The following is a 56701-nucleotide window of genomic DNA, read 5'->3' as shown; positions in this document are numbered from 1 at the left end:
CCCGAACAGATCGCCACCTATGTGTTTGAACAGGCTCACGTGCATGGTTGGCAACTGGAGGCGCTTGGGCATGCGCAAGACACCGCTGCGATCAAGCTGGCATTAAACCCGCAATTTGGCGGAGATCGGGTACTGGCACTTGTGGTGGGTATCCAGTCCATGCTTTACCGCGCGCATGGCAGCAAGGCGTCTTTTTTCTTGCTGGATAGCATAGATCCGCAAAACCTATACAATGCCGCCAGAAATATTGAAATCGCCATGTGGAAACTGGCGAATGCCAAAAATGCCCAGGGCGAACTGTTGTTGCTGACCAATAGCCTGACAGGTGAAGTACAGAATCTGAGCTTTGAGCGCGAGTTTAGCAAGCTGGTTGCCCGCACAGATTTGCTGGCCTTGACCTTGGCCGAGAAGTCGCAGCGCTTGATCTCGCGGCTGACACAAAGCATCACGACCGCCCCTTTTCTTCCTTTTAGATAATCTTCATCATCATGCATCAAGCCCTGACCCTACTGAACGGATTAAGCCCTGCGCAATTCATGGCAGACTACTGGCAAAAGAAACCATTATTAATCCGGGGCGCTATCCCTGGTTTTGAGGGATTGCTGACGCCAAGCGAGCTGGCGGGGCTGGCCTGTGAGGCTGAGGTGCCGGCCAGACTGATACAGTTTGATTCTGAGCGCATGAATCAGGGAGAGGGCTGGCAGGTCAGGCAAGGCCCGTTTGATGACGAGGACTTTACCAGTTTGCCTGCGCGCGACTGGACCCTGCTGGTGCAGGGGGTGAACCATGTGCTGCCAGAGGCGCAAGCCTTGCTGTCGCAGTTCAGCTTTGTCCCCAACGCCAGACTCGATGATGTCATGGTCAGTTATGCGCCGACTGGTGGTGGCGTCGGGCCACATATCGACAGCTATGATGTCTTCTTGCTGCAGGGCGCGGGGCACCGCCGCTGGCGTATCAGCCAGCAAACGGATTTAAGATTGATTGCCGATGCACCCTTGCGCATTTTGTCGCACTTTGAATGCGAGCAGGAGTGGGTGCTGGCACCGGGCGACATGCTCTATCTGCCGCCCAATGTCGCGCATTGGGGCATTGCAGAAGATGATGATTGCATGACCTACTCCATCGGCTTCCGGGCGCCCGCCGCGCGTGAACTGGCCATTGAGTTTCTTGAGGCCTGCCGCCAGGAGATGCTGCCTGACGAACTGTATCGCGACCCCGAATTGCAACCCGTTCAAGATGCCGCAGCGATTGACCCGCAGATGGTCAGTCAAGTGGCTGGCATGTTGCGCCGCTTGCCCTGGGAGACCGAGCAACTGGGACCGTTTCTGGCAAAGTATTTTTCAGAGCCCAAAGCGTATGTTGTGTTTTCGCCCAACCGCAAACTGAGTGCAGAGAAGTTTTTGCAACGCGCCCAGCAATCTGGACTGGTGATGGACTTGCAGGCACAGATGTTGCATTGGCAAGGTCAGTACTTTATCAATGGCGAGCGCGTGAGTGTGTCAGCGGAGGCGGGTCCTTTGCTCAATACATTGGCTAACCAGCGGCTGTTGACGGCAGCAGACTGCCAAACAGCAGCCATTCATCCCTTGTTGCCCTGGTTACAGGGGATTTACCTGTCTGGATACGTGCATTTTTCTGATTGAGCCGGTTAATTTTGCATTGATTGCAAAGGATTTGGCGGATTTTTTGTGAAAAAAACACAGAGTTGTTGTTCTGACACAAAAAAATCCTTTCTTTTTCACTGGTTTTTCGTTCTTTTTTTAATCAATTGCTGATACAATTTTTTCACTCGGTTGATTCTGCACCCGCAGCGTTACCCGTACATAATTTTTTGCTCATACATACTAAGGAAATAAAGATGACACGTTCTGCATTGTTGGCTGCATTGTTGGCTTTGGCTTTGACTGCTTGTGGTGAAAAACCAGCTGAAGAAGCACCTGCTGCTGAAGCCCCAGCTGCTGAAGCTCCTGCTGCTGAAGCTCCTGCTGCTGAAGCTCCTGCTGAAGCTGCACCAGCCGAAGCTGCTCCTGCTGAAGCTGCACCTGCTGAAGCTGCTCCTGCTGAAGAAGCTAAGTAATCCAGACATCCGTAATCTGGTTTTACTTGGATGTAGAAAAGCCGACGAAAGTCGGCTTTTTTATTGGCTGCGCGCTGAGCACCTCAACCACTCAGGGGCGGGACGGTACGTGTTTTCAGGCGGCTGACTTGAGGGTGGATAACTCGTTGGCAATCTGGCAGATTTGAATAAAGTCTTCGACAATCAGCGATGCACCGCCAATCAGCCCGCCATCGACATCAGGCATGCTCATCAATTGCGCAGCATTGCCGGGATTGACGCTGCCACCATAGAGCAAGGTTATCTGCTCTGCAACCTGTTCGTCCAGTAGCCCAATGTGGCCGCGGATGAAAGACAAAATTGCTTGGGCATGTTGCGGACTGGCGGCTTTACCCGTGCCGATGGCCCAGATCGGCTCATAGGCAATGACGCCTTTGGCGAGCGCTTGGATGCCTACATGTGAAATGACGGGGTTCAACTGCCTAACTACCACGAGATCGGTTTCGCCCAGTTCGTATTCTTCCAGGGTTTCGCCTATACACAGGATGGGCGTCAGCCCAGCCTTGAGGGCTGCCTCAAAACGCTCTCCGCAGCTTTCATCACTTTCGTGCCCACGTAAGCGGCGTTCAGAGTGGCCGATAATGACGTAGGTGCAGCCAAACTCCTTGAGCATGAGCGGCGAGACGGAACCTGTGTAGGCACCACGCTCAAAGCGGCTCATGTTTTGTCCGCCCCAGGCCACATGGCTGTGTTGCAGTAATTGTTGCGCCTGCTGCAAATAGGGATGTGGCGGGCACACCGCATAGCGCGCCCGGTGATGGCGCGTCTCTTGCAACACACTTTGCATAAAGCGGGCATTGTCTGGCAGGTTGCCGTTCATTTTGCGGTTGGCAACCACCAGCTTGGGGCGATTTGTCATCACACCATTTCCTTTGAGGGTTTTCTTTCTATAATGTCGGATATTGTACATAAAACTTGATGCTATGCCTCAACTCGATTTTTCATTACAAGTGGCGACACCTGCGGCAGATGTGCCCAGCGTGTCGCAATTCAAGCGCTGGATCCGCGCCAGCTTGCGCGTAGATACCAGCCTGACGATCCGTATTGTGGATGCTGAAGAAGGCCAGCAACTGAATGCGAGTTACCGCGGCAAGGATTACGCGACCAATGTGCTCACCTTCCCATTGGCGGAGGAGCCCTGCCTGATGGGCGACATTGTGATCTGCGCGCCGGTGATTAGCAGAGAGGCCGCTGAGCAGGGCAAGTCCGTGCTGGCGCATTATGCGCACATGACGGTGCATGGCGTCCTGCACATGCATGGCTACGACCATGAGGTTGAGGCGCAGGCGGCGCTGATGGAGGCGCTGGAGATCGGCATCCTGAAAAAGCTGGGCTTCCCCAACCCTTATGCAGAATAAACTTTAAGCGCCTGCGACAAGTCGCTACAATCCCTGCATGGAGCTTTCCGTCAACAGCACCCAGATCAGAATCAATGGCGAGCCGCTCTCGGCTTTGCCGCAAGATTTGTATATTCCGCCGGATGCGCTGGAAGTGTATCTGGAGACCTTTGAAGGGCCACTGGATTTGCTGCTGTACCTGATCCGAAAGCACAATCTGGATATTCTCGATATCCCCATGGCTGAGCTGACCACGCAGTACATGGGCTATGTGGACAAAATGAAAGCGGTGAATCTGGAGTTGGCTGCCGACTATTTGCTCATGTCAGCCATGCTGATTGAGATCAAGTCACGCATGCTGTTGCCCAAGCCGCAAGAGCTGGAGGAGGAAGACGACCCGCGCGCTGAGTTGGTCAAACGGCTGATGGAGTATGAGGCGATCAAGCAGGCTGCACAGCGGCTGGATGCCTTGCCCAAAGTCGGCGTAGACATTGAGGTGGCTGCGGCGTATTACGAGCGGCTGTCACTGGTCAAGCCGCCTGAAGTCAGTCTGGATGATCTGGTAGAGGCGTGGCGCAATGTGCTCAAGCGCGCCAGGCTTAATCAGCACCATAAACTGGGGCGTGCGGAACTCTCTGTACGCGAGCATATGAGTCTGTTGTTGCGGCGCTTGTCGGCAACGTCGGTATTGCGGTTTGACGAGCTGTTCGATGTGGGAACTGAGGGCGTACCCAAGCTGGTGGTGAATTTCCTGGCCATGCTGGAGCTGGCCAAAGAAGGCTTGATTCTGATCACGCAGCAGGAGGCTTTTGGTACCATTTACCTGCAAGCCAATAACACTGGCCGGGAGGCTTGACGTGCATACTCCGGAAAACATTACCGAGATGAAACAAGTGCTGGAGGCTGCCTTGCTCACCTCGCCGCAGCCGCTGTCTCTGGACGATTTGCTCAAATTGTTTGCTGGACGCATGGAGCGTGCGACATTGCGCATGTTGCTCGATGAACTCAAGGCCGACTGGTCGGATAAAACGCTGGATTTAGTACAAGTGGCCAGCGGCTACCGCTTTCAGGCCAAGGCGCAATACAGCGAATACCTGGCGCGTCTGAATCCTGAACGGCAGCCAAAATACTCACGCGCAGTGATGGAGACACTGGCGATTATTGCCTACCGGCAACCGGTGACGCGGGGCGATATCGAGCAGATCCGCGGCGTGGCGGTTAACCCGAATGTGATTCGGCAATTGCAGGAGCGTGACTGGATCGATGTGGTCGGCCAGCGTGAAGTGCCTGGACGCCCGTCGCTGTATGCCACGACCAAACATTTTCTTGATGATTTGAACTTGCGTTCGCTGGCCGAGTTGCCGCCTTTTGAAACCTTTGTGCAAACAGATATTCAGTCAGAGTAGTTTACCTATGTCCGCCTCACTGCTTAAAATCAGGATCAGCCATCAAGGCCAGATCGCGCTAGGTCCAGGCAAAATTGAGTTGTTGCAGCACATTGTGCAACACGGTTCCATTTCAGCCGCTGCCAAGCAAATGCGCATGTCTTATCGCCGGGCATGGGAGCTTGTTGATTTGATGAATCATTGTTTTGACGAAGCGGTCGTCCTCAGTGCCGCTGGAGGCGCACACGGCGGCGGTGCACAGGTCACGGCGTTCGGTTTGGCGCTGATCCAGGCCTATGAGCACATCCTGCAAAAGTCTGCGCAAGCGGCGGCGGATGAGTTGGGCTTTATCACCCAGCACCTGCAAAAAAACTGATTTTTTCAAAAAAACCGTATTTTTCAAGTTTCGTAATATGCATTTGAATATAACGATGGTAGCATCACAAGCTTGTTATACCGTGCGCGCCATCCATCATGCGTGCATGATCAAGGGCTGATAATGCGGAACACACTCTACAGGAATAAAGCGCTCTGGCTGGTCGCTTGCCTCATTCACTTGACGGCACATGCAACCCTCGGCTGGGCTGAAGACAAGAAACTCAGGATATTTGCGGCAGCCAGCCTGACGGATGTCATGAACCAGTTATCCATACAATATAGCCAGCAAAGTGGCATACAAGTAGTGACGGTCTACGGGGGCTCGGGGACGTTAGCCAAGCAGCTGGAGCAAGGGGCGCCGGGTGACTTGTTTATTTCGGCCGATGAGAAGTGGATGCAATACCTCAAGGATAAACAGCTGGTACAAACGTCTACCATCAAACCGTGGTTGGGTAACCGGCTGGTGATGATCACGCCACAACACAAACCACTCAGTATTAAAGCCGAAGCCACTACGGACATTGGCCAGCAAGCGCCTGGCTACTGGTGCACGGGTGATACGCTCTCTGTGCCGGTTGGCATGTATGCGAAACAGTCGCTGACCAGCCTGGGCTGGTGGGATAAACTGAAAAGCCGCCTGGTCAGTACGCAGGATGTGCGGGCAACCTTGAGTCTGGTTGAGCGTGATGAATGTGATGTGGGGATTGTCTATGCCAGTGATGCGCAGGCTTCCAGCAAGGTACGCGTGGCCGGGGAGTTTGCCGAAAACAGTCATGTGCCGATTATTTATCCCATGGCCGTATTGCCGCAGGCCGCAGCGGAAACGACGGCTTTTTACCGCTATTTGCTATCGGCAGAGGCAAGAAAAGTGCTGGTGGCAAATGGCTTTAAACCGCTTTTTAACGAATAACCCCAAAGACAGCAACTTAGATGTGGATGTTGACCCCGGCCGAAGTAGAGATTGTATGGTTGTCACTGAAAGTGGCGGCCTGTTGTGTGCTGGTGATGAGTCTGCCTGCCATTCTGGTGGCGTGGCTGCTGGCCAGAAAACAATTTTGGGGGCATGCCATTCTGGATGCGTGTGTGCATTTGCCTATGGTGTTGCCGCCGGTGGTGCTGGGTTATGGATTGCTGGTCTTGCTGGGACGGCGGGGCTGGTTAGGGGCGTGGCTTTATGAGCAATTTCACTTGCAGCTTACTTTTCATTGGTGGGGTGCCGTGATTGCTTCGGCGGTGATGGCTTTTCCACTGATGGTGCGTGCTGTGAGGCAAGCCTTGTTGCAGGTCAATCCTTTGTTGGAAGAGGCTGCGCAGACCTTGGGCGCGCGCCCGCTCAAGGTTTTTTTAACCATCACCTTGCCCTTGTCTTATCATGGCATTCTCACTGGCGCCATTCTGGCATTTAGTCGCAGTTTGGGCGAATTCGGCGCGACGATTACCTTTGCCGGCAACCTAGAAGGGGAAACCCGTACCTTGCCACTGGCGATTTATAGCCTGACACAGACGCCGGGCGGTGAAGCGGCCGCTTTGCGGCTGGTCGTGTTGAGTGTGCTGGTATCCATCCTGGCCTTGCTGGCGAGCCAGTGGCTGGAACGACGTTTGCTCAGGAGTCAGCGCTGATGTTTGACGTTAACCTTCAGATTAAACAGCCTTATCCGAACAGCGGTAGCTTTCAGCTGGAGGCCTGTTTTCAAGTAGCTGCAGGGCGTTGTCTGGGACTGATGGGGCCTTCCGGTTCGGGTAAAACCACCTTGTTGCATGCCATCGCTGGTTTGTTATCGCCTGCTTCAGGGGTGATTCGTAGTGATGAGCAAATATGGTTTGATGCCAGGCAGGGCATTCAGTTACCTGCGTGGCAGCGGCCGGTTGGCATGGTGTTTCAGGATGCGCGTTTGTTTCCGCACATGACGGTAGAGCAGAATTTACGCTATGGCTTGCCAGCCAATCTCGCGCGCGTCGTCTTTCCTGAGGTCTTGGAGGTTTTGTCGATTCAAACCTTGCTCAAACGTAGTCCTGGTCAGTTATCTGGCGGTGAAAAACAGCGGGTGGCGATTGGGCGAGCTTTGCTAAGGCAGCCGTCGGTGTTGTTAATGGATGAGCCACTCAGCGGGCTGGACGATGCGCTCAAGCAACAGGTGTTGCCTTATATCAAGCAAGTGATTGCGACTTTTGGCTTGCCCACGGTATATGTGAGCCATGTCGGAGATGAGGTGGCAGAGATTGCCGATGATGTGTTGGTGCTGGCGCAGGGTCAGTTGCGCCAGCCAGAAGCGATAGGCCAGCTTGCGCTGGCGGGTTGATTAGTGGTGATGACCACCGGCACCATGCACATGCTGGTGCTCGATTTCTTCTTGATTGGCTGAGCGTACGCTGGCAATCGTTGCCGTGAACAGCAGACGCTGGCCGGCCCACGGATGGTTGCCATCGACCACGACTTTACCATCTGCAATATCGGTGATGGTGTAAAGGATCACGTCGCCGGTTTCGTCTTCGCCTTCAAACTGCATACCGACTTTAAGATCTTTGCTCGGAAAGGCGCTGGCCGGTTCAATTTGCACCAGATTGTCGTCGTACTCACCAAAGGCATCTTCAGGGTCCAGACTTACTTCTACCTTGTCGCCGACATTTTTGCCATGCATGGCTTCTTCTACTTTGGGGAAAATGTTGTCATAGCCGCCGTGCAGGTAGGCCACCGGCTCCTGGCTTTCTTCCAGAATGTCGCCATCGCTATTTTGCAGTTTATAGGTCATGGAGACCACGGTGTTCATTGCTACTTGCATGTGTTGAATCCTAAAGTTCGCTGTTAAAACAATATTCTAAAGGATATTGTGGCGACAGTGTCAGTCTTGGTGACGATAATGTTGACCATATAATTTTCGCCATTGCCAGGGTGGCATCGCCTCGCTTGATTGCCACAAACCCAAGCCTTGTTGTTGTGCCTGCTGTTGCAAGGCCTGCAAGGCGGTGCGTTTGGAGTAGCGCGCATTAAACCAGGCCATCCCTTGCGCCACCTGAAACTGGCTGGCTTCCATACCATCGCAGTAGAGGTGGCCCAGTTGCCTGCCGTATTGATCTTGGCCTTGGGTGTTGACCGTAATCTTTGCACCGGTACACAGTTGACTCAAGCTGCGGCGAGATTGCTTGCCAAATGCTTGGTGCAGCTCAGGCGCATCAATGTCCAGCAAACGCAAGCGATAATGGCAGCCTTGCGCCTGTATCAATACCGTGTCGCCATCAATGATTTTTTCGAGCAACGTGGCGGCAATGCTGGTATTGCAGAGCATGAGCCACAGGCAGGGGGCCAGCCATCTGCACAACACACGAACGCGAGTGGTCATGTCCTAATCAAGCAAGCTGGTATAGTTGTCCGGGGTCAGGACGGTAGGAATGGCTTCGGGCAACAGGTCTGGGTAGTCTTTGCTGTAATGCAAGCCACGGCTTTCATGGCGTTCGATGGCGCTGCGGACAATCAATTCCGCCACCTGTAACAGGTTACGTAGTTCGATGAGGTCGTGACTGACTTTAAAGTTACTGTAAAACTCATGTACTTCATCGCGCAGCATATGGATGCGATGCAGTGCGCGGCTCAGGCGTTTGGTGGTCCGCACAATCCCTACGTAGTTCCACATGAACCGGCGCAACTCGTCCCAGGTGTGGGTGATCAGCACTTCTTCATCGGCGTCGGTAACGCGGCTTTCGTCCCAGTCCGGCAAGGAAATGGTTGGTTGCTGACCCTGTGCGCGGATATCTTCGGAGCAGCTGCGACTGAAGGCCAAACACTCCAGCAAGGAGTTACTGGCGAGACGGTTGGCGCCGTGCAGGCCTGTGCAGGCGGTCTCGCCAATGGCATACAGGCAGTCAATATCGGTGCGACCATTAATGTCCGTCATGACGCCGCCACAGGTGTAATGTGCTGCAGGCACCACGGGAATTGGTTGTTTGCTGATATCAATGCCCAATTGCAGGCAGCGCTGGTAAATATTCGGGAAGTGGGACTGGATGAAATCCAGTGGTTTATGGCTGATGTCCAGATAAACGCAATCCAGGCCGCGCTTTTTCATCTCGAAGTCAATGGCGCGCGCAACTACATCGCGCGGGGCCAGTTCCGCACGCTCGTCATGCCAAGGCATAAAGCGGGTGCCATCAGGCAATAATAGCAAGCCGCCTTCGCCACGCAGCACCTCTGAAATCAAAAATGATTTGGCGTGCGGGTGATAGAGGCAAGTAGGGTGAAACTGCACAAACTCCAGGTTAGCCACGCGGCAACCCGCACGCCAGGCCATGGCAATACCGTCGCCGGTGCTGATGTCAGGGTTGGTGGTATACAAATAGACTTTACCCGCGCCCCCTGTGGCCGTCACTGTGTATTGGGCAGACAGTGTGATTACTTTGCCGGTCTGGTTGTTGAGCACATAGGCCCCCAGGCAACGGTTGGGGCCATCATTTTCTGTTTGCTTAAACAGTTTGTGTGTGGTGATCAGGTCCACCGCAATATGGTGTTCCAGAATGGTAATGTTGGGGTGGGCACGTACGCGATCGGTCAGTGTGGTTTGCACCGCCTGGCCCGTGGCGTCGGCCACGTGGACGACGCGCCGGTGACTGTGACCTCCCTCGCGGGTGAGGTGCAGGCGGTCATCTTGAGCTTCACGCGTAAAATTCACGCCTTGCTGCAATAACCAGTCTATGCTGTCGCGGCCACTGGTCACCACCATGCGGGTGACTTCGCTGTCGCACAGGCCCGCGCCAGCGTCCAGCGTGTCTTTGATATGCGCCTCTACCGAATCTTCGCTATTGAGTACCGCCGCTATGCCGCCCTGTGCCCAGTTGCTGGCACTCATGGTCAGTTCGCGTTTGCTCAAGATGCATACCCGGTATTGATCGGCCAGTCGTAAGGCCAGCGATTGGCCAGCCAGGCCACTACCAATAATCAAGACATCAAACACTTTATTCATAAACGGGCGTGGTCAACGGAACTTTTGAAGAGGGCGGTCAGTCGTACTAGTGTTCGCATTGCGTGTTGCAACTGCAAACAATACTAAGGGATGAGACGATGTTACACACAGCAAATTTAGAGGCGTTAACGCGCACTGGGTTCGTCGAAAATAACACAAAAGCGTATACTACTCCCAATCATAAAATTACCCAAGGGAGTCATCGCGATATGACTGTTCAGGCGGCGAGCGCCAAACAGCAAGAGAATAAAGAGTTTGACCAGATGCTGGTTGAACGCGCTCAACAAGGCGATAAACGCGCCTTTGGATTGCTGGTGGAAAAATACCATCGCAAGTTGGGCCGCTTGCTGTCGCGTATGATCCGCGATCAGGCAGAAGTGGAAGATGTGGTGCAGGAGTCTTTTATCAAGGCTTATCGTGCGCTGCACAGTTTCCGTGGGGACAGTGCGTTTTATACCTGGCTGTACCGGATTGGCATTAACACGGCCAAGAATTATCTGGTGTCCATGGGGCGCAAGCCGCAGGTGATGCAGGATGTCGAAATTGAGGATGTCGAGAATTTCGATGAAGGTGAAGACATGCGTACGATGGAGACGCCTGAAACATCCCTGATGACCAAGGAAATTGCGCAAACCGTGAATGATGCGATTGCTGCGTTGCCAGATGAGTTGCGCACTGCGATCACCTTGCGTGAGCTAGAGGGTTTGAGTTACGAGGACATTGCCAGCGTCATGCAGTGCCCGATTGGCACAGTGCGATCCCGTATTTTCCGTGCCCGTGAGACCATTGCCGCCAAATTGAGGCCGTTGTTGGATACGCCACACAATAAGCGCTGGTAGTGGCATGATTTGTTATAAAAATTTGATTGGGTGTGTAGGTGTTATGACAAATTTTTTGTTAAATGCTAACATAAAAACATTGATTGATTTGGGGTTATTATGAAGCAGCAATTATCTGCCTTGGTCGACGGTGAGGTCGATGTTGAACGCTGTGAACATATATTCTTGGCGGCCAAATCTACTGGCGAGGTTGCACAAGCCTGGCGCGAGTATCACGTGATCCGTGACGTCATGCGCGATGAGCTGTGGATGCAGTCAGACATGACCAGCCGCATTATGACCGCACTTGAAGATGAACCAACACTATTGGCGCCGCAAGCCATCGCCAATGCTGACAAAGTGACGCGTATCCGCCCTCGTTTTGACAAGTACACTTGGTCTATTGCCGCGTCTGTGGCTGCTGCCTTTTTTGTTGGCATGTTTGTGCTTAATCAACCTGAGGCGCCTGCCCCTGCGCAGATTGCCGACAATGATACCGAGCAATATGTATTGGCTCATCATAATTATGCGCCGAGTAGTGTGACTTATTACACGCATAATGTTGCCTACACGGCTGGCGAATAAAATTTCTTTGACTCATCATTTGGTTGTTGCTACTGCTATGTTTTGGCGGATTGTTGCTTCGATTTCATGCCTGTTCATGGTGCAGCAGGCGGCCTTTGCTGAAGAAGATTTATGGTCAACCATGCAGAAAACCGCCTCTGCTGCCAGAGAGCTCAATTATCAGGGGCTGTTTGTCTATCACAATGGCTCCATGATCCGTTCGGTGCAAATCACCCACATTTATGAAGGCGGCCGCGAATTCACACGTAATGTGGTGCTGGATGGCCGCCCGCGTGAAGTATTCAGTGAAGGCGATGATATCGTCATTTTTAATGCCAAAAATGACAAGGTCGTGATCGAGAAACGCCGTGGCCAAAACCTGTTCCCGGCCATGCTGCCCACACAGCTATATCCCCTCAAGCAAAATTACAAGCTCAAGTTTGTCGGACAGGAACGCATCGCCGGGCGTCTGGCACAGGTCATAGACATGGTGCCCAATGACAATTTGCGTTACCAGTACCGCATCTGGTCGGATACTGAATATGGCTTGTTGCTCAAAATGAGCATGATGGATATGCAAGGGCATACCTTGGAGCAAATTGGGTTTAACCAGGTGTCTATGCTGCATACCAAAGATCTGGATTGGTTTCAGCCCAAGATTGATGCGACCAAGCCTTATGTGATGGATGACACCACCGAGCTTACGCACGTAGAAGACAACGTGGTGGTGCCGAATTTACCGACGGGCTATAAAAAAATTGACCAGATCAGTTTAAAAGTGCCCGGCAGGACTGCCCCCGTGCAGCAATGGATTTTTTCTGATGGATTGGCTTCGGTGTCACTGTTTGTCGAACCGATGGTAAAAGGCATGCAGCCGCGCGTGGGTAAGAAAAATATGGGTTCTACCAATGTGTACGCCCATGTCCTCAATGGCTACCAGTTGGTGGTAGTGGGGGAAGTCCCTGCGCAAACCGTGGAACAGATTGCGCAGCAAGTGACCTTCAAAAAGTAATGGCTGCCTGTCTGTTTGTGCCTGCCTTGGTCCCGCTTCCTTGAAATCATGCCGCAATATTTCATTGCTATCATCTTCAATTCGCTGTTATGGTGTGTTTGGCGCGTGTCAGCTGGCGCTTGTATTTCTCAGCAATGGCACCATTTACATGCAATAGCAAACGCATGCTGGTCAGGAATGGTCGGCATGTACAATCAACAACTTAATTTTTAATAATCATTAAATGATAGGAATAATCATGATGAGACGATGGATGTCTGGCCTCATGTTCGCGTGTGCCATCACATTGACCCAACCAATCTTGCATGCCCAGGCAAAGGACTTGCCTGATTTTACCGAACTGGCGGAAAAACAAGGTCCGGCAGTAGTGAATATCAGCATTACTTCGGTGGTGCACGGCGGCGGTACCATCGGTTTTCCAGGCATGCCCAACGATGAGAACTTGCAAGAATTTTTGCGCCGCTTCGGCATTCCAGGCATGCCCGGGATGCCAGGTCAGGAAGGTGGGCAGGATTATAAAACCCAGTCACTGGGCTCGGGCTTCATCCTGAGTAGCGATGGGTATATTTTAACCAACGCGCATGTGGTGAACGAGGCCGATGAAGTGCTGGTGAAGCTGTATGACAAGCGTGAATTCAAAGCCAAAATTATTGGTGCTGACAAGCGCACCGATGTCGCCTTGATTAAGATCGAGGCGACCGGCTTGCCCAAGGTGACTGTAGGTGACCCGAATGCGTTGAAAGTTGGGGAATGGGTGGCAGCGATTGGTTCGCCATTTGGTCTCGAAAACACGATGACGGCCGGTATTGTCAGTGCCAAGGGTCGCGCCTTACCGCAAGAAAACTATGTCCCGTTTATTCAAACCGATGTCGCCATTAACCCGGGTAACTCAGGTGGGCCGTTGTTTAACTTGCGCGGTGAAGTGGTCGGCATCAACTCGCAAATCTACAGCAAGAATGGCGGTTCCATGGGCTTGTCATTCAGTATTCCGATTGATGTTGCCATTGATATTTCCAACCAGCTCAAGGCCAATGGCCGCATTTCACGCGGCTGGCTCGGGATTGGCATTCAGGAAGTGACCAAAGACCTGGCTGAGTCATTTGGCCTCAAGCAAACCAGCGGTGCCTTGATTGCAGGCGTCGAGAAAAACAGCCCGGCTGACAAAGGTGGGCTAGAAGCCGGTGACATTATTCTCAAGTTTGACGGCAAGCCGATTACGACATCGAGTGATTTGCCTCGTGTGGTGGCAGCCACCAAACCGGGTAAAGTGGTGCCGGTAGAAATCCTGCGTAAAGGTGCCAGCAAAACCTTGCAACTGGGCGTTGGTGAAATGCCGAGCGAGCAACCTGAAGCTGCCGCAACCAGCAAAGAACCCACTAAGGCCGAGTCCAACAAGATAGGCTTGACCCTGCGTGAATTGACGCCACAGCAAAAGAAAAAGCTCAACGGCAAGAATGGCCTGCTTGTGATTGAAAGTGTGGGCGCGGCTGCACAGGCCGGGATCCGTCGCGGTGATGTCATTCTCGGTTTGAATAACAATGAAAGCCAGAGCGTGGATGCCTTTAACAAACAGATCAATGCGGTTGCCAGTGGCAAAACGATTGCTGTGCTGGTGCAGCGTGGAGATAGCACGCTGTATGTGCCGATTAAAGTAAAATAAGGCACGGCTGCTTGCAGTGAACAAAAAAGACAGGGCGACCTGTCTTTTTTGTTTTTGAGGTGGGGGATTTAGTAGGCGAGCATGGAAATAGTGTCACTGCTGAGTTTTAATTGATTCAACGCTTCAATCACACTGCGAATATTTTCATGGATGGCACCCTCGTTAGCAATTTTGATGCGAATAAAGCCAATCGCTGAGTCGCTAAACGTCGCAGTGTAGGGCGTAGAAATGATTTTTGAGTAAAGGACTTTTTGGGTTGCGCGTTCTGTGAGGGTGTACTCCACGGCAGCTGTCACTGTCATGTCCAGCCCGGCAACCGGTTGATCCTGGCTTAATAATTTGGCGTCCAGAGTGTATTTGCTGCTTTGTCCGGCATTGCTCAACAACATTGCATTACGCAAAGACTCCTCAAGAGCCTGCTTGAATCCATCATTGCCGACCTTGGAAACCCACAGGGGATTGGTCGATTTTCCGCCAGAGACTGCTTGAATGGTGACGTTTTCTTTAAGTTGCGCATTAGGCAAAGAGCTGTGAGTGGCCGGTTTGACTGTCATTTTGTCAATGGCGGCGGGTGAGGCACAACCAGCCAAGAGTGCTGAAGTGAGTACAAGCACGACTTTGTACATAAGATTTACTCCCTGAAATATGTTTTTAGTGAATGCAGCGTCCCCATAAGCGTGGACGTTTGCAAACTTTAATGCAGAACGGTCAGGCGAGCATGCTGTTCGCATTAAAATGCGATTAATTGGGAAATTTTCCTGGGTTTGGCTGTGCGCTTTACAGGGCCGCCCGCACTTGCCGCAAACAAAATAAATCACTGATATTCATGCATTTGCTGTAAAATACGCACGATTTGAAAGGCGCTTCAAGCGCCTTTCTTGCTTGTAAATAACGCATAACAGAACATGAAAAATATTCGTAATTTTTCGATCATTGCCCACATTGACCACGGCAAATCCACCTTGGCTGACCGCATTATCCAGTTGTGCGGTGGCCTGGAAGCACGCGAGATGGAAGCGCAAGTGCTCGATAGCATGGATATCGAGCGTGAACGCGGCATTACGATCAAGGCACAAACAGCGGCGTTGCAATACAAAGCCAATAATGGCGAAACCTATTTCCTCAACCTGATTGATACCCCTGGGCACGTTGACTTCAGCTATGAAGTCAGCCGCTCCTTATCGGCCTGTGAAGGTGCATTGCTGGTGGTGGATGCTTCGCAAGGCGTGGAAGCGCAAAGTGTGGCTAACTGCTATACCGCGATTGATCTCGGCGTGGAAGTGACGCCCGTCCTGAACAAGATCGACTTGCCATCGGCAGACCCTGCGCGCGTGTCACAGGAAATTGAAGATGTGATTGGGGTGGATGCGACGGATGCGGTGCGTTGCTCAGCCAAAACCGGCGAAGGTGTGCGCGATGTGCTCGAAGAAGTGGTTGCTAAAGTGCCACCGCCTAAAGGCGATGTTTCTGCACCCTTGAAAGCGCTGGTGATCGACGCCTGGTTTGATAACTATGTGGGTGTGGTCATGCTGGTGCGCGTGGTGGATGGTGTGTTGCGTGCCAAGGAAAAAATCCGCCTGATGGCCACGGGTGCAGAATACCTGTGTGAGCAGGTGGGGGTGTTTACGCCCAAGTCTCTGCAGCGCCAGCAACTGAGTGCGGGTGAGGTCGGCTTTATCATTGCCGGTATTAAAGAGCTGGCGGCGGCCAAAGTCGGTGATACGGTGACGCTTGCCGGGGCTGGGAAGTCTGCCACTGAGCCACTGCCAGGCTTTAAAGAAGTGAAGCCACAAGTGTTTGCGGGGCTGTACCCGGTCGAATCCAACCAGTTTGAGTCATTGCGTACTGCGCTGGAAAAATTGAGCCTGAATGACTCCAGCTTGCAGTTCGAGCCAGAAAACTCCACAGCACTGGGGTTTGGTTTCCGTTGCGGATTCCTCGGTTTGTTGCATATGGAAATCGTACAAGAGCGCCTGGAGCGTGAGTACGATATGGATCTGATTACGACCGCGCCCACCGTGATTTATGAGCTATTGCTCAAAAGTGGCGAAGTCATACAAATCGAAAACCCGTCACGTCTGCCTGAGCCTTCACGCATTGAAGAAATTCGTGAGCCCATGATTGTAGTCAATCTGCTCATGCCGCAAGACTATGTCGGGCCGGTGATGACCTTGTGTAATAACAAGCGCGGTGTCCAGCGTAATATGCAGTATATGGGCCGCCAGGTGATGTTGAGTTATGAAATGCCGCTGAATGAGGTGGTGCTCGACTTCTTTGATAAACTGAAGTCGGTTTCGCGTGGCTATGCCTCGATGGATTACGAGTTTCTCGAGTTCCGTGCGGCCGATCTGGTCAAGCTGGATATCATGGTGAACGGTGAGCGTGTGGATGCATTGAGCCTGATTGTGCACCGCGCCAACAGCATTTATCGTGGTCGCGAACTGGTTTCTAAAATGCGCGAGCTGATTCCACGGCAAATGTTTGATATTGCCATCCAGGCCTCTATCGGCGCCAATATTATTGCGCGTGAAACTGTGAAGGCGATGCGTAAAAACGTGCTGGCTAAATGTTACGGCGGCGATATTACGCGTAAGCGCAAGTTGCTGGAAAAACAAAAAGAAGGTAAAAAGCGTATGAAGCAGGTGGGCAATGTGGAAATTCCACAAGAAGCCTTCCTGGCGATCTTGCGTGTAGAAGATAAATAATCACGATTCATCATCACCGCGCGTGATGGTGCTTACTCAGGAAACAAGCATGTATTTTGCAATTTTTATGTTGGTGATTTTGCTGGTGTCAGGGGTGATCTGGCTGCTGGATATCCTGGTGCTGCGCAAGCAGCGCCAAGCCGGTGCGCTCGGAGAGGTGCCTGATCCATGGTATGTGGAATACAGTAAAAGCTTTTTCCCGGTCATTCTGCTGGTATTTACCGTCCGCTCATTTATCGTCGAGCCATTCAAGATTCCTTCCGGCTCCATGATGCCGACGCTGTTGGCGGGTGACTATATTCTGGTCAATAAATTCACCTATGGCCTGCGTGTACCCATCCTCAATAATGTGTTTTACCCCATGGGTAAGCCGCAGCGTGGTGACGTATTTGTGTTTCATTATCCGCCAGACCCATCAATCGACTATATCAAGCGTGTGGTTGGTCTGCCCGGCGACAAGATTCAGTACCGTGACAAACAGCTGACTATTAACGGCAAGGTGATTAGCCTGGATTTTATCGCGCCTTACCAATATGCCTTGAGCGTTAACGACGAAAGCGGCAACGCCCGTGCGGTGGATGTCACCGCCTCACGCCTGAGCGAGCAACTGGGCGACGTCAAGCATGATGTACTGATTCATGACATCATGAACCAATATGGCCCAGGTAGTCTGGGTGACCGCTTCATGCAGGGCGAAACCATTACCGTGCCTGAAGGCGAATACTTTGCCATGGGCGATAACCGTGACAATAGTTCTGACAGCCGTGTCTGGGGCTTTGTTGCTGAAAAACATCTGGTGGGTAAAGCCTTCTTTATCTGGTTCAATTTTGACCAGTGGCGCCGTATCGGGCAACGTATCGGCTAATGCTGCGGTCAGCCGTGGCGAGACGTCTCTTTTTGAGGAAAGCATCTATGAAATACTCAAAGATTTCTGATCAACACGGGATCGGCTTTATCGGTTTTTTACTGGTATTGACGGCATTTGGCATTTTGGGTTTGGTCGCCTTGAAAGCCTTACCAGCCTATATGGAGTATTTCTCGATTCAATCCACCATTAACCGGATTGCGCATGACCCGCTGTTGCAAAGCGAGCAGGACATGCGTACGGCGTTTGATCGTCAGATGCAGGTCGATAGTATTAAAGACGTTTCCAGCCGTGAGCTCGAAATCAGTGCAGGGGCGGTGGCCATGCGCTACCAGAAAAAGATCCCGCTCACTGAGACCATGTCTCTGTTGATTGATTTTGATGCTGCCAGCAAACCCTAGTGGCAAAAGGGATTGTCATTCAATGAGCGTACTGCCTGTCTTACAAACCAGAATTGGTTACCAATTTTCGCAACCTGACTTGTTGCAGCAGGCGCTCACGCACCGCAGCTTTTCGGCCACCAATAATGAGCGGCTGGAGTTTTTAGGCGATAGCGTTTTAAACTTTATTATTGCGCACCAGCTGTTCAATTTGTTTCCTGATATCCCGGAAGGCGATTTAAGCCGACTGCGTGCCAAGCTGGTCAAAGAATCCAGCCTGGCCGAGATTGCCATCAGCTTGCATTTAGGCGATGCGCTCAAGTTGGGTGAGGGGGAGTTGAAAAGTGCTGGTTGGCGTCGTCCGTCTATTCTGGCCGATGCGCTGGAGGCGATTGTCGGTGCTGTCTATCTGGATGGCGGGTTTGACTCTGCGCAGCAAGTGGTGGCCTTGTTATATCGCGACAAGCTGCAGACCATAGATCCAACATCGATCGACAAGGATGCCAAATCGCAGTTGCAAGAATACCTGCAAAGCAAAAAAATGGATTTGCCTGAATATCAGGTGGTGTCTATCGAAGGCGAAGCACATGCACAAACGTTTACCGTGCAATGTGAAATTAAAAAACTCAAGTTGACGACCACAGGTGTGGGCACCAGCCGCCGCGTGGCTGAGCAACAAGCGGCCAAATTGGCCATGGAAAAGATACAATCATGACAGAACAGACAACAGCCTCAGACCATTTCCGTTGCGGCACCATTGCCATCGTGGGCAGACCCAATGTGGGCAAATCGACCTTGCTCAACCATATTCTGGGCATGAAGCTGGCAATTACTTCGCGCAAGGCGCAGACCACCCGTCACCGTCTGCTCGGGATTCATACCACTGAAGACACGCAGTTTCTGTTTGTCGATACCCCGGGTTTTCAGCAAAAGCATATTAACGCGCTCAATAAGTCGCTTAACAAGACCGTCACCCAGGTATTGACCGAAGTCGATGTAGTGCTGTTTGTGATCGAGCCGATGAAACTGGGCGAGGCCGATGAGCTGGTGCTTAAACTGCTGCCTAAGAACAAACCGGTATTGCTGGTGGTGAATAAAGCCGACCTCATGGGCGACAAAGGCAACTTGCTACCCCTGATTCAGGACTTTGACTTGCTGTTTGACTTTGCGGGCATTATCCCGGTTAGTGCCAAAAAGAATCTTTATCTGGATGAGCTGTTAGCCGCGATTCGCGAGCATTTGCCCGAGCAGGCTGCCATGTATGCCGAAGATGAACTGACGGATAAAAACGAGCGCTTTCTGGCCGCCGAACTGGTCCGCGAAAAGGTGTTCCGCCTGTTGGGTGATGAAGTGCCTTACTCGGTGACGGTAGAAATTGAAAAATTTGAAACGGTGAAAAACCTGCGCCGCATTTTTGCCGCGATTATTGTCGATAAAGAAAGCCAGAAGCCCATGATCATTGGCAAGGGTGGCGAGAAATTAAAACAGATTTCAACCGAAGCGCGCCAGGACATGGAAAAGCTGTTTGGCTCCAAAGTCTATCTTGAAACCTGGGTCAAGGTAAAAGGTGGTTGGGCAGACGATGCGCGCGCGCTAAAAAGCCTGGGTTTCTAGCCTGGCAGGTTCTTATCTACTGGCATCCACATGGCAGTAAAACCTTCTGATTCAGGCAGTCACAAACAAAGCCTGCAACCGGTTTTCATTCTTCATACCTATCCCTTTAAAGAAACCAGCCTGGTCGTCGAAATGTTCAGTCGCGACCTGGGCCGCATTGCCGCCGTGGCTAAAGGCGCGCGCCGCCCGCTTTCAGCCATGCGTGGCATGCTGCAGTCTTTTCAGCAACTGGCTGGCACCTGGTCGGGTAAAAATGAGCTTAAAACCCTGCATGACCTGGAGTGGATGACCGGCCTCACCTTGCTCAGGGGCGATGCGCTGATGTGCGGCTTTTACATGAACGAGCTGTTGCTGCGGCTGCTGCCGCGCGACGATGCCCATGTGCAGCTATTTGAATATTACGCACAAACCGTACAGACACTGTCGGCCTTGCCAATGCCGGTAGATGGCACGCAACTGGCCATGGTGATGCGCAAGTTTGAACTCAAAATGTTGCAAGAACTCGGCTACGCCGTTCCGCTCACCCATGATGAACATGGTGAAATCATCCATGCCGATAGCACCTACCGTTTTGAGGCAGATTATGGCGCCTGTGATCCGTCCGCCACTAAAAACGGCCTGCTGATTCTGGGCAATACGCTGCTACAAATGGCGCGTGGCGACTACAGCGATAGCACCACTCAAGCGCAAAGCAAGCAGTTGATGCGTTATTTATTACAGCATTATCTGGGTGAAAAGCCCTTGCATACCCGGCAATTGCTGGTGGACTTACAAGGCTTCTGAAGGCAACCGTTGCTACGGTCTCACGTCCTGATAGCGAGGATATCTGGGGTTGCAAGGTGAGTGGCAGATCAGCACTCACCTTGCCTGAGCGAGTAGTCACGAGTTGACTGGTCGCGCTTGATTCGGACGTGGCCTTGAAGTATCTCACAAGGCCACGCTGAATCTAACCGGCTTTTTGTTGGCGACGGGCCACTAAAACAAACACAGCCAGGCCAGCTAACAGCAGGGCGTTGGTGGCTGGCTCTGGAACCGCTGCCGTTTGCTGAACAAAACTGAAATAGCCCGAATTGCTGACCGTGGATAGTCCCTGTGCGGTGAACTCAGAGAAATAGCTATTATCAGGATACAACGTCAGGATAAACGTCGACGCGCCGTTATTGGCTGCAAACGTAAACCCCTGTTTGTCTATGCTAATGCTGGAATCGCTAGAGCGATAGCTGACGTTGTCCAAGGGGTCATTCAGGACAAAGTCCAGCACGCTGAAATTATAGTTTAATGAAAATGGCGCGCTGGTGGTCATGCTGCCAGAGAAGGTTGGGTCGCCATTCACATCATCGACCGCCACAATGTTGTAACGATAATCGGCCAGTGCTACACCGCTACCAGCAAAGGTGAGCGCCAGAAACACTACTAAATATTTAATCAATTGCATCACAAATCCTAAAAAAGTTAAATCAATCAAACGCCCGTCATGTGTCGATGAAGAGGCGCGTCTTGCGCCTCCTATTTCATCTTAACGAACGGAAACGAACACCGGGTTGGAGTAAAACCACAGGCTGCTGTAGTTGCGGTCGTTAATCGCGTTGACACGACCATTGTTATCCACGCCGCCCTGATTGTTCAGTACCCAGGTTTTCTGGTCTGCCAGCGGTTCGCCGTTGTAGCTGAATCCAGGCGCATCCACCGCCAGATTGGTGCCGCGCAATCTGAAGTACTGGTTTTTGTTGGCGACCAGCTGCACAGTCACCGAGGCAAAGCCATCTTTGCCTACTTTCCAGTCGGCTGCGGTGAATCGCTTCAGCACGCGTGTAGACGGGTTGGTGGCAACGTTGTAAGCCGCAGAGTCCGGGCTGGCTTTGGGCGTGACATCACCGACAATTAAGTCCACATGGTTGACCACAGGTTTCATGTTGGCGAGGGTGTTACCATCAACCGGCTTCAGGTAATTGTTAAGATCCGGGCTCTTGAAGCGGATGGTCAATTTGATTTTTTCACCCGCACCAACCTTGATTTCCTGACCCATAAATGCGGTGCCAGACGAGCCGACGACGCGGAAGTCCAGGGCATTGATCAAGTCACCAAACACGCCAAACATGCGGCCTTCACGCAGACTGGCGATCAAGCCGGTGGCTGTGCCTTTGCCGCTTTCTGGCATCCACACGTAGTTCTTGGCATATTCGCCTGGATAGTAGCCGCTGCTATTGCTGGCTGCATCAATCTTGAAGTGTGAGTCGGAGTCTGCGATGTTCCAAACGTGGCGACCTTCGCCTAACAGCGCATCCCATACGCCGCCCACTTTGGCAACAACGGCGTCCACGCCGCCATAGGTGCGGTTAGGCAGGTTCGCGTCAATATAGGCAGAGGTATAGCCGCCACGGTCAGGCTCCATCTGGTTACCGACCATGCCTTCAATCATAAATACGATATCCGGGGCCAAGTCATTCATTTGACGAAAGTCCTTGATCGTATATTTGTTTGGATTGCGAGACGGGTGGTTGATGGTGGCAAAGCTGGTGGTCGGATAATGGGTTTTTAACCAGGCGATCGCGGACAAGGCGTCTGCGCCGGTTTGGTTAGGGCGAATCGAACCATTCCTGTTTTTCCAGGCCGCGACATCCTGCGGGTTAAACAATGATTCAGACAGGGTGGTAAACAGATACTGGAATTCTTTAGCACCATCGGTAGACGTCTCCAGCGTCGATTCATTCTGGAACATGACTACATTGGCATGGTCGTGGGTAGGCATATCCCATTCTGCCGCCGAGAGTATCATCTTGTCTGCGTAAGTGCCGCTTGCCTGCATGTCTTTCACGTGCGGAATCTCAATCGACTCCATCGCATAGGCAAATGGCACGGGTTTGGCCAGCAAATTGCCGTTCTGATCATATTTGGAAGAGCGCAAATGATTGCTCAGAATCATCCAGTCCAGTTTGTAAGTGCCCAGCGCCTTGTCCAGCAAAAAGTCCAGCGTCTGCGTCGTGCGAGAGTCATCAGACTCCACGGTATGGGTATGCAGGTCACCAGCCATCCAGGAACCTTTACCTTCGGTAGAGGCAGGCATAGGCTTGACTTCCAGCCCAGAGACTAACGACACGGCACCGAATGACAGGCCCGCGACAGCGGCCACCATGGCCGTTGATTTAAATACTTTTGATTTATTCACAATTATCCCGCTTGATTAACATCCCCCGGCTGGGGCATGGTAGTGTTGAAAGTGTTTACTACGCGGGCATGATGGCGGACGCGGGTTAATCTTTGATGACGGCCGATGTATATTCGCGTGACAGCGGCCTATAAGCCTCTATGAAGACCTTGCTGCGTGTTAACTGCAAGCATCACAACGGTGGTGTAGTCCCAGCGAAAACTGGGGGCAGACGTTTGGGCAATAGGTCAGCTGGAGCAAATCGCGTGGGGATCCGTAGCTACCCAACCTTGATGCGACTAATCGGTGCTCTCGCTCCATACGCGATTACGTCCGCCATTTTTTGCATGGTAAAGTGCCTGGTCAGCCATGTTCAGCAATTCAGTTTCAGATTGTCCTGCCTGTACCGTGGCGCAACCAAAGCTCATGGTTAAATAAACACGTTGCTTGTCCAGCAAGCAGGTCTGCGCCTGGATGAGTTGGCGCAATCTTTCTGCAATCAGTGTCGCTTCTTGCAGTTGGGTGCCGGGTAAGATGAGCAGAAATTCTTCACCACCCCAGCGGACAATGCTGTCATGTTTTCGGCTGGTTTTGAGCAGTGCTTCTGCCATTTGGCATAACACCTCATCGCCAGCGGCATGGCCATAATGGTCATTGATGCGCTTGAAGTCATCAATATCACACATGATCACAGAAAATGGTTCGTTGTCGCGGTGAAAACGGGTGCAGGCTGCGGTTAACAGTTGGCTACCTGCCCGACGGTTAAGCAGTTGGGTCAGTTGATCTGTCTGCGAAAGATGGTGATATTCGTCAATATTGCTTTTGAGCGCATGAATATCCCGGAATGTCACAATTTGCAAGTTGGTAGCGGTTTGCGCTTGCAGTTGCACCACCACGGAAAACCAGCGTTGATGACCATTTTTGCATCGAATCAGCGCGGTCCTTTCTGCCGTAGTGCGGCCCTCTGCCAGGCTTTCGCTGACGGCGAGTGACCAGTCATCGATGACCTGTTGTCGGTAGTCAGGATCGGGATAAGCATGCTTGAACCAGTGTGCAATATCAGGAATTTCTTCCAGGGTATAGCCAATCTGCTCGATAAAGGCCCGATTCAAAAACCGGTGCTCGCGGTGCTGGGTCGTTGGATTGATCTCTTCCGACATCAAGATGGGGATCGGAATCACATCCAGAAACTCAAACAGGATCTGTTGCAGAGGCGCCTGTTTGAAATAGTCGGTGATTTTTTGCAATTGTGCCCCTTTTATCTCGCTTATTTGTTTGAGTTATTCTAATGGACAGTCCCCGCGGTTGATTGCGATTGATGCGCGGCGGTAGTCATCATGATGATCTGATTTTAGTCTATTTGTCCTGCCGTCAAAAGTGCAAGGCTGATAGGGCTGGTTGCAATCCGCTTTCAGCATACAAGCTGGCGCTTTATCTGCATCGCTTTTTACGGGAGCATAGGGTTTTAGGCCATCCGCAGGTAAAATAAGGTTTTTATCCGGTTAGTGCTTTTTTCTATGTTAAAACTAGGCGTCAATATTGATCACGTGGCCACCATCCGTCAGGCGCGTGGCACCAAATACCCCAGCGTGGTGCAGGCTGCATTGCGTGCAGAACAATCCGGCGCTGACAGCATCACGCTACATTTGCGCGAGGATAGGCGCCACATGCAGGATGCGGATATTTTTGCCTTGCGGCCGTTACTGCAAACCAAAATGAACCTGGAATGTGCGGTGACCAGCGAGATGATTGATATCGCCATTCAGGTTAAACCACAGGATGTCTGCCTGGTGCCAGAGCGGCGTGAAGAACGCACGACGGAAGGCGGGTTGGATGTATTGACCCACTATGCCAAAGTCGAACACGCGGTTAAAAAACTGTCTGAGCAAGGTATCCGCGTCTCTTTGTTTATTGCACCCGATCTGGCGCAAATTGATGCCGCCACCAAAATGGGCGCACCTGTGATTGAGTTGCATACCGGGACCTTTGCCGATGCAGAAACTGAAAAAGCGCAACTGGCCGAACTGGATAAAATTACGACCGCGCTTAACCATGCCAAAGCCGCCGGCTTGGTGGTGAATGCCGGGCATGGCCTGCATTATCACAATGTGCATCATATTGCGCGCTTGCCAGGCTTTGAAGAGCTGAATATCGGCCACGCGATTGTGGCGCATGCCTTGTTTGTGGGCTGGGACCATGCCGTGCGCGAAATGAAAGCACTGATGAAAGAGTTTTCCAGCAGATAAACACGCATCCATGGCGGAGAAGGAGTGGCGATGATTTATGGCATAGGCGCGGATATTGTTGAAGTTGAGCGCATTCAGGCGTCACTGGAGCAGTTTGGCGAGGCCTTTGCCAAGCGCATTTTGGCCGATGCCGAATGGGCTGACTACCAGGCTAGCCAGCTCAAAGCCCGCTTTCTGGCCAAGCGGTTTGCGGCGAAAGAAGCCTTTGCCAAAGCCATCGGTACCGGCATTCGCGGTGAAGTCAGCTTCCATAACATCGCGGTGACGCATGATGCCTTGGGGCGTCCCTTGCTGCAATTATCTACCGCCTTGCAGGCTTTTCTCAAACAGCATCATATCCACCAGTCGCATATCAGCATCAGTGATGAGAAAAATCTTGCCCTGGCGTATGTGGTGCTGGAAACGAGCTAGGGGTAATGGATTTGGACTTGTCTGTCGATGTCGAGATGGCGCGCCGCTTTTCCGGCGTGCGCCGCTTGTATGGTGAGCCGGGCCTGGCGCGTTTGCAGCAATCGCATGTCATGGTGATCGGCATCGGTGGTGTTGGCTCCTGGGCCGCAGAGGCACTGGCGCGCAATGCGGTGGGCAAGCTCACGCTGGTAGACCTGGATAATATTGCCGAATCGAACATGAATCGCCAGATTCATGCACTGTCAGGCAATCTGGGCAAGGCCAAGGTCACGGCCATGCAGGAGCGGATCGCCGAAATTAATCCCGTATGTGTCGTCAACGAGATTGAGGATTTTGTGACGCCGGACAATCTCGCGCAAATGCTGGCCGGGCAACCAGACCTTATTGTGGACTGCATGGATGACACCAAAGCCAAAATTGCGCTGGCGGCTTACTGCAAACAACACAGCTTGCCGCTGGTGATGGTCGGCAGCGCCGGGGGCAAGCTTGATGCGACGCGGTTGCGCTTGGCGGACCTCGCGCATGTGCAGGGTGACCGCATGCTGTCAAAAGTGCGTAATCAATTGCGCCGTGACCATGGCTTTCCCAAAGCCTCGGATCACAAAAAATCAAGCAAGTTTGGCCTCATGGCCGTGTATTCAGATGAGCCCGTGGAGCGCCCGCAAGAGGCTTGCGAGACGCCTCAAGCGGGCCTGACTGGCCTGCATTGTGCGGGCTATGGCTCCAGTATCTGCGTGACGGCGAGTGCGGGCTTTATTGCCGCGCAGCAGGCGATTCAACAGCTACTTTCTGCAGCAGCTTCCACTCTGCCACCTTAACTATTCCCCGCTGCGACAGCATGGCTGTCATCAATTGGGTTGAACATTGTCAGTGAGAGGGCGTCTACCAGATAGCAGGCATAAACATTGCATGCAATTCTTTATAGCCTGTGTGGGATAACTGCACTGGATTTCAGTGCGTCATCACTCTTTTAATGACGGCTATCAATGTTACAGTGTGACATGGCCTAACAATATTCAACCTAAAGGTGATTGCCATGCAATTAGAGGTGTTCTTAGAAAAAGTCTCTGTAAATCACGGCCTGAATGTACTGGTCTCTCATTTGGCCCAGGCGGGCATTGAGATTGCGGCGCTCATCCGGCAAGGGGCGCTGCAGGGCGTGACCGAAAAAATGACCAGCACCAATGTGCAGGGCGAAACCCAGATGAAGCTGGATATCCGCAGCCATGAACTGGCGGTGGCGCAACTGCGCGCTTCTGCGGTGGTGGCTGGCGTGCTGTCAGAAGAAGAAGATCATCCGGTGCTGTTTGAGACGCTGGATGCACCATTTTTGGTCAGTATGGATCCGCTGGATGGCTCTTCTAACCTGGCGATTAACGGCGTGGTCGGCAGTATTTTTTCGGTGCTGCCGAATATTGGAGTCTCTACCCTCGGTGAGCAGGCCTTTTTACAACCTGGCCAGGACCAGCGTGCCGCAGCCTATCTCATGTATGGGCCGGCAACGTTGATGGTTCTGACGCTGGGGCAAGGCACCCATGTGTTTACGCTGGATCATGACAGCAATACCTTTATGTTGACCCAGCAAACGGTACAAATCGCCGAGGAGACCTCGGAATTTGCCATCAATGCCAGTAACCAGCGCTACTGGGCGCCTGCCATGCAGCGTTATATCAACGAATGCCTGCAAGGCGCCGATGGTCCGCGCGGTCGCGACTTCAATATGCGCTGGTGCGCCAGCATGGTCATGGATGTGCACCGGATTTTAACCCGGGGTGGCGTGTTTCTTTATCCGCACGACCGTAAGCAACCTGTCAGGGCTGGGCGGTTAAGATTACTTTATGAAGCAAACCCGATGAGCTTGCTGGTAAGTCAGGCCGGGGGCGAGAGCATAGACGGCAAGCAGCCGATTCTGGCTATCCAGCCGGACAGTTGTCATCAACGCGTGCCGGTACTGTTAGGCGCCAAACAGGAAATACAGCGCTTGCGCGAGTATCATTGGCAAGACAGTGATCATCCGCAAGCCACTGATTAAAAGGAGTGTGACATATGGCATTAATTTCGCTCAGACAATTATTGGACCACGCGGCCGAACACAGTTATGGACTGCCCGCCTTCAATATCAACAATATGGAACAGATTCTCTCCATCATGAAGGCGGCAGATGAAGTGGATAGCCCGGTGATTTTACAGGCCTCTGCCGGTGCGCGCGGTTATGCGGGCGAGTCTTTTCTGCGCAAAATGGTGGAAGCAGCGATTGAGCAGTATCCGCATATTCCGGTGTGTATGCACCAGGACCATGGCGCTTCGCCCAAGGTCTGCCAGATGGCGATCCGTAGTGGTTTTTCCAGCGTGATGATGGATGGTTCGCTCAAAGAGGACGGCAAAACGCCAGCCAGTTATGAATACAATGTCGAGATGACCCGCCGAGTGGTTGAGTTTGCGCATGCGGTGGGTGTCTCGGTGGAAGGCGAGCTCGGGGTGTTGGGTTCGCTTGAAACCGGCATGGCTGGCGAGGAAGATGGCGTCGGCGCCGAAGGCAAGCTGGACGAGTCACAGCTGCTGACGGACCCCGATGAAGCGGCTGCCTTTGTCTCGGCCACCAAGGTCGATGCGCTGGCGATTGCCATTGGGACCAGCCATGGCGCCTATAAATTTACACGGCCGCCTTCAGCCGAAACCTTGTCGATTAAACGCATTCGCGAGATTCACGCCAAAATCCCCAATACGCATCTGGTGATGCATGGTTCCTCCAGCGTGCCACAGTCTTTACTGGAGCAGATCCGGCAATATGGTGGCAATATCAAGGAAACCTATGGCGTGCCAGTGTCTCAAATTGTCGAGGGCATTAAAAACGGGGTGCGCAAGGTCAATATTGATACCGATATCCGTCTGGCAATGACTGCGGCGATCCGCGCACATATGGCCGAGCATCCTGAAGAGTTCGATCCGCGCAAATACTTCAAGGAAGCGATTACCGCGGCGCAGCATTTGTGCAAAGAGCGGTTTGAGGCTTTTGGCAGTGCCGGTCAGGCCAGCAAAATCAAGGTGATTTCACTGGAGAAAATGGCGGCTATTTATTAACCGCCGGTGACACCGGGTTGAACGCATCATCAACGCAAGCAACAAGGTCAGTAAAAAGACAAGTAAAAACATAAGTTGAGCACATCAACAATCCGCACGAGGGGGCATGAATAAAGGAAACATCATGCGACAAAAATTAGTGGTTGGTAACTGGAAGCTACACGGTGGGTTGCTCGAAAACCAGGGCTTACTCAACCGTCTCAAGCAAGAACTGCACGATCTGCAGGGCATGGATGCGGCGGTCTGCCTGCCCTATGTCTACCTGTTTCAGGCGCAAGCCCTGTTGCAGGATTCGGCCATTGCCTGGGGCGCGCAAAATGTCAGCCAGTATACAGAGGGCGCATTTACCTCCTGTATTTCGGCCAAAATGGTCGCCGAGTTCGGTTGCACCTACACCATTATCGGGCATTCCGAGCGCCGTGCGCTCAAGCTGGAAAGCAATCAGGTTGCCACCAAGCGCATGCTCAATGCCCTGCATGCCGGGCTGACGCCGATTTTTTGTGTGGGTGAAACGCTAGATGAGCGCGATGGCGATATGGCCGAGTTGATTGTGCGTAACCAGATGCTGAATGTGGTCTACGGCTTGGATGACGAAGCATTTGCGCTGGCCAAAAAATTCAATATGGTGATCGCCTATGAACCCGTGTGGGCGATCGGCACCGGCGAGCATGCCAGCCCGGATCAGGCGCAGCGGATGCATGCGTTTATCCGCATGATGATTGCCGAGCGTGATCGCGAATTTGCCGACCAAATCCGCATTGTGTATGGCGGCAGCATGACCCCGCAAAATGCCCACAGCTTGTTGAGCATGCCAGATATTGATGGCGGCTTGCTTGGGCGTGCGGCGCTGGTGGCGGAAGACTTTATCGAAATCTGCAAGATTGCCAGCCGCTGCTATCAGCAAAAAAAGGTATTTAAGGAACCATCGGACGCCATTCCAGTCTTTGAGGCATGATTTCAGACTTCAAAGGCAACAAGACACAGCTACCAAGCAAGCTTTGCCAGCAATGTGGCAAGCCCATGACCTGGCGCAAGGCCTGGGCCAAGAATTGGGAACAGGTCAAATATTGTTCTGAACGTTGTCGCCGTCAGCCTCGCACAAAATCGTCATGAGGCATCTGGTGATTATTTTGGGTGACCAGCTGACACTGGATAACCCGGCCCTGCTGGATTTTGATCCTGCGCAAGACCATATTGTGATGGCCGAGGTCAGACAAGAGTCTACCCATGTTTGGTCACACCGTCAGCGCATTACCCTGTTTCTTTCTGCCATGCGGCATTTTGCCGAGTGCTTGCGTGCACAATCCTTTCCGCTGACCTATTTTGCGCTGGATGATCACACTTATCCCGATTTGCCAGCCGTTTGGCAAGCGATGGTGCAACAGCATCGGCCACTCGCCATCAAGGTATGCGAGCCCGGTGACTGGCGTATCTGGCAGCAATTACAGGCCGTGGCTGAGCAATCTGCCACGCCACTGCAGGTGCTGCAAGACACCCACTTTATGTGCAGCATCGACCAGTTCAAGCGCTGGGCGGATCACTACGGTGAAAAAAATACTTCTTTGCGCATGGAGTTTTTTTACCGCAGCATGCGTAAAAAATACCAGATTCTAATGGCGGGGGATGCGCCCGAGGGCGGCGACTGGAACTATGACCAGGACAATCGTCAGTCTTTGGGCAAGCAGGGGCCACAAGACCTGCGGCCGCCACCCACTTTTGCACCCGATGCTGTGACCCAGGCCGTGATGACCCTGGTCAATCAGACCTTTCATGATCATCCGGGAGCCTTGGATGACTTTCAATGGGCGGTCACCCGTGAGCAAGCACTCACCTTGCTGGCGCATTTTGTTGCAGAAAAGCTGGCGCGGTTTGGCCCATATCAAGATGCGATGTGGCAAGCAGAGCCATACTTGTGGCATTCACTGCTGGCCTCGGCCCTAAACCTCAAATTGCTCAATCCGCGCGAAGTAATTGCCGCCGCTGAGCAGGCGTATCGGCAGGGGCAATCGCCTTTGGCCAGTGTAGAGGGATTTATCCGGCAGATTTTGGGCTGGCGCGAGTTTATCCGTGGCGTATATTGGCTGGAAATGCCCGCGCTGGAAAAGGCCAATTATTTTAACCATCAAGGGGCGCTTCCCGCCTGGTTCTGGACGGGGCAAACTGGCATGCATTGTTTATCGCAGTGCATCGGGCAAACTTTGCAGCATGGTTACGCGCATCATATTCAGCGTCTAATGGTGCTCGGCTTGTTTGCAACGCTGGCTGAGCTGTCCCCGCAACAGGTTTCGGACTGGTTTTTGGCGGTGTATGTTGATGCAGTGGCGTGGGTGGAGTTACCCAATGTCGCGGGTATGGCCCTGTTTGCCAACGGCGGCCGCTTTACCAGCAAGCCGTATGTGGCCAGTGGTGCATACATCCAGCGCATGAGCAATTATTGCCAGCACTGCAAATATGACCCTAAACAAAAAACGGGGGCGCAGGCTTGCCCATTCACCACCTTGTATTGGGCATTTTTAATCAAGCATGAGGCATTGTTTGCACGCAATCCGCGGACCAGTTTGATGGTGAAACATGTGGCAAAACTTTCCGCGGCAGAAAAGAACGAGATCACCACGGCTGCCCGGTTGCGATTGCAACACATCGCGCAGCTATAAGCGGCTGGCGTGAATTAAGAAAGATGTAATTTCATAAAACTGTCACAATTGAAAGCATTGCAGCCGATACAATATCCGCCATGAAAAATAACACGCCCGCCCTGCTAGACAGAGACCAAAGTATCCTCAGTTTTAATGCCAGAGTGTTGTCTCTGGCTCAGCGAGAGGACTATCCCTTGCTGGAGCGTTTACGCTTTTTGTGTATCGTCACCAATAACCTTGACGAGTTTTTCGAAGTCCGCATGCCTTTGCAGATGGAGGCATATCAGCAAGGCGTGACCAGTGGCCCGGTCACTGCGTCGACCTGCGAGCAAGTGGCAACCATGGCGCATGCGCTGGTGGCCCAGCAATACCAGCTGTTTAACGATGCGTTGATGCCTGCGCTGGCAAAAGAGCACGTACATCTGGTCTCGGGTGGGGTCAGGACCCCAGAGCAAACCACCTGGGTGGCCAATTACTTCAAGCGTGAAGTGTTGCCGTTCTTGATGCCAGTGTCGCTGGACCCTTCGCATCCTTTTCCGCAAGTGGCCAATAAATCGCTCAACTTTATTGTGCGCATTGCCGTCGATGGTGAAGAGAAAATCGCCATCGTACGTGCGCCGCGTGTGGTTCCGCGCCTGGTGCAATTGCCACCGTCTATTAGCAAAGGTGAACAGTGCTTTGTCTCACTAACTAGCATCATCCGCGCCAATCTGGAGGTTTTATTCCAAGGCGCCAGCATCCTGCATTTTTCCCAGTTCCGCGTCACCCGCAACAGTGACCTTGAGGTGGATGAAGATGATGTGATCAACTTGCGCACAGCGTTACGTGAAGAGCTGGCGCATCGGCAGTATGGTGAAGCGGTGCGACTTGAGGTGACACAAGAATGCGACGACACGCTGGCCGAGTTTTTACTCAAGCAATTTAACCTGCCGCCACTGGCGTTATACCGCGTGAATGGTCCGGTGAATCTGGGCCGCCTGATTCAGCTGCCAGACATGGCCAAAGGGGATCATCTCAAGTTTGTGCCATTCCAGCCGCACTGGCCGCAGCACATCAAAAAGAATGTTTCGCTGCTGACGCAAATGCGCGAAAAAGATTTGCTGATTCACCAGCCTTACGAGAGTTTCGAAGTGGTGATCCAGCTACTGGAAGAAGCGGTCAAGGATGAGCATGTACTGGCCATTCGCATGACCATTTACCGGACTGGGGCGGATCCACGCATGTTGCGCTTGCTGCAAGAGGCGGTGCGCCGTGGCAAGGAAGTGCTGGTGGTGGTTGAACTCAAGGCGCGTTTTGACGAAGAAGCCAACATCAACTGGGCAGAAGCATTAGAGTCTGTGGGCGCGCAGGTGGTGTATGGCGTGGTCGGCCTCAAAACACACGCCAAGATGCTGTTGATTATGCGCCGTGAGGGCAAGGTCATTCACCGCTACGGGCATCTTTCCACCGGCAACTACAACCCGAAAACCACGCGTTTGTATACCGACTGGAGCATGCTGACCGCGGATGCCAATCTGACCAAAGAAATGGAAGCCGTCTTCCGTCACTTGACCAGTGAGCTACCGATTCCGACCATGCGTCATCTGCTGGTGGCGCCGTTTACCCTGCAAAACAGCATGATCCGGCAGCTGGAAAAGGCGCAGCGCCTGGCCAGGCTGGGCAAGCCCGCCAAGGTGATTGCCAAAATGAATGCGCTGACCGATGTCCCGCTGGTCAATGCACTCATGAAGGCCGCCAGTGCAGGCGTTGAGATTGATTTGATTGTGCGGGGTGCCTGCATCTTGCCGGTGGATGCGCCGTCGGTTAAAGGCCGCATTCGGGTCAGATCCATTGTCGGTCGCCTGCTCGAGCATTCACGCGTGTTTTACTTTGAGCTGGATGGTCAGGTGCAGATGTGGCTGTCGAGCGCAGACTGGATGAGCCGCAACATGATCCGCCGCGTAGAATTGGCCTGGCCAATCAAAGACCCCGCCATGCAGCAACGCATTTATCGCGAAAGTCTGCAGCTTTACCTGCAAGATAATCTGGATGCCTGGCAATTGAGTGAGAATGGGCAATATCAACAGGCCGCGCGGACTGATGCTGCCGAGCCCCTGTCTTGCCAGCACCTGTTACTACGCCAGTATCATTCTTTATAAAAGTGTGTGATGCCCGTTAAAAACCTGATTTTATGGCGACATGCAGAAGCAGAGGTGCTCATGCATGGGGCCTCTGACCTCGAGCGGCCGTTGACCGCCAAGGGACACAAACAAGCCAAGCAAATGTCCGCCTGGCTCAAAAAATACTTGCCCAAACAAACGTATGTGCTGGTGAGTCCTGCCGTGCGTACGCGTGAAACCGTGGATTACTGGGGGGAGGACTGGCAGGAAGATACGCGTCTGGCGCCGGAAAGGCCGCTAGAGCCGCTACTGCAAATCCTGGCGCAAAGCCCGTTTGAATCAATGATGCTGGTTGGTCATCAGCCCTGGATAGGTGAACTGGTTGCGCATGCCTTGGGTTTGCCAGAAGGGCAGGTCAGTATCAAGAAGGGCGCGGTCTGGTGGCTGCGCTTGCCAAAATCGGGGCCGCCCTACAAATTATATAGTGTGCAAAGCCCCGAGCTGATCAAGTAAGCGCGTAGTGGCCTGTCGCCACTGCAGGCGCCGCGTGTGAACTAACTTATTTCTTTGGTCTGCCGGTTTTAATCACTGGAATGCTGGCCAGTGTCGCTTTCAACGCTGCATCATCCATTGCAGACAGCAGTTTCAGGCCAGCGCGTAACAATTCGCTTTTCTTGACAGGTTTATCCAGCGCTTCAAGGCGTTTTTTCAAAGTCGCGATTTGTGCGTACTCTTCTTTGGGCATGGTAAAGCTGTCACGTTCCATTTTTACCTTGTTGGTTTTTGGTTTGTCCTTGTCGGCCTTGTTTTTTTCAGGTGCCGTGGCGACTTTGTTCACGACCTTGATCGCTGGTGTGCCGCTCGCTTTTTTAGGCGCTGCAGCTGTTTTTAATACCGGTTTGGCGGTAGGCTTGGCTGCTACGGGTGCCACTGGCTTTGCAGCCGTTTTATTGGCAACAGGCGCTTTGGCGGTGGCAGCCGGTTTCGCTGGCGTCGTGGCCGGTTTGTTCTGGATCAAGGGTTTGTTATTTGGTTTGCTGGCCATGAGATTCTCCTGGTTGTGTTCAGTAAAAACAGTTTATACTGTTTTTGTTCAAAATCAATTGTCATAAAAATTTCATATTGATATGGTGTGATATCAGCTGGTTTTCATGACAAAATTCAACACCTTGAAACGGGGAGCGAAGCATGCGCAGGGTATTGGTGGCAAATACCAAAGGCGGCAGCGGTAAAACCACTTTAGCCACGAATCTTGCTGGCTATCTGGCGCAGCTGGGGCATAAGATTGTGCTCGAAGACATAGACCGGCAGCAATCAACCACAGATTGGCTTGCACGTCGGCCCGCACATGTCGCCACTGTTTACAATGCCGATGATCTTGGCAAGTCCGCCCTGCAAAAGGCTGACTGGGTAATTACCGATTCCCCGGGTGGTTTGCGGGACAAAAAAATTTCTGATGCAGTGACTGAAGCCGACCTGGTACTGGTACCCGTGGCGCCTTCTGCATTTGATATCGGCGCGACGCAAGACTTTTTGCAATTGCTGGCAGAAGAAAAAACCGTCCGTAAACATAAAACATTTGTGGGTCTGGTTGGCATGCGGGTGATGCCGCGTACGCGCTCCGCAGAGCGTCTGTTGACCTTTATGGATGAGTCAGGCTTTTCTGTGCTGTCCATGCTGCGTTCTTCGCAGATTTATGTCACTGCCGCCGAAGAAGGCCTCAGTATTTTTGAATTGTCGAATACCTTGAAAGAGGTCGACATTGCACAGTGGAATCCGGTCACCGACTGGATTCTGCAAAACAGCTAAATCCGGTCTGTTTAAACAGCCGGATAGTAGACAATCAAAGGGAGTCCTATGAAAGACAAGGTCAATCCAGTGTATCTGGATAAAGTCAAACAATTACCTGCCGATGAGGCTGAGCGTATTCTGTCCCGCATGGGAGGTAAATTACCCAAACGCTTCATCAAGGAAAAACTGAGCCAGGAAGAAGCCCTGGCCTTGCAGCTTGAAATTGAAGACGAGCAATTGCAAGAGTGGCGCGAAAAAATGGCCAAGCTCAAGGAAGAAGACGAGAAGAAAGAGAAAAAGAAAAAAGAGTAAGTTGTGATCAAAAAAAACGGGCCTGGCGCCCGTTTTTTTACGTGTGTCGAATCTCTAATTGCCAGCCCAGTTTTTGCCACAGCAGGCACTCTTCCTCCAGCAGGTAATGCGTCTGCGGATGCTGGTTTGCCCATTGCGTGGACAGCGCCAGAATAAACTGCTGTTTATGGCGTTCCAGCTGCAAGTGCTTGAGTGAGGGCATGCGGCGGGAGTGGCAAAAGATTACGGCCAGACGCAATGCCATGAGCTGGCAAACCAAATCCTGATTATCAAAGTCTGCATCCAGTTTGCGTAACTTGCCTTGATGGCCGAGCACCAGCAGGCTGATGGTATGCAGTTCACTTTGCGCAAAGCCCATCAATTCGGTGTTATCCAGAATATAGGCACCATGTTTGTTGCAATCGGTATGTGAAATCGCCCAGCCAATTTCATGGCACAGCGCCGCCCAATGTAGCAGTGGCTTCTGCGTATCACAGGCCAGCATGGCGTCGTAAAAATACAGCGCCATTTTGCTGACGTTGTTGGCATGCTCCATTTCAACACCAAATTGCTTGCACAATCTGGCAATCGACGCAGTACGCAAATCTTCGGTGACATCTTCCGGGTTTAGCATGTCATAAAGCACGCCATGCCTTAACGCGCCGTTAGCCACCATCAGCGTGTCAATTTTCAAGGTATCAAATACTGCGGTCAGTACGGCCAGGCCGCCGCCAATCACTGCACGCCGGTCATCCTTCAGGCCTTCCATGTTCAGCCGGTCTGGCGATTTGGCTTTGATCAGCGTCTGCTTTAGCCACTCCAGCTGCGCGCGTTCAATGCGGTCAGCCGCGAAGCCTGCGCCTGCCAACACATCGGCGACCGCGCCCACTGTGCCCGAGGCCCCATAGGCCACCTCTGCTTTTCCAACATAGCGGTTGGCAATCATGTCGATAATCGACTCGGCGGCAATTTCGGCGCGTTCAAAATTACGTTCGCTAAACTGGCCATCGGCAAAATATTTTTGTGACCAGCCCACCGAGCCCAGGCGCAAGGATTCCGTTACCGTGGCGCGGAAGTGTTGACCCAAAATAAACTCGGTAGAGCGTCCGCCAATATCCACTACCAGCCGCTTTTCGTCCGATTGCGGCAACATGCGGCTGACGCCCTGATAAATCAGCCTGGCCTCTTCGACACCAGAAATAATCTCAATGGGATAGCCCAGGACTTTTTGTGCCTGGCGGATAAAATCTTCGCTATTGGTAGCTTCACGCAGGGTTTGCGTCGCGACAGCGCGCACATGTTCTACCGGGAAATCTTTCAGACGCTCGCCAAAGCGGGCCAGGCATTTCAGGCCGCGCTCAAACGCCTGCGGTTTCAGATTTCGGTCTTCGTCCAAGTCCCCGCCCTGGCGGACCGCCTCTTTCAAATAATCCACGCGCAGAATCTGGCCATCGACCACGCGCCCGATCTCGAGACGAAAACTGTTGGAGCCCAAATCTACAGCAGCGAGCTGGGTGTCATGATTAATATTTAGCATGCGTTAATACGGAGGTGATTACTTAAGATAGCGTTGTATGGCCTGTGGGTACTCTGGGAAATAGCGCTCAATCACGCTTAAATCAAAGCTTCTCAAAATGCTGGTGTTCGATTCCCGGTCAAGCAAAAACTGAAACGAGGCACTGACCAGTTCTGCCACCGTTTGGCTGGCATCAAGCAATGGTTGGGCATAATCTGGCTTGACATTCACTTGATGTGAGGTGGTTTGTGTCCCATTCACCGTGACAGAAAATGAATTGGGACTGGTCTCAGTCACCTCAATTGTTGCCATCATTGCCTCCCCAGACACATCGTTCAAACAGTATAAATTGTTATGTTGGCAGAGGCCAGTGAAAGTAATATGAAAAAATCAGCGATGACCAGCGCGCTGGCGTGCGCCTTTCGCAAAGGCGAGCAAATACAAGGCTCTGCCCAGTCATGACGGTGGTTCGCATTCTAAAAAGAATAAAAATTTAATCGCGATCCTGGGTGTTTTTGTATTTTTTCTGCTGGACTCCATCTCGTCCATGCCATAGCACTTAGATAAACGGGGTGGGCGGCACTGATTAAGGGCGGCCAGCGGCAATGCATACTCACCGCCTGCCATGCTTGGGAGCACTTTAATCTTGCAGGCAAGCGGCGGAGACGCTCGCCTTTGCTTATTTCAACAAGATGATACGGTTGATCTGCCCCAATCGATACGCAGTCTTGCTCAATTTGCCCCCTTTCAGTGCAAGGGGCCGAATCGGGCAGGGTGGGATACGCCGTCCATCTTCGAGTAAGGTGTCGTCCTCAGCCGTGGATTGCCAGACACCGCCATTCACTGGCCGGAATTGCCAGCGGATATACCCAACTTTGGCACCGAGGTACAACATTTCGTCACGGTCTGGGGCATCGCTGACCAGCAGTTCGTCTTCCAGCACTTCATCATATTTACCAAACGCCTGTTTGCAAGCCAGCGCTTCCTGCTCGCTGGCGCCGACCCAGGTGCAAGCGCGGTGCTCTTCGCGTTGCACGTCCCAGGCGCCCAGTTGCCAGGCCGCGTCCAGCACGGCTTCGTCGACCACTTCCGGTTGCCGCCAGCGGTCATTGATTTGCAAGGCAGAGCCAGGCACTGGCTGCAACGTCGGTTTAAGCATGGGGAGGGCGGGCGTCGGCTGTTTGCGAAAGCCATGCCAATGCAACATGAGCAACACCGGGGTATCTGCCCGCGGGACTGCGGTCAAGGTGACTGCATATAGCGGCAGTTTCATGACCTGCATTTGCTCGATTAACGTGTGAAAGAGATTCATACACTACGCTCCTTACCTGACATCAGAACAAAGAATGCTGCGTTAAAAAATAACTAGCAAAAACTATGCAAATAAATCGGTTTTAATTGGCTGAATAACGCCTTGTTTATTGGCCTCAACGCCGGAATCCGGTTGCCAGTCATGGTTTTAAATGATGGTTTGTCATAGATCCCCGCCTGTTTCACAATCTCCCCTCTTGAAAAACGGTTTTTGCTTCCCCATCTAGGGTTAAATTTTGTGTTTAACCCTGTTTTTTGGAGGATCTGTCATGACAACTGCGACAGCAGAATCGCAATCCAAGCAGACCATGGGCTTTCAGGCCGAGGTCAAACAATTACTGCAATTGATGATTCATTCGCTCTATAGCAATAAAGAAATTGTGTTGCGAGAATTGATTTCAAACGCTTCTGACGCGGCTGACAAGTTGCGTTTTGAAGCCATTTCAAATGCTGCTTTGTATGAAAATGACAGCGAGTTAAATATTCGAGTTTCATTTGATAAAGCAGCCCGCACGCTGACCATTTCTGATAATGGTATCGGCATGCGCCGTGAAGAAGTGATCAACAACATTGGTACCATTGCCAAATCCGGCACCAAAGAATTCTTCCAGAACCTGACCGGCGACCAAGCTAAGGATGCCAACCTGATTGGCCAGTTTGGTGTGGGCTTTTACTCCAGCTTTATCATCGCCGATAAAGTGACGCTGATTACCCGCCGCGCAGGCGAGAGTGAAGCCGTGAAGTGGGAGTCGCACGGTGAAGGCGATTTCACCATTGAAGCGACTGAAAAAGCCGGTCGCGGCACCGATGTAATTTTGCATCTGCGCGAAGGCGAAGACGAATTCTTGAACGACTGGAAACTGAAAACCATCGTCCGCAAATACTCTGATCACATCACCCTGCCGATTGTGATGAAAAAATCAGAATGGAAAGACGGCGAACAGGTCCCCACCGATGAGGACGAAACCGTCAACAAAGCTTCTGCCTTGTGGGCGCGCAGCAAAAACGACATTAGCGAAGAAGAGTACAACGAGTTTTACAAACACGTTTCACACGACTTTGAAAATCCGCTCGCCTATACCCACAGCCGCGTAGAAGGCAAGCAAGAATACATCTCGCTGCTCTATGTGCCAGCCAAAGCGCCATTTGATTTATACGACCGCGATCGCCGCCAGGGCATCAAGCTCTATGTGAAGCGTGTCTTTATTATGGAAGACGCCGAAAAACTGATGCCACAATACCTGCGCTTTGTACGCGGTGTGATTGACTCAGCCGACCTGCCGCTCAACGTCTCGCGCGAAATTTTGCAAGACAGCCGCGACGTAGAAGCCATTAAAAACGGCTCCGTGAAAAAAGTGCTGGGCCTGCTCGAAGACCTGGCTGAAAACAAACCAGAAGACTACGCCAAGTTCTGGGAACAGTTTGGCCGCGTGCTTAAAGAAGGCCCCGGCGAAGACTTTGCTAATAAAGACAAAATTGCCAGCCTGTTGCGCTTTGCCTCTACCCACGCGGATACAGAGGAGCAAAATGTCTCGCTCAAAGCCTACATTGAACGCATGAAGCCCGAGCAAGAGGCCATTTACTACATCACTGCCGATACCTTTGCGGCCGCGAAGAACTCGCCACACCTGGAAATCTTCCGCAAAAAAGGCATTGAAGTGTTGTTGATGTCTGACAAGGTAGATGAATGGTTGCTGGGCAGCCTGACCGAGTTTGAAGGTAAAAAATTACAGTCGATTGCCAAGGGTGACTTAGACCTCGGCAAGCTGGAAGACGAAGCCGATAAAGAAGCGCAAAAACAGGTTGAAGAACAAGCCAAAGACCTGGTCGAGCGCATTAAAACCGCGCTGGGCGAGAGCGTGAAAGAAGTCAAAGTCACACACCGCCTGACCGATTCCCCCGCTTGTTTGGTGGCTGGTGAGCATGACTTGTCCGGCAACCTGGCGCGTATCCTCAAAGCGGCTGGTCAAAAAGCGCCTGACAGCAAACCGATTTTAGAGATTAACCCGACCCACCGTTTGGTTGAAAAGCTGAAAGCTGAAAGCGACGATGCCAAGTTTGCCGATTATGCGCATGTGTTGTTTGATCAGGCGTTGCTGGCAGAAGGTGGCCAATTGGAAGATCCGGCGAGCTTTGTGAAGCGGATGAATAGCTTGATTTTGTGATTTTTTTGAATTTTAAGTGTCAGAAAAAGCCACCTGAAAAGGTGGCTTTTTTGTTTTACACCAAAAATAACCTCTCAGAAAAAACGAATTTTTGTAGATTTCTAAGGGCTGTGGCATTATTTTTAATTAGCAATTTAGCAAAACTGGCATTTGATAATTAGACTCTTTCATACGCCCTTTATTTTTGAGTTAAGTTATTGAGTTATTTAAAAAATAAAGACTCCACTACACCCCGGTATTTAGAAGGCTTTTAATAACTAATCGAGACTTACGGAATTTGGAAATGTGATGACTGACCCTGCTATTGTCTTTGCGAATAATTTCGATGCCAGTTTCCGATCATTGACGCAGGGATTTACTCACAACGAGATTCCACTATTTCGGGCGTTGCAGTCAACATTAGTTGGTTTAAACGGAAAGTTTCAGATTGAAGAATACCACGGCACCTCTCATCAGGTTTTGTTTGCTGGTAATGGTACCTTTGCGCGAATGAATGCTCGTTGCGAGTTAAGTGATCTCATGATAATTACCTACTCTTCGATTTCTCACCATATTCGATTAACTTACTTACAAGCAAAGTCAGAAAGGGCAACATTGCCTTCAGTTTGTGGAAGGGCTTTTTCTGCAAATCTTGAACAGTGGTTTCTGCTTTCAGCACGACCAAGTATTTTAGGTGCTGGTTCATTTAAGCCTCCCGCTAACTTATTATCAAACGCGCTTTTACCATCAGTAGGTTCTTTCGCATTTTTCTATAAAGATTCGAGTGGTGATTTTCAGACTTACTATGCCGCAGCAAGTTATATGATGCCGCCAATAACCTATACCCAAAAAAATGGAAAACTAAAAGCAGTAGGCCCATGCATGGTTATCAATAACGCAGGCCATGCGGAATGTTTGGCCGCATGTGGGAACTCATCCTTTGCAAAAAGCTTATATCGATTAGAGATTGGCACACCAGTGCATAGCGCAATACCTCAGAGCTTATCTACACGTAACTGGTTGGCGGCAAATCTTAGGTTTCAAATTCAGCATGCCAGAGCGGCAGATCGGCCATCAGGCATTGCACAAGAACTCTTAGAGCTATTGGAACCAGAAGAAAATCAGACCAGCTCTAGTTCCTTTGGCGCTAAAAACTTGATCATAATCAAGTCAGAGACAGAGCCCAGGCAATCACTCAACCCGGACGCGCTAAATCGCGCCGGGTAATGACTAGTTATAACTAATGAACGCAGCAGAGCGCATCGCCGAAAAGTACCTTCAGTATGTTGGATACGAATTTATTGAGTTTGAGCCCGGTGGGAACGTTACACCTGATTTTCTCTTAAATAAGCGAATCGTAGTTGAAGCCCTGTAGGGTGGGCAACTTGTTGACCACGCGATGAAGTCACTGAAGCTTGTATTTCTTTACCTGACACAGAGGCTTTGTGATTAAGTGATGGTGTTTATTGGCACAGCTGAATTCTTTTGTTGGATTGTTACGCGTGGGAAGAAATTGCCCACCCTATCGGACTATCTAGAGAGCTTCGCTAGACTTAACATGCTTGTAATGTGTAGTCAGTAAGATGATTGGAAAAAATCATCAGGGAATCTCTAGTGAAGAGACATATACTATTTTTTGTGGTGATGCTGACCACGTTCAACATGTCGACGCAAGCGCAAGCTGGTACCCTTTGCGTTTCTGGATACGTTTGTGATGATCGCCCATTAGCACCAGCATTACCTATTCAGCCACCTCTGAACACACCAATAGTGTTTCAGCCTTCCCCCATCGTGCTAGTACCATTTCAGGACTCAACTGGCTGGAATTATGGGTTTGTAGTACCGCTGGCTAAAATGGTTGTCATGCCTTACTTCACTGACAGCAACATCTTCTCGGTGAAGATTACAGATGGCTGGACTTATACCGTAGACAAACAAGGTGCTGATAGCAAAACAACCTTGATTTTGCAGAGGGGGTCTGTATCCTCAACGACTTTTGGAGATTTCTCATTTAAGTCGAGCTATTTGCCGGCCGAGGCGATCTATCAATTCACTTTTGAAGACGGATCAACACGGAGCTACCAGTTATTTATTCCGTTATCACCCTTAGCTGAAGCGTCCGGCTACACAAGTTTTTCAGCCTCAGTGCCTGAACCGTCTTCAATCTACATGTCAGCATTTGGTTTCTTTATGTGTGTTGTTGCCACACGACGTCGCAAAAATGGTTAACTGAGTGTTCAAGAGCCAAGCAAGGGGTAAGACGCCTCTTGCCTCGCCCAAGATCGCTTGATCAAATTGTCATCTATAAAGCCCGCACCGCGGGCTTTTATATTTTTAAGTTATAAATATATTTTTATATATTATTTATTGAAATTTTAATCGCTTGATATATTTCAATCCAACAAGGTTATTGAAGGATTGAGATGTATAAGTGGTCAAAAATTATTCCGGTAGCGGTCGCTTTTTCGTTTGGTAATGCGTGGGCGACGGATGGTTATTTTTCGCATGGCTATAGTGTTCGCTCTCAAGGCGTGGGTGGCGTGGGCATCGCTTTGCCACAAGATGCGCTGGCGGCTGCAGCCAACCCGGCGGGCATGGGTAAAGTCGGGAGTCGTGTGGATGCGGGCGTGACTTGGTTTAGGCCGGTGCGTGAAGCTGAAATCAAAGGCAATACATTCGGTGCTGATGGCACCTATAAAGGCAATGATAGCCAGAATTTCTTTATTCCAGAGCTAGGCTATAACACACAGTATTCAGACGATGTGACGCTGGGCGTGAGTGTGTACGGTAATGGCGGCATGAATACCGACTATAAAAATGGTATTCCGCTGTTTAACAGTAATGGTCGCCGCACGGGCGTAGATTTGGCGCAGGTGTTTGTGGCGCCGACTGTGACTTGGAAAGTGCATGAGCATCACACGCTGGGCGTCTCTTTGAACTTGGCCTATCAGCGGTTTGAGGCCAAAGGCCTGCAAAATTTTAGCAATGCAAGTAGTTCAGCTGCTAACCTGACCAACAATGGGCATGATGATTCTTATGGGGCGGGTGTGCATATTGGCTGGCTGGGTGAGATCACGGATGCCGTGACGCTGGGAGCGACCTACCAGAGCCGTACTTACATGAGCCGGTTTGACAAGTACAAGGGTTTGTTTGCCGAGCAGGGGGATTTTGATATCCCCTCCACCTATGGCGTGGGTGTGGCGGTCAAAGTAACGCCGGCATTGACGCTGGCCGCGGATTTTCAGCGCATCAATTACAGTGAGGTAGATGCGGTGGGCAACGCCTCTTTATCTAACTTGAGCAATGGCTTGGGTAACGATAATGGCGCCGGGTTTAACTGGCAGGATGCCAAGGTGTATAAAATCGGTGCGTTGTATCAATATAGCCCAGTGTTGATTTTACGTGCAGGCTATAACCATGTGGATCAGCCGATTAGAGCGGGCGATACGCTGTTTAATATCCTGGCGCCGGGCGTGGTGAAAGATCATGTGTCGATTGGCGCGACTTGGGTGCTGAACCCGCAATCCGAAGTCTCGTTTGCTTACACGCATGCCTTTGAAAATACGGTACGCGGTCAAAACTCGATTCCTGCTGGATTTGGTGGAGGGGACGCCAATGTGCGCATGTATCAGGATGCACTAGGCGTTGCTTATACCTGGAAACTTTAGTTTTCGTGCTTCTCTCTGCCGGGGTCGGCAGTATAATTCAAAGCCACAATGAGAATTTTGTGGCTTTTTTTATGTCTGACACATTCTTGCTGTAGGCTTGCTTTTTGCTTTTGCTAACTGAAAGCAATTCGATGAATCAAACTCAAGGGGAAGATGCATGACTGCCAATGTGAAAAAAACACCTAAATCCAAGACACCCGTAGAAACTGCGCAACCGGTTGAAGAGTTTTTGTTAGAGCAATTGCCCATCCCCCAGGCGTTGCGTAACCACCTGACTTTTTCTATTGGTAAATCAAACTCTTGGGCCACGGCACGGGACTGGTATCAGACCGCCGCTTTTACCGTGCGCGACCACTTGATGAGCCGCTGGGTGAATACACGTGATGCTTATCGCGACGCCAATACCAAGCGCGTTTATTATTTATCTCTGGAGTTTTTGATTGGCCGCATGCTGTCAAACGCCGCACTGAATTTGGGCATTGCACCCGATCTAAGCGGAGGCTTGCAGGAGATTGGCCAAAAGCTGGAAGGCGTGGCCGAGATGGAGCCTGATGCGGCGTTGGGTAATGGCGGCCTGGGCCGCTTGGCTGCCTGTTTTGTCGACTCGATGGCGACCATGGATATTCCCGCTACCGGCTATGGCATCCGTTACGACTACGGCATGTTTAGGCAAACCATCGAGAAGGGCCAGCAAAAAGAAAATCCTGATAACTGGTTGCGGTATCAGAATATCTGGGAGATTCAGCGCCCCGAGCATACGTGTGAGGTGAAGTTTTATGGCCGCGTGTTGCATGTACACACTGAGCGTGGTGTGGAACATCACTGGGTCGATCATGAATCGGTGGTCGCCATGCCTTATGACGTACCTGTGCCTGGCTATGGCACGCAGACTGTGAATAATCTACGCTTATGGTCGGCCAAGGCCACGCACGAGTTTGACTTGAAGTCGTTTAATGAGGGCAACTACGAAAAATCGGTAGAAGGCCGTCACGGTGCCGAAACCATTTCGCAAGTGCTCTATCCAAATGACACCTCCGAGTCGGGCAAGGTGTTGCGCCTCAAGCAGCAGTACTTCTTTGTTTCTGCTTCTACACAGGATATTTTGCATCGCTTTACCAATTACAACTCGGATTGGAACACCTTGCCTGACAAGGTCTCCATTCAGTTGAATGATACCCACCCAGCGATTGCCGTGGCCGAAATGATGCATCAATTGGTGGATCATTATCACTTGCCTTGGGACCGTGCCTGGACGCTGGTCACCAAGATGTTTGCCTACACCAACCACACCTTGATGCCAGAAGCGCTTGAAACATGGTCGGTGGACATGTTCGGACAATTGTTGCCTCGTCATCTCGAAATCATTTACGAGATCAATCACCAGTTCCTGCAAATGGTGAATCAGCACTTCCCGGGCGATACCGGCTTGTTGCAACGTGTGTCCATCATCGATGAAACTCACGGCCGCCGTGTGCGCATGGCGCATCTGGCGATTGTCGGTAGCCATACCGTGAACGGCGTGGCCGAGCTGCACAGCGAGTTGTTGAAAACCACGCTGTTTGCTGACTTCAACAAAATTTATCCTGGCAAGTTCACCAATGTGACCAATGGCATCACGCCCCGCCGCTGGTTGAACCAGGCCAACCCTTTGCTGACAGAGTTGTTGACCAAGCATATCGGCACCGGCTTTCAGAAGGACCTGAGCCTGATCAAGCAGATTGAGCCGTTTGCCGAGAATGCGGCGTTCAGAAAAGCGTTCCGCGAAGTGAAAAAAGCCAACAAGCAGCGCCTGGCCGACAAAATTTTGCAGAAGACTGGTATTGCGGTCAGCGCGGATGCCTTGTTTGACGTGCAAATCAAGCGTATTCATGAGTACAAGCGCCAGTTGCTCAATGTGCTGCACGTGATCACGCTGTATAACCGGATTCGTAGCGGTCATGCCAGCCATCACACGCCGCGTGTGATCATTTTTGCGGGCAAGGCGGCACCGGGCTACTGGTTGGCCAAGCAGATTATCCGCCTGATCAACGATGTGGCGGTGATGATCAATAACGACCCGGCGGTCAAAGACCAGTTAAAAGTGGTGTTTTATCCTAACTACGAGGTCAGTGCGGCAGAAATCCTGTTCCCGGGCGCCGACTTATCCGAGCAAATTTCGACCGCAGGCACCGAGGCCAGTGGCACCGGCAATATGAAGATGGCGCTCAATGGGGCCTTGACCATAGGCACGCTGGATGGCGCCAATGTTGAAATCGAGGAAGAGGTCGGCAGTGAAAATATCTTTATTTTTGGCCTGACCACACCAGAAGTGGCGCAGCTGAAAGCCAGCGGCTACAACCCGTGGGATTATTACCACGGCAATGCTGAGCTCAAGCAGGTGATCGATATGATTGCCAATGGCTATTTCTCGGTAGAGGAGCCATCACGCTACCAGGCCATTATTGATACCCTGTTGCATAAAGGCGACCAGTACTTGTTACTGGCCGATTATGCAGCTTATGTCACAGCGCAGGAGAAAGTGGCTGCCCTGTATCAAGATCAGGAAGCCTGGTCGCGTATGGCGATTTTGAATGTGGCTCGGATGGCTAAATTCTCCAGTGACCGCACCATCGGTGAATATGCCGAACGTATCTGGAATGTGAAACCGTTCAAAGCGTAAGCGCCCGGCTTTTGCGCAAGCCCACACAAAGCAAGTCCGCTGGACTTGCTTTGTGTTTTCTGGGTACACTGCGCTCAACTTGATGAGAGAACGAACAGCATGAAAATGAAAGCCAAGGTGATATTGACTGCACTGCTCCTGAGCAATGCAATCGGGATGCAGGCGCAGGCATTGGACCTGAAGGCGCTGGGCGACATGGTGGAAAAAGAGGTCAATAGTTCTGCCAGTGGCCGTAGCGAGAGCGGGGCGGTGAGCCAGCTCAGCGAAAAGGAAACCAGTGATGGCTTGAAACTGGCGCTGAGTCAGGGCGCCAGCAAAGCGGTGAGCATGCTGGGGGCGACGGATGGCTTTATGGGTAACCAGGAAGTTAAAATTCCGCTGCCGGATTCGTTAAAGAAAATCGAAAAAGGCATGCGCATGATAGGCATGGGCAGTCAGGCCGATGATTTGGTGCTGAAAATGAATCGTGCCGCAGAACAAGCCGTGCCCGAGGCAAAAGCCTTGTTGCTAAATTCGGTCAAGCAAATGTCGCTGACTGATGCCAAGGGGATTTTGACGGGTCCGCAAGATGCTGCCACGCAATATTTCAAGAAAACCACCGCGACTGACATGGCGGCCAAATTTTTGCCCATCGTGCAAAAAGCCACGGCTAATGTGAAGCTGGCAGATACTTATAACAAGTATGCTGAAATGGGCAGCCAGTTTGGCCTGATCAAAAAAGAAGATGCCAATATCAACCAGTATGTGACACAAAAGGCACTGGACGGCGTCTACCTGATGATTGCCAAAGAAGAAGCTGCGATCCGCCAGGATCCGGTGGGGCAAGCCAGCAATCTGCTGAAAAAGGTCTTTGGCGCGGCCACTCAATAATACCTGTACTTACACCTATACTAAGGCGTGGCTTCAAATACCACTATTATTCTTTTTATTTTAATAATCCTGTCATATCCCGCGTTCAATATCTTAGCTGTAGTTACTCAGTCCTGCAAAAAATGCAGGATAAGTGCAGTCGGTTTCTGCAGTAAGTGCAGAGTGGCGCTGGTGATTTCAAATAAAAGTCCATTAAATCAATCAGATATAATTTGGCACTAGTCTTGCAATATTCATACTAACTCCGCGTGAGAGGGTGGAGAATGTTGGCGGACAATGGTGTTAATGCTTTATACGATAAACCTCTACTGCCGACCGTACTATTTAAGGGAATTGTTTAACACTTAAGTGTTAAACAATGTGAGTAACCTCCTTTATTGTTTAAGTAAGGTAGATAGTGCGAATGATCAATTCAAATCGTTCCAGTAACTCTCTAGTAATATGGCGCCTGTTGGATGGCAAACCTGGTCATGAGCATCAATCCCTTGGATTGGTGGATGCAATGAAGCAATATACGTCGGTGACTGTCGTGGATTTGTCCATTGAGCATTTCGGTAGCGGATGGATGTATTGGCTACGTGGCATGTGGCCCCTTGGTAGTAATCTGCCCAAGCCTGATCTGATTATCGGTGCCGGGCATGCGACCCATGCCCATATGCTGGCTGCCAAGCGGGCCTATGGTGGCAAAACCGTTTGCATGATGCAGCCTAGCCTGCCAGCCGAATTGTTTGATGTGTGCCTGATCCCCGAGCATGACCAATATCGCGGATTTGCCAGCTTTATTGAGACCCGCGGGGTGATCAATCACATCCAGCCTGCCAGCAAAGTGCAGCAAACGGAGCAGGTCCTGATCATGGTCGGCGGGCCCAGCAAACATTTTGAATGGGATGAGCTGGGTGTGGTGGCGCAAGTCTACGATCTGGTACGCAAGCATCCTGATCAGCATTACGTATTGACCACCTCCAGACGTACGCCGACCAGTTTTATTTCGGCCATGCAGCGTGTCCGCCTTACCAATCTCGAAATTGTGGCGATCACAGACACCGGGCCCGGCTGGTTGCCAGCCAAGTTGGCAACGGTTTCTGCGGCCTGGGTGACCGAGGATTCTGTTTCCATGGTGTATGAGGCGCTGACAGCACAGGTTGCCGTCGGCATCATTAATCTGACCGCCAAACGTGCCAGCCGGGTGAGCCGTGGCATTGAAAAACTCATAGACCGCCAACTGGTCACGCGTTATGACCCTTATGGCTTGTATCGCCAATTTATGCGTCCGGTGCTGGGGTTTAATGAAGCCAGCCGTTGCTGCTACTTGTTACTGGCCCATTTCAACCGTCCTGCATCCAGCCGTCTGGTCTCACGATTAATCTAGTTGTTGAAGTCTGCTTTTGCGAAAACTCACGGTTTTACAAGTGCTGCCTGCCTTGCAATCTGGCGGTGTGGAGCGCGGCACCCTGGAGGTGGCTGCAGCACTGGTGGCACAAGGGCAACGCTCGCTGGTGATGTCCGCGGGCGGGCGCATGGTGGCCGAGCTTGAGGCGGCTGGCAGTACGCACTTGACCTGTCCGGTCGGACGTAAGTCATTACTGACCTTGTTATGGATTCCCAAATTACAACGCATTTGGCGGCACATGCAGGTAGATATTGTCCATGTCCGTTCGCGCTTTCCAGCCTGGGTGGTCTATTGGGCCTGGAAAACCATGCCACGTGCAGAGCGTCCGCGCTTGGTGACGACCGTGCATGGGTATTATCGGCCAGGCCGGTATAGCCGGGTCATGACCGCAGGCGAGCAAGTGATAGTGATTTCAAAAACCATACAAGCCTATGCGCAAACGCATTACCAGCTTGAAAACCATAAAATGACGCTGATCTACCGCGGGGTGGATACCACTCAGTACTTCCCAGGCTACCAGCCAGAGGCGGACTGGAAGCAGCAATGGTTTGCCCAATATCCGCAGACCCAGGGCAAACGCCTGCTATTACTCCCGGCCAGAATTTCGCGCTGGAAAGGCGCGGAGGATTTTGTCGAGCTGGTGGGGGTGGTTTGTCGTCAACATAAAGATATTCATGCTTTGCTGGTGGGGGAGGTCGATACTGGCAAGCAGGCATTCGCAGCGACTTTGCAACATCAGATTGCGCTGGCCGGCCTGAGCGATTGCGTGACGATGACGGGTTATCGCAAAGACGTGAAAAATATCATGGCGATTTCCGAGATCGTCTATTCGCTGTCTTTAGCACCTGAGGCGTTTGGACGGACCACGCTGGAGGCATTGAGTCTGGGTGTGCCGGTGATTGCGTATGATCATGGCGGCGTGGCGGAGCAAATGGCGGCCTTATTACCGGAAGGGGCTGTGCAAGTGGGCAATATTGCTGAAGCGGCGATTCTGACCCTGAATTGGCTGGAGGAGCGGCCTGCGGTGCGCCCGAATACTCTGTTTACTTTAGCCGACATGCAACAGAAAACGCTGGACGTTTACCAGCGCGTCATGTCTCAGCCTTTGGATGTGAACACATGATGTTTGCACGTACAATGTTTAAAGTCTGGCCTTCAGGATGGGCAGACAGCACTGCGGTGCGGATGCCGCCGGGCTTGGCTTGGGCTTGTACCTTGCTGGCGGTGATGATGATCGCCTGGAGTCCGTTTTCTGGCGGGGCCCGATTGCCCACCGCTTTGCTGGCCATGGTAGGCGTGTTTTTATGCTTTAGGTCGGGAGTGGCAATATTCAGGCAGTCTGTAGTGCGTCGCTGGAGTGCAGTCTTCTTGCTGCTATGGTTGCCGATGTGGCTGTCGTGCTTGCAGGCTGAACATCCCCAAGCCAGTTTGGCGGCGATAGCCTGGTTTAGCCTGCTGTATTTTGCAGCGCTCCCATTATTGCTGACATTCCAGGTGACCCGCTATCGCCAGCTGTTTGCGCAATGGGTGACGGGCATCATGCTGTTGTGGATGCTGGATAGCAGTATTCAATATCTTTTCGGCGTCGATCTGCTTGGTATTGCCAAAACACCGGAAGGCCGCATTACCGGCATGTTTCATGACTTGCACCAAGGGATTCTGATGTTACCTATGTTGCCGCTGCTGTTTTATCACTGGTTGCCCCAGCGTCCCTGGTTGGCGTGGGGACTGGTGCTAGGCGTTGGCGTGGTGGTGACGCTCTCTGGTGCCAGAGGATACTTGTATATATTTTTGCTGATGTTGTTACTGGCCTTGTGGCAGCAGCGGGCAAGCTGGAAAGTGTGGGCCGCGGTACTTTGTGTGCCCTTGCTGGCTGTGGCATTGGCTGGTGCGTTGAGCCCACAACTGGCCAAATATAAACTGCAGCATACGCAGGCGATTGCGGATACGCAGCAGTCGACGTTTGACCGCGTGAATCACGCGTTAAGCTACCGCCTCAATTTGTGGGAAACCGGGCTACACATGTGGCAGGCGCACCCGCTTACCGGTGTCGGCAGCAATCACTTCAAGCGTGTTTATGCCGAGTATGCCACGCGCAGTGATGACCCTTTTGTGGCTCACCCTACCCATACGCATAATATTTATGTTGAGTGGCTGGCCGAAACCGGCCTGGTGGGTGGCATCGGCCTGATCGCGATTATGGGGTTATGTGTGGCCTGGTTCAGGCAAGCGGCGCGTCCGCTACAGCAGCAAGCCTGGCCTTATGCCTTACCGCTGATGGTGATTTATTTTCCACTCAACACCACGCAACCCATGCTGGTGCCTTGGTGGTTTCCGGTGCTCATGCTATTGGCCTGCCTCATGATTGCAAGTCTGCAAAGGGATCAGGATGCACAAGCAAGCTAGGCTGAACACTTATTTGGATGCTGACTGCCTGTCGGAGTCACTCGATCAGACCGTGGTCTGCGATTTGCCCGCCCGGCAGGAGATCAAACGCATCCTGATCATCAAGTGGGGCGGCATGGGCGATATTGTCATGAGCACAGCCGCCATCGAAGATATTCACCAGGCGTTTCCACAGGCTGTCTTGCATTTAAATACCTTGCCAGCCTGGCAGTCCCTGTTTTCAAATGATCCTCGATTTGAGCGCATCTGGTGTTTGAATCTGCAGCAAACATCAGGGCGTTGGCGTATTTACCGGCAGTGGCTGGCTGAAGTGGCAGCCATGCAGTATGACTTGATCATTGATTTGCAAACCAATGATAAAAGCCGGCTGTTACTGAGCCTGTTGCGATTGAGTGGTCGCGCGCCCAGGTGGCTGTTGGGCAATCATGCGCGATTTCCTTACACGGTCCGTCAAATTCATGCATTGCCGCAAGCGCATAGTTTTCAAATCTTGCAGCAGACCTTAATCACAGCAGGCATCCCCGCCCTAACCAATGGGCCAACATTGGCCGTGAATCCAGCGGCGCAAACGGCTGCCCAGCAGTTGTTAAGCCAGCATGGGCTGACGTCTCAGCCTTTTGCGGTATTTTTATGTGGTAGCCACGCCGGGATGGCGACCAAGCGCTGGGGCGCCGAGCACTATGCTGCGCTGGTGGCACATTGTATTGCGCGTGGGGAGCGTGTGGTATTGCTGGGCGGGCAAGATGAGGCCGAGACGTGTCAGCAGATTGCCAGCCGTCATCCTGCGCAGGTGGTGAATTTATGCGGGCAAACCAGCTTGCTGGCCGTGCCCGCTATTTGTGCGCGGGCGCAATATATTGTTGCTAACGATACCGGAACTGCGCATTTGGCGGCAACCACCCCTACGCCCATGGTGGTGCTTTGTGGGCCGACCAATCCACTGCGGGTCAAACCGGTAGGCGCGCAAGTTGTCGCCTTGCAACTCGATTTGCCTTGTAAAAACTGCTATGCCAAGCAATGCAGCCACCACTCTTGCATGCGACAGTTGACGCCCGCGCAAGTATTCCCTTATTTGCCAGAAGTGAAGCGCCATCATGCCTAAGGTGATTTGGTGGGGGCGTTCAGACCTCAATTATTCCCGCAACCGTATCAGTCGGCAATTGCTGCAGGCCTTGGGCTGCCAGCTCATCGACTTCAGGCCACATCTGAGTGGCTGGGGGGATGTTGAAGCGCAGTTAAAAGGCCTGCCTACGCCCGACCTGGTGTGGGTGCCCTGTTTCAGGCACAGAGATGTTGAAGCCGCCAGCCGCTGGGCGCGCAGACGCGGTGTGCCGCTCGTATTTGACCCCTTGATCAGTGCCTGGCAAAAGCAGGTGTATGAACGGAACAAGTTTGCTGAGCAGAGCCCGCAAGCACAGCGCTTGCTCAGCACCGAGACAAAGTGCTTGCAGTTGGCGGATATGGTGTTGCTGGATACGGCGCTGCAACAGCAGATGTTTATTGAACGTTTTGGCTTGTCAGCAGAAAAAACCGCGGTGGTCTATGTAGGCGCGGAGCAGCCACTGTTTTCGCCGGTGTCGCTGGTTAAGCCCCGACCCCTGAGCACAGAAGTCTTGTTTTATGGCAGCTTTATTGCGCTACATGGGGTAGAAACGGTGATTGAAGCCGCCAGACTGACGGCGGCTCAACCGCATCTGCGTTGGGTGTTGTTGGGCGATGGCCCGACCAAGGCGGCGGCACGGCAGCAAGCGGCGGGCTTGGCTAATGTGCATTTTGAAGACAGTTTGGCCTATCCCAATTTGCCAGGCCGGATCGCCAAAGCGGATATCGTGCTGGGCGTGTTTGGCGGCTCGCAAAAGGCCGCGCAGGTCATTCCTAATAAAGTGTTTCAGGGCCTAGCCTGTGGCCGTCCCGTCATTACGCGCAACAGTGACGCTTATCCGGCGGCGATGCCCAACGGACCATTGAGCGGTTTATGGCAGATCGAGGCAGCCAATCCTGCCGCCCTGGCCGATGCGGTCATGCAATGCGTGAATAGCCAGCAGGACAAAAAATTGGCAGCACGTACTTTATATACGCAGTACTTTTCGCCTGCGCAGTTAGAACAGCAACTCAAAGAGGCGCTGGTCAGACTCGGCTTGTCCTTTGAGTGCAGGTAAGACAGCCCGATGACCAGCGCTCAACCCCGCATCCTCATGATTACGCTGTCCAATATTGGGGACGCCATCCTGACGACGCCGGTACTGGCAGCCCTGCATGCGCACCTGCCAGAAGCGCGCATAGACCTCGTGAGTGATGTCCGTTCTTCAGCCTTGTTTGACCCCTGTCCTTATATTGACCGTATTTTCGTGCGCGACAAACGTTCAGGCTGGGCGGGCTATGTGCAATTGATTCGCTTGTTGAGAAAAACCCGGTATGACGTTCTGGTTGATCTGCGCACGGATTTTTTGCCCTATCTGCTGCGAGCAAAGCAAGTGTTTAAAAAACGCTCCAATGCCAGCAACATGCATCTGCACTCAGCAGAAAAACATTTGGCGGCCGTGCAGACGTTAGTCGGCGATCTGCGGCCCAACGCAACCTTGTGGGCCAGCGAGCAAGATCATGCCTTGGTTGCAGACCTATTTCCCATGCTGGGCCAAGGGCGCTGGTTGGCGATCGGGCCGGGCGCAAATTTTGCCGGTAAAATCTGGCCAGTCGAGCGTTATGCAGCGGTGGCCAATGCGCTTGCAAATGAAGTCTCTGGCGTGGTGTTGCTAGGATCACAAGCCGACACCGCGCTCGCACAACGTTTTGTTGCACTGGCTCAGCTGCCTGTGCAGGTGGCGTGCGGACGATTAAGCTTGCCGCAGTCTTATGCCTTGCTGCAAAAGTGTGATGGCTATCTTGGCAATGACTCCGGGCTCGGGCATATGGCCGCCGCGGCGGGTTTGACGAGCCTGACCTTGTTTGGCCCGGGTTCGCCGGTCCGTTATTTGCCCTGGTCTCCACAAGCGCACTTTATTCAAGATGCACAACAGGATATTCTCGGGATTGGTGTAGAGGCCGTGGTGGCTCGTCTGCAGGGCTTGTTGGCCGAGATGACTGTCGATGCCCAAGTCCAATCTCATATAGGCTCCTCTGATTCAAGGTCGCCCAGCGCTCATAAAAACCATTAGTCTTTACCATGATCAATCACACTCCCAGCGCGTATGCGCAATTGACCCGGCTCATGGCCTATCTCAAACCTTATTGGGCCACTTTTTGTCTGGCGCTGGTTTGTCTTGTGGTCTTGTCCGCCAGTAATACCGGTTTTCTCAGTACCATCAAGCATGTGACGGATGAAGGGTTCACCACGCAGACGCAGACCTATGCGCGCTTGACGCTGGCGGCGATGCTGGGTGGCTTGTTGCTGGTGCGTGCATTGGCAGGCTTTGGCTCCAATTACCTGATCAGGATTGTCGGCCGCCGTGTCATCGAGGATGTGCGCAATCAGGTTTTTGCACACATGCTTAAGTTGCCTGCCAGTTTTTTTGATCAGCACGCCATTGCCAATATCACCACCAAAATGACGTTTGACTGCGAGCAGTTATATAGTGCGGTCACCAAAGTCATCATCTCCTCCATTCGCGATAGCTTGACCATTATTGGCATTGTCTCTTATATGCTTTATCTGGACTGGAAGCTGACGCTGGTGTTTTTGCTGCTGTCGCCGCTGATTGCCCGATACCTGAAAAAAATGACGCCTAAATTGCGTAACTCTGGCCGTCAGGTGCAAGCCAGCATGTCAGACATGACACAGGTGATTGAAGAGGCCGCCAGTGGACAGCGCGTGGTCAAGGTGTTCAGTGGCGAGCAGTATGAGTATGAACGCTTTAGCCATATCGTTGCCACTAACCGGCAAATGATGGTCAGGTTAGGGCGCATCTCTGGTTTAAACAGTATGTTTGTCGAGATGCTGGCCGCCATTGCGTTAGCCATGGTGATCTATTACTCTGCCGGCCAGTTTACCGCTGGTGAGTTTGCGGCTTTTATTGGCGCCTTGCTCATGCTGATTGGTCCGGTGAAAGCGATTACTTCTGTGAATGAAGATGTGCAAATTGCGATTGCCGCCTGCCAAAGTGTGTTTGCCGTGCTGGATACGCCTGCCGAAAACAATCAGGGTCAGGTGGTTTTGGCTGAGCCCATCCGCCAAATTCGCTTTGAGCAGGTCACTTTTCAGTATCCGCACGCGAACAGTCCGGCGCTAAAAGAGCTCAACCTGACCATCCATGCTGGTGAAACGGTGGCCTTGGTTGGCATGTCAGGGGGCGGCAAGTCTACACTGGCGCATTTGTTGCCCCGTTTTCATGAGGTGCAACAAGGGCAGTTACTGATCAATGATCTCCCTATCCAGCAACTGGCGCTGGCTGAGCTGCGCCAGCAGTTTGCATTCGTCAGTCAGGAAACCGTCTTGTTCAATGACAGCATTTACCACAACATTGCCTACGGCAGTTTACGTGGGGCCTCTAAAGAGGCGGTGATTGCAGCAGCAAAGGCGGCACATGCCTGGGAGTTCATCGAAAAACTGCCACAACAACTGGACACGCATATTGGTGACAGGGGCTTGCGGCTCTCCGGCGGCCAACGTCAAAGACTGTCGATTGCGCGCGCCATGCTTAAAAATGCCCCCATCTTAATTTTGGATGAAGCGACGTCCGCGCTCGATAATGAATCCGAACATAACGTGCAGGCCGCACTGACCCAGCTCATGCAGGGCCGAACCACCATCATGATCGCGCACCGCCTCTCCACCATTCAGCATGCCAGTCGAATAATCGTCATGGATGGTGGTCGTATCGTTGAAGAAGGTGTGCACGAGCAACTCATGCAGGCCGGCGGCAAATATGCCACGCTCTACCATCTCTATGGAAAAAGCAAATAACAGTTGACACTGTTTTTGAAAGTTTGCTATAGTCTCACCTCTCGACGCAACACATGTTTTATTAGTCGATTCGGACGCGGGATGGAGCAGTCTGGCAGCTCGTCGGGCTCATAACCCGAAGGTCACAGGTTCAAATCCTGTTCCCGCAACCAAGCAAAAATACGTTTTAAAATTAAATGAATTTGATGCTTGACCGAACGAAAAACCTCTGTATAATGCGCGCTTCGCTTGAAACGTTGGAAGTTAAAACGGAAGAGCGAAAAGCCTTCGAGGCACTGTTCTTTAAAAATTAGGATGACTGATAAGTGTGGGTGTTTGTAGTTGGGTGTGAACGCATTTGATGCGTAAAAC

At 52.0% G+C, this 56701-nt stretch carries 58 protein-coding genes and 1 tRNA gene (1 of these 59 cut by a window edge); 46 read left to right on the top strand and 13 right to left on the bottom strand.

Going from position 1 to position 56701, the window contains the following annotated elements; translation table 11 throughout:
- From ACT53C_RS04520 to ACT53C_RS04510, 3 genes are all read left to right on the top strand, one after another.
- Window positions 1–477: the 3' portion of a hypothetical protein gene (locus ACT53C_RS04520; protein ID WP_228518929.1), read on the top strand. It extends 267 nt beyond the left edge of the window; 477 of the gene's 744 nt are visible here — the last part of the coding sequence; its start codon lies off the left edge, out of view; the stop codon is at window positions 475–477.
- A gap of 11 nt (window positions 478–488) precedes the next feature.
- Window positions 489–1643 carry a cupin domain-containing protein gene (locus tag ACT53C_RS04515; RefSeq protein WP_476145037.1) on the top strand — a complete coding sequence of 385 codons (1155 nt, stop codon included), beginning with the start codon at window positions 489–491 and terminating at the stop codon, window positions 1641–1643.
- A gap of 270 nt (window positions 1644–1913) precedes the next feature.
- Entirely contained in the window at window positions 1914–2204 is a 291-nt protein-coding gene (locus ACT53C_RS04510) for a hypothetical protein (protein WP_476145035.1), read from the top strand.
- On the opposite strand, the gene tpiA (ACT53C_RS04505) is transcribed toward ACT53C_RS04510, so the two are convergent.
- Window positions 2193–2975: a triose-phosphate isomerase gene (tpiA, locus tag ACT53C_RS04505; RefSeq protein WP_313987190.1), complete on the bottom strand. Its 783-nt coding sequence runs from the start codon at window positions 2973–2975 to the stop codon at window positions 2193–2195. The genes ACT53C_RS04510 and tpiA (ACT53C_RS04505) overlap by 12 nt on opposite strands.
- Before the next feature lie 64 nt (window positions 2976–3039).
- Between tpiA (ACT53C_RS04505) and ybeY the strand changes: the two genes are divergently transcribed.
- From ybeY to ACT53C_RS04470, 7 genes are all read left to right on the top strand, one after another.
- Window positions 3040–3474: an rRNA maturation RNase YbeY gene (gene ybeY / locus ACT53C_RS04500; protein ID WP_476145034.1), complete on the top strand. Its 435-nt coding sequence runs from the start codon at window positions 3040–3042 to the stop codon at window positions 3472–3474.
- 37 nt (window positions 3475–3511) lie between these two features.
- Window positions 3512–4309 carry a segregation and condensation protein A gene (locus ACT53C_RS04495; protein ID WP_476145032.1) on the top strand — a complete coding sequence of 266 codons (798 nt, stop codon included), beginning with the start codon at window positions 3512–3514 and terminating at the stop codon, window positions 4307–4309.
- A 28-nt stretch (window positions 4310–4337) separates the two neighbouring features.
- Window positions 4338–4859, top strand: a complete 522-nt coding sequence (scpB, locus tag ACT53C_RS04490; protein ID WP_228518940.1) for an SMC-Scp complex subunit ScpB — start codon at window positions 4338–4340, stop codon at window positions 4857–4859.
- 7 nt (window positions 4860–4866) lie between these two features.
- Complete coding sequence (locus ACT53C_RS04485) at window positions 4867–5214, top strand: winged helix-turn-helix domain-containing protein (RefSeq protein WP_476145030.1); 348 nt, start codon at window positions 4867–4869, stop codon at window positions 5212–5214.
- A 123-nt stretch (window positions 5215–5337) separates the two neighbouring features.
- Window positions 5338–6126 carry a molybdate ABC transporter substrate-binding protein gene (gene modA, locus ACT53C_RS04480; RefSeq protein ID WP_476145028.1) on the top strand — a complete coding sequence of 263 codons (789 nt, stop codon included), beginning with the start codon at window positions 5338–5340 and terminating at the stop codon, window positions 6124–6126.
- A 20-nt stretch (window positions 6127–6146) separates the two neighbouring features.
- Window positions 6147–6836, top strand: coding sequence for a molybdate ABC transporter permease subunit (modB, locus tag ACT53C_RS04475; RefSeq protein WP_476145026.1), 690 nt, complete (start codon window positions 6147–6149; stop codon window positions 6834–6836).
- Window positions 6836–7516 carry an ATP-binding cassette domain-containing protein gene (locus ACT53C_RS04470; RefSeq protein WP_476145024.1) on the top strand — a complete coding sequence of 227 codons (681 nt, stop codon included), beginning with the start codon at window positions 6836–6838 and terminating at the stop codon, window positions 7514–7516. The genes modB and ACT53C_RS04470 overlap by 1 nt, the downstream gene beginning before the upstream one ends.
- Here the strand turns inward: ACT53C_RS04470 and ACT53C_RS04465 are convergent, their stop codons facing one another.
- Genes ACT53C_RS04465 through nadB form a run of 3 tightly spaced genes read right to left on the bottom strand, consistent with a single transcriptional unit; the run spans window position 7517 to window position 10168 of the window.
- Window positions 7517–7996: an FKBP-type peptidyl-prolyl cis-trans isomerase gene (locus ACT53C_RS04465; protein WP_194749471.1), complete on the bottom strand. Its 480-nt coding sequence runs from the start codon at window positions 7994–7996 to the stop codon at window positions 7517–7519.
- A gap of 60 nt (window positions 7997–8056) precedes the next feature.
- On the bottom strand, window positions 8057–8554 hold the full coding sequence (locus tag ACT53C_RS04460; RefSeq protein ID WP_476145022.1) for a thermonuclease family protein: 498 nt from the start codon (window positions 8552–8554) through the stop codon (window positions 8057–8059).
- A gap of 3 nt (window positions 8555–8557) precedes the next feature.
- Window positions 8558–10168: an L-aspartate oxidase gene (gene nadB, locus ACT53C_RS04455; protein WP_476145020.1), complete on the bottom strand. Its 1611-nt coding sequence runs from the start codon at window positions 10166–10168 to the stop codon at window positions 8558–8560.
- A 209-nt stretch (window positions 10169–10377) separates the two neighbouring features.
- Here nadB and rpoE point away from each other — a divergent pair, with 209 nt between their 5' ends.
- The 4 genes from rpoE (at window position 10378) to ACT53C_RS04435 (ending at window position 14222) form a co-directional block, all read left to right on the top strand.
- On the top strand, window positions 10378–11007 hold the full coding sequence (gene rpoE, locus ACT53C_RS04450; protein ID WP_194749473.1) for an RNA polymerase sigma factor RpoE: 630 nt from the start codon (window positions 10378–10380) through the stop codon (window positions 11005–11007).
- A gap of 99 nt (window positions 11008–11106) precedes the next feature.
- Window positions 11107–11571, top strand: coding sequence for a sigma-E factor negative regulatory protein (locus tag ACT53C_RS04445; protein ID WP_194749474.1), 465 nt, complete (start codon window positions 11107–11109; stop codon window positions 11569–11571).
- A 37-nt stretch (window positions 11572–11608) separates the two neighbouring features.
- Complete coding sequence (locus tag ACT53C_RS04440; RefSeq protein ID WP_228518931.1) at window positions 11609–12562, top strand: MucB/RseB C-terminal domain-containing protein; 954 nt, start codon at window positions 11609–11611, stop codon at window positions 12560–12562.
- A gap of 238 nt (window positions 12563–12800) precedes the next feature.
- The gene (locus tag ACT53C_RS04435; protein WP_379073713.1) at window positions 12801–14222 is read left to right on the top strand and encodes a DegQ family serine endoprotease; all 1422 of its coding nucleotides are present in this window, start codon (window positions 12801–12803) and stop codon (window positions 14220–14222) included.
- 68 nt (window positions 14223–14290) lie between these two features.
- On the opposite strand, the gene ACT53C_RS04430 is transcribed toward ACT53C_RS04435, so the two are convergent.
- A complete protein-coding gene (locus ACT53C_RS04430; protein ID WP_476145016.1) occupies window positions 14291–14848 on the bottom strand; it encodes a hypothetical protein in 558 nt (185 codons plus the stop codon).
- A gap of 279 nt (window positions 14849–15127) precedes the next feature.
- Here ACT53C_RS04430 and lepA point away from each other — a divergent pair, with 279 nt between their 5' ends.
- The 6 genes from lepA to recO are packed head-to-tail and all read left to right on the top strand — an operon-like array spanning window position 15128 to window position 20569.
- On the top strand, window positions 15128–16927 hold the full coding sequence (gene lepA, locus ACT53C_RS04425) for a translation elongation factor 4 (RefSeq protein WP_476145015.1): 1800 nt from the start codon (window positions 15128–15130) through the stop codon (window positions 16925–16927).
- Between the two features lie 49 nt (window positions 16928–16976).
- Window positions 16977–17792 carry a signal peptidase I gene (lepB, locus tag ACT53C_RS04420; protein ID WP_194749478.1) on the top strand — a complete coding sequence of 272 codons (816 nt, stop codon included), beginning with the start codon at window positions 16977–16979 and terminating at the stop codon, window positions 17790–17792.
- A 47-nt stretch (window positions 17793–17839) separates the two neighbouring features.
- The gene (locus tag ACT53C_RS04415; protein ID WP_194749479.1) at window positions 17840–18193 is read left to right on the top strand and encodes a DUF4845 domain-containing protein; all 354 of its coding nucleotides are present in this window, start codon (window positions 17840–17842) and stop codon (window positions 18191–18193) included.
- A gap of 22 nt (window positions 18194–18215) precedes the next feature.
- The gene (rnc, locus tag ACT53C_RS04410) at window positions 18216–18887 is read left to right on the top strand and encodes a ribonuclease III (protein ID WP_476145012.1); all 672 of its coding nucleotides are present in this window, start codon (window positions 18216–18218) and stop codon (window positions 18885–18887) included.
- Window positions 18884–19786 (top strand): GTPase Era, encoded by a 903-nt coding sequence (gene era / locus ACT53C_RS04405; protein ID WP_194749481.1) that lies wholly within the window; start codon window positions 18884–18886, stop codon window positions 19784–19786. The genes rnc and era overlap by 4 nt, the downstream gene beginning before the upstream one ends.
- A 30-nt stretch (window positions 19787–19816) precedes the next feature.
- Complete coding sequence (gene recO, locus ACT53C_RS04400) at window positions 19817–20569, top strand: DNA repair protein RecO (RefSeq protein WP_194749482.1); 753 nt, start codon at window positions 19817–19819, stop codon at window positions 20567–20569.
- Between the two features lie 163 nt (window positions 20570–20732).
- Here the strand turns inward: recO and ACT53C_RS04395 are convergent, their stop codons facing one another.
- From ACT53C_RS04395 to ACT53C_RS04385, 3 genes are all read right to left on the bottom strand, one after another.
- Window positions 20733–21221, bottom strand: a complete 489-nt coding sequence (locus ACT53C_RS04395; RefSeq protein WP_476145009.1) for a PEP-CTERM sorting domain-containing protein — start codon at window positions 21219–21221, stop codon at window positions 20733–20735.
- 81 nt (window positions 21222–21302) lie between these two features.
- Entirely contained in the window at window positions 21303–22952 is a 1650-nt protein-coding gene (locus tag ACT53C_RS04390; RefSeq protein ID WP_476145007.1) for a hypothetical protein, read from the bottom strand.
- A gap of 278 nt (window positions 22953–23230) precedes the next feature.
- Complete coding sequence (locus ACT53C_RS04385; protein WP_476145005.1) at window positions 23231–24178, bottom strand: GGDEF domain-containing protein; 948 nt, start codon at window positions 24176–24178, stop codon at window positions 23231–23233.
- Between the two features lie 270 nt (window positions 24179–24448).
- Here ACT53C_RS04385 and pdxJ point away from each other — a divergent pair, with 270 nt between their 5' ends.
- The 10 genes from pdxJ to ACT53C_RS04335 all read left to right on the top strand — a co-directional run bounded on the left by pdxJ (window position 24449) and on the right by ACT53C_RS04335 (window position 33917).
- Window positions 24449–25177, top strand: a complete 729-nt coding sequence (pdxJ, locus tag ACT53C_RS04380; RefSeq protein WP_476145003.1) for a pyridoxine 5'-phosphate synthase — start codon at window positions 24449–24451, stop codon at window positions 25175–25177.
- Window positions 25178–25207: 30 nt separating this feature from the next.
- Complete coding sequence (acpS, locus tag ACT53C_RS04375) at window positions 25208–25588, top strand: holo-ACP synthase (RefSeq protein ID WP_275356767.1); 381 nt, start codon at window positions 25208–25210, stop codon at window positions 25586–25588.
- Window positions 25589–25593: 5 nt separating this feature from the next.
- Window positions 25594–26406, top strand: a complete 813-nt coding sequence (locus ACT53C_RS04370) for a tRNA threonylcarbamoyladenosine dehydratase (protein ID WP_476145000.1) — start codon at window positions 25594–25596, stop codon at window positions 26404–26406.
- A gap of 218 nt (window positions 26407–26624) precedes the next feature.
- Window positions 26625–27620, top strand: coding sequence for a class 1 fructose-bisphosphatase (locus ACT53C_RS04365; RefSeq protein WP_476144998.1), 996 nt, complete (start codon window positions 26625–26627; stop codon window positions 27618–27620).
- A 14-nt stretch (window positions 27621–27634) separates the two neighbouring features.
- Window positions 27635–28669, top strand: a complete 1035-nt coding sequence (gene fba, locus ACT53C_RS04360; protein WP_313987244.1) for a class II fructose-bisphosphate aldolase — start codon at window positions 27635–27637, stop codon at window positions 28667–28669.
- Between the two features lie 124 nt (window positions 28670–28793).
- The gene (gene tpiA / locus ACT53C_RS04355) at window positions 28794–29624 is read left to right on the top strand and encodes a triose-phosphate isomerase (RefSeq protein WP_275356770.1); all 831 of its coding nucleotides are present in this window, start codon (window positions 28794–28796) and stop codon (window positions 29622–29624) included.
- Complete coding sequence (locus ACT53C_RS04350; RefSeq protein ID WP_476144996.1) at window positions 29621–29782, top strand: DUF2256 domain-containing protein; 162 nt, start codon at window positions 29621–29623, stop codon at window positions 29780–29782. Before tpiA (ACT53C_RS04355) ends, ACT53C_RS04350 begins: the two co-directional genes overlap by 4 nt.
- Window positions 29779–31323 carry a cryptochrome/photolyase family protein gene (locus tag ACT53C_RS04345; protein WP_476144994.1) on the top strand — a complete coding sequence of 515 codons (1545 nt, stop codon included), beginning with the start codon at window positions 29779–29781 and terminating at the stop codon, window positions 31321–31323. The genes ACT53C_RS04350 and ACT53C_RS04345 overlap by 4 nt, the downstream gene beginning before the upstream one ends.
- An 80-nt stretch (window positions 31324–31403) precedes the next feature.
- Window positions 31404–33443, top strand: coding sequence for a polyphosphate kinase 1 (gene ppk1 / locus ACT53C_RS04340; protein WP_476144992.1), 2040 nt, complete (start codon window positions 31404–31406; stop codon window positions 33441–33443).
- 9 nt (window positions 33444–33452) lie between these two features.
- The gene (locus tag ACT53C_RS04335) at window positions 33453–33917 is read left to right on the top strand and encodes a SixA phosphatase family protein (RefSeq protein WP_194749501.1); all 465 of its coding nucleotides are present in this window, start codon (window positions 33453–33455) and stop codon (window positions 33915–33917) included.
- Window positions 33918–33963: 46 nt separating this feature from the next.
- On the opposite strand, the gene ACT53C_RS04330 is transcribed toward ACT53C_RS04335, so the two are convergent.
- The gene (locus ACT53C_RS04330; protein WP_476144990.1) at window positions 33964–34449 is read right to left on the bottom strand and encodes a hypothetical protein; all 486 of its coding nucleotides are present in this window, start codon (window positions 34447–34449) and stop codon (window positions 33964–33966) included.
- Between the two features lie 143 nt (window positions 34450–34592).
- On the opposite strand from ACT53C_RS04330, the gene ACT53C_RS04325 reads away from it, so the two are divergent.
- Together ACT53C_RS04325 and ACT53C_RS04320 are read left to right on the top strand one after the other, a co-directional pair.
- Window positions 34593–35213 carry an AAA family ATPase gene (locus ACT53C_RS04325; protein ID WP_476144988.1) on the top strand — a complete coding sequence of 207 codons (621 nt, stop codon included), beginning with the start codon at window positions 34593–34595 and terminating at the stop codon, window positions 35211–35213.
- 48 nt (window positions 35214–35261) lie between these two features.
- Window positions 35262–35507: a hypothetical protein gene (locus ACT53C_RS04320; protein WP_338656752.1), complete on the top strand. Its 246-nt coding sequence runs from the start codon at window positions 35262–35264 to the stop codon at window positions 35505–35507.
- Between the two features lie 37 nt (window positions 35508–35544).
- On the opposite strand, the gene ppx is transcribed toward ACT53C_RS04320, so the two are convergent.
- The 3 genes from ppx to ACT53C_RS04305 form a co-directional block, all read right to left on the bottom strand.
- Window positions 35545–37023: an exopolyphosphatase gene (gene ppx / locus ACT53C_RS04315; protein WP_194749505.1), complete on the bottom strand. Its 1479-nt coding sequence runs from the start codon at window positions 37021–37023 to the stop codon at window positions 35545–35547.
- Between the two features lie 18 nt (window positions 37024–37041).
- Window positions 37042–37317, bottom strand: a complete 276-nt coding sequence (locus tag ACT53C_RS04310) for a hypothetical protein (RefSeq protein ID WP_476144985.1) — start codon at window positions 37315–37317, stop codon at window positions 37042–37044.
- Between the two features lie 364 nt (window positions 37318–37681).
- A complete protein-coding gene (locus ACT53C_RS04305; RefSeq protein ID WP_275356776.1) occupies window positions 37682–38314 on the bottom strand; it encodes a diguanylate cyclase in 633 nt (210 codons plus the stop codon).
- A gap of 268 nt (window positions 38315–38582) precedes the next feature.
- Here ACT53C_RS04305 and htpG point away from each other — a divergent pair, with 268 nt between their 5' ends.
- From htpG to ACT53C_RS04235, 14 genes are all read left to right on the top strand, one after another.
- Window positions 38583–40478: a molecular chaperone HtpG gene (gene htpG / locus ACT53C_RS04300; protein ID WP_476144983.1), complete on the top strand. Its 1896-nt coding sequence runs from the start codon at window positions 38583–38585 to the stop codon at window positions 40476–40478.
- 288 nt (window positions 40479–40766) lie between these two features.
- A complete protein-coding gene (locus tag ACT53C_RS04295) occupies window positions 40767–41684 on the top strand; it encodes a hypothetical protein (protein WP_476144981.1) in 918 nt (305 codons plus the stop codon).
- A gap of 360 nt (window positions 41685–42044) precedes the next feature.
- Window positions 42045–42686, top strand: coding sequence for a hypothetical protein (locus ACT53C_RS04290; protein WP_476144980.1), 642 nt, complete (start codon window positions 42045–42047; stop codon window positions 42684–42686).
- Between the two features lie 194 nt (window positions 42687–42880).
- On the top strand, window positions 42881–44125 hold the full coding sequence (locus ACT53C_RS04285) for an OmpP1/FadL family transporter (RefSeq protein WP_476144978.1): 1245 nt from the start codon (window positions 42881–42883) through the stop codon (window positions 44123–44125).
- Between the two features lie 157 nt (window positions 44126–44282).
- Window positions 44283–46784, top strand: a complete 2502-nt coding sequence (locus ACT53C_RS04280) for a glycogen/starch/alpha-glucan phosphorylase (protein WP_476144976.1) — start codon at window positions 44283–44285, stop codon at window positions 46782–46784.
- 99 nt (window positions 46785–46883) lie between these two features.
- Window positions 46884–47654 carry a DUF4197 domain-containing protein gene (locus tag ACT53C_RS04275; protein WP_476144974.1) on the top strand — a complete coding sequence of 257 codons (771 nt, stop codon included), beginning with the start codon at window positions 46884–46886 and terminating at the stop codon, window positions 47652–47654.
- A 403-nt stretch (window positions 47655–48057) separates the two neighbouring features.
- Window positions 48058–49023, top strand: coding sequence for a mitochondrial fission ELM1 family protein (locus tag ACT53C_RS04270; RefSeq protein WP_476144972.1), 966 nt, complete (start codon window positions 48058–48060; stop codon window positions 49021–49023).
- A gap of 16 nt (window positions 49024–49039) precedes the next feature.
- Window positions 49040–50167: a glycosyltransferase gene (locus ACT53C_RS04265; RefSeq protein ID WP_476144970.1), complete on the top strand. Its 1128-nt coding sequence runs from the start codon at window positions 49040–49042 to the stop codon at window positions 50165–50167.
- Window positions 50164–51450: an O-antigen ligase family protein gene (locus ACT53C_RS04260; RefSeq protein ID WP_476144968.1), complete on the top strand. Its 1287-nt coding sequence runs from the start codon at window positions 50164–50166 to the stop codon at window positions 51448–51450. The genes ACT53C_RS04265 and ACT53C_RS04260 overlap by 4 nt, the downstream gene beginning before the upstream one ends.
- Window positions 51434–52552 (top strand): glycosyltransferase family 9 protein, encoded by a 1119-nt coding sequence (locus ACT53C_RS04255; RefSeq protein WP_476144966.1) that lies wholly within the window; start codon window positions 51434–51436, stop codon window positions 52550–52552. The genes ACT53C_RS04260 and ACT53C_RS04255 overlap by 17 nt, the downstream gene beginning before the upstream one ends.
- Window positions 52545–53609 (top strand): glycosyltransferase, encoded by a 1065-nt coding sequence (locus ACT53C_RS04250; RefSeq protein ID WP_379077995.1) that lies wholly within the window; start codon window positions 52545–52547, stop codon window positions 53607–53609. Before ACT53C_RS04255 ends, ACT53C_RS04250 begins: the two co-directional genes overlap by 8 nt.
- Window positions 53610–53618: 9 nt before the next feature.
- Complete coding sequence (locus tag ACT53C_RS04245; RefSeq protein ID WP_476144964.1) at window positions 53619–54605, top strand: glycosyltransferase family 9 protein; 987 nt, start codon at window positions 53619–53621, stop codon at window positions 54603–54605.
- A gap of 8 nt (window positions 54606–54613) precedes the next feature.
- Window positions 54614–56350 (top strand): lipid A export permease/ATP-binding protein MsbA, encoded by a 1737-nt coding sequence (gene msbA / locus ACT53C_RS04240; protein WP_476144962.1) that lies wholly within the window; start codon window positions 54614–54616, stop codon window positions 56348–56350.
- 75 nt (window positions 56351–56425) lie between these two features.
- Window positions 56426–56502: transfer RNA gene (locus ACT53C_RS04235), tRNA-Met, on the top strand.
- Here ACT53C_RS04235 and ACT53C_RS04230 read toward each other — a convergent pair.
- Window positions 56473–56701: hypothetical protein (locus ACT53C_RS04230; protein WP_476144960.1), on the bottom strand; the 229-nt coding region annotated here is incomplete at its 5' end. The two genes, ACT53C_RS04235 and ACT53C_RS04230, sit on opposite strands and share 30 nt — an antisense overlap.

This window comes from Methylophilus sp. DMC14 (assembly GCF_056314085.1).
The sequence above is the reverse complement of the archived record's forward strand: the minus strand, read 5'-3'. Positions and strand labels throughout refer to the sequence as shown.

Bases quoted from the DNA above. Each gene is read 5' to 3' on its own strand.
- ACT53C_RS04345 (WP_476144994.1), top strand. From the start codon at position 29,779: ATGAGGCATCTGGTGATTATTTTGGGTGACCAGCTGACACTGGATAAC.
- ACT53C_RS04305 (WP_275356776.1), bottom strand. From the start codon at position 38,314: ATGAATCTCTTTCACACGTTAATCGAGCAAATGCAGGTCATGAAACTG.
- recO (WP_194749482.1), top strand. From the start codon at position 19,817: ATGGCAGTAAAACCTTCTGATTCAGGCAGTCACAAACAAAGCCTGCAA.
- ACT53C_RS04365 (WP_476144998.1), top strand. From the start codon at position 26,625: ATGCAATTAGAGGTGTTCTTAGAAAAAGTCTCTGTAAATCACGGCCTG.
- ACT53C_RS04470 (WP_476145024.1), top strand. From the start codon at position 6,836: ATGTTTGACGTTAACCTTCAGATTAAACAGCCTTATCCGAACAGCGGT.
- rnc (WP_476145012.1), top strand. From the start codon at position 18,216: ATGAGCGTACTGCCTGTCTTACAAACCAGAATTGGTTACCAATTTTCG.
- ACT53C_RS04320 (WP_338656752.1), top strand. From the start codon at position 35,262: ATGAAAGACAAGGTCAATCCAGTGTATCTGGATAAAGTCAAACAATTA.
- ACT53C_RS04350 (WP_476144996.1), top strand. From the start codon at position 29,621: ATGATTTCAGACTTCAAAGGCAACAAGACACAGCTACCAAGCAAGCTT.
- ACT53C_RS04275 (WP_476144974.1), top strand. From the start codon at position 46,884: ATGAAAATGAAAGCCAAGGTGATATTGACTGCACTGCTCCTGAGCAAT.
- ACT53C_RS04245 (WP_476144964.1), top strand. From the start codon at position 53,619: ATGACCAGCGCTCAACCCCGCATCCTCATGATTACGCTGTCCAATATT.
- ACT53C_RS04435 (WP_379073713.1), top strand. From the start codon at position 12,801: ATGATGAGACGATGGATGTCTGGCCTCATGTTCGCGTGTGCCATCACA.
- ACT53C_RS04440 (WP_228518931.1), top strand. From the start codon at position 11,609: ATGTTTTGGCGGATTGTTGCTTCGATTTCATGCCTGTTCATGGTGCAG.
- fba (WP_313987244.1), top strand. From the start codon at position 27,635: ATGGCATTAATTTCGCTCAGACAATTATTGGACCACGCGGCCGAACAC.
- tpiA (WP_275356770.1), top strand. From the start codon at position 28,794: ATGCGACAAAAATTAGTGGTTGGTAACTGGAAGCTACACGGTGGGTTG.
- lepB (WP_194749478.1), top strand. From the start codon at position 16,977: ATGTATTTTGCAATTTTTATGTTGGTGATTTTGCTGGTGTCAGGGGTG.
- htpG (WP_476144983.1), top strand. From the start codon at position 38,583: ATGACAACTGCGACAGCAGAATCGCAATCCAAGCAGACCATGGGCTTT.
- ACT53C_RS04255 (WP_476144966.1), top strand. From the start codon at position 51,434: ATGCACAAGCAAGCTAGGCTGAACACTTATTTGGATGCTGACTGCCTG.
- ACT53C_RS04445 (WP_194749474.1), top strand. From the start codon at position 11,107: ATGAAGCAGCAATTATCTGCCTTGGTCGACGGTGAGGTCGATGTTGAA.
- acpS (WP_275356767.1), top strand. From the start codon at position 25,208: ATGATTTATGGCATAGGCGCGGATATTGTTGAAGTTGAGCGCATTCAG.
- ACT53C_RS04395 (WP_476145009.1), bottom strand. From the start codon at position 21,221: ATGCAATTGATTAAATATTTAGTAGTGTTTCTGGCGCTCACCTTTGCT.
- ACT53C_RS04310 (WP_476144985.1), bottom strand. From the start codon at position 37,317: ATGATGGCAACAATTGAGGTGACTGAGACCAGTCCCAATTCATTTTCT.
- ACT53C_RS04295 (WP_476144981.1), top strand. From the start codon at position 40,767: ATGACTGACCCTGCTATTGTCTTTGCGAATAATTTCGATGCCAGTTTC.
- ACT53C_RS04415 (WP_194749479.1), top strand. From the start codon at position 17,840: ATGAAATACTCAAAGATTTCTGATCAACACGGGATCGGCTTTATCGGT.
- ACT53C_RS04285 (WP_476144978.1), top strand. From the start codon at position 42,881: ATGTATAAGTGGTCAAAAATTATTCCGGTAGCGGTCGCTTTTTCGTTT.
- ACT53C_RS04330 (WP_476144990.1), bottom strand. From the start codon at position 34,449: ATGGCCAGCAAACCAAATAACAAACCCTTGATCCAGAACAAACCGGCC.
- ACT53C_RS04280 (WP_476144976.1), top strand. From the start codon at position 44,283: ATGACTGCCAATGTGAAAAAAACACCTAAATCCAAGACACCCGTAGAA.
- lepA (WP_476145015.1), top strand. From the start codon at position 15,128: ATGAAAAATATTCGTAATTTTTCGATCATTGCCCACATTGACCACGGC.
- nadB (WP_476145020.1), bottom strand. From the start codon at position 10,168: ATGAATAAAGTGTTTGATGTCTTGATTATTGGTAGTGGCCTGGCTGGC.
- modB (WP_476145026.1), top strand. From the start codon at position 6,147: ATGTGGATGTTGACCCCGGCCGAAGTAGAGATTGTATGGTTGTCACTG.
- ACT53C_RS04250 (WP_379077995.1), top strand. From the start codon at position 52,545: ATGCCTAAGGTGATTTGGTGGGGGCGTTCAGACCTCAATTATTCCCGC.
- rpoE (WP_194749473.1), top strand. From the start codon at position 10,378: ATGACTGTTCAGGCGGCGAGCGCCAAACAGCAAGAGAATAAAGAGTTT.
- tpiA (WP_313987190.1), bottom strand. From the start codon at position 2,975: ATGACAAATCGCCCCAAGCTGGTGGTTGCCAACCGCAAAATGAACGGC.
- ACT53C_RS04485 (WP_476145030.1), top strand. From the start codon at position 4,867: ATGTCCGCCTCACTGCTTAAAATCAGGATCAGCCATCAAGGCCAGATC.
- ACT53C_RS04325 (WP_476144988.1), top strand. From the start codon at position 34,593: ATGCGCAGGGTATTGGTGGCAAATACCAAAGGCGGCAGCGGTAAAACC.
- ppk1 (WP_476144992.1), top strand. From the start codon at position 31,404: ATGAAAAATAACACGCCCGCCCTGCTAGACAGAGACCAAAGTATCCTC.
- ACT53C_RS04515 (WP_476145037.1), top strand. From the start codon at position 489: ATGCATCAAGCCCTGACCCTACTGAACGGATTAAGCCCTGCGCAATTC.
- ppx (WP_194749505.1), bottom strand. From the start codon at position 37,023: ATGCTAAATATTAATCATGACACCCAGCTCGCTGCTGTAGATTTGGGC.
- era (WP_194749481.1), top strand. From the start codon at position 18,884: ATGACAGAACAGACAACAGCCTCAGACCATTTCCGTTGCGGCACCATT.
- modA (WP_476145028.1), top strand. From the start codon at position 5,338: ATGCGGAACACACTCTACAGGAATAAAGCGCTCTGGCTGGTCGCTTGC.
- ACT53C_RS04270 (WP_476144972.1), top strand. From the start codon at position 48,058: ATGATCAATTCAAATCGTTCCAGTAACTCTCTAGTAATATGGCGCCTG.
- msbA (WP_476144962.1), top strand. From the start codon at position 54,614: ATGATCAATCACACTCCCAGCGCGTATGCGCAATTGACCCGGCTCATG.
- ACT53C_RS04465 (WP_194749471.1), bottom strand. From the start codon at position 7,996: ATGCAAGTAGCAATGAACACCGTGGTCTCCATGACCTATAAACTGCAA.
- ACT53C_RS04430 (WP_476145016.1), bottom strand. From the start codon at position 14,848: ATGTACAAAGTCGTGCTTGTACTCACTTCAGCACTCTTGGCTGGTTGT.
- ACT53C_RS04335 (WP_194749501.1), top strand. From the start codon at position 33,453: ATGCCCGTTAAAAACCTGATTTTATGGCGACATGCAGAAGCAGAGGTG.
- ACT53C_RS04260 (WP_476144968.1), top strand. From the start codon at position 50,164: ATGATGTTTGCACGTACAATGTTTAAAGTCTGGCCTTCAGGATGGGCA.
- scpB (WP_228518940.1), top strand. From the start codon at position 4,338: ATGAAACAAGTGCTGGAGGCTGCCTTGCTCACCTCGCCGCAGCCGCTG.
- ACT53C_RS04460 (WP_476145022.1), bottom strand. From the start codon at position 8,554: ATGACCACTCGCGTTCGTGTGTTGTGCAGATGGCTGGCCCCCTGCCTG.
- ybeY (WP_476145034.1), top strand. From the start codon at position 3,040: ATGCCTCAACTCGATTTTTCATTACAAGTGGCGACACCTGCGGCAGAT.
- ACT53C_RS04370 (WP_476145000.1), top strand. From the start codon at position 25,594: ATGGATTTGGACTTGTCTGTCGATGTCGAGATGGCGCGCCGCTTTTCC.
- ACT53C_RS04495 (WP_476145032.1), top strand. From the start codon at position 3,512: ATGGAGCTTTCCGTCAACAGCACCCAGATCAGAATCAATGGCGAGCCG.
- pdxJ (WP_476145003.1), top strand. From the start codon at position 24,449: ATGTTAAAACTAGGCGTCAATATTGATCACGTGGCCACCATCCGTCAG.